Source organism: Apibacter sp. HY039 (assembly GCF_004023655.1).
GTDB classification, from domain to species: domain Bacteria; phylum Bacteroidota; class Bacteroidia; order Flavobacteriales; family Weeksellaceae; genus Apibacter; species Apibacter raozihei.
Genome location: NZ_SAYM01000005.1, coordinates 1 through 57,671, shown reverse-complemented (window position 1 = coordinate 57,671; position 57,671 = coordinate 1). Strand labels below are relative to the sequence as shown.

The following is a 57,671-nucleotide window of genomic DNA, read 5'->3' as shown; positions in this document are numbered from 1 at the left end:
CAATAATTTCATCAGTTTGGGCATCGTATTCTCTTATTGGATTCCTAAAGAACCAAATGACAAGACCTAAAATTACCGCTAAAGGAATTATTATTAATAACGCCCAGCAATGAATAAAATAGTAAGAAAATCCGCTTATTAATAAAAATAATAAAACACTTACAGTAATTATAGTTTTTCCTTCTCTGTGAAATCTCATAAAATGGTAATTATTAAATAATAAGCAAATATGGCGGGAATACAAAATATAAAGCTATCTAACCGATCTAAAACACCTCCATGCCCAGGCATAAGGTTTCCGGAATCTTTAACTCCAAACATTCGTTTTAACTTTGATTCTGCTAAATCTCCTATTGGGGCAAATATAGCAATTAATAAACTAATTATTATCCAATTTCCTCTTAAATCAGGATATATTGAATTTATAATAAATCCGGAGATACAGGTAAAAACAATTCCTCCCAATAAACCTTCAATTGATTTATTAGGTGATATTTTCGGTGCCAGCTTGGTTTTACCAAACTTACTTCCTACTAAATATGCAAATGTATCGCTGATCCAAATAAGAAGAAAAACATAAAATATTTCGGGAGTTAACGGACTGGTACTATTGGGAATAACTAAACTAAAACTAAAAGGGAGACCTATATAAATGGCTGAAAAAATGAGTTTAGCACTATCTGTAGAAAGTTCATTTGAAAATCGAAAAAGCGTGGTAACTGACATAAGAAACAGCAATAACATTAAAACATGCTTTAGATAAAGGTTACCAAAACTAAAACTATTCCAAAAAAAATCTTTTGAAAACATATAATAAATGATGCCTGCCAGGCCAAAAGACAGTATCTGATACAAAATGGAAGAAAATTTAAGCATTCTTGTAGTTTCCCATAAACATCCTAACAAGAAAAAACTCATCAATCCATATAAAAAATAGTAGGATGGAATTTTAATATCTAAAAATAAATAAAGTAAATCTGACAAATAATTAGTAGTGCAAAGAAAAATTATTAACACATACACTAAACCGGATAAAGACCGTACAATTAAAGTTTTCACAAAATTTTATTTATAATTTTTCTTCAACTAATAGTAAAAATATTTTTTTCGCCGTAGAAGAACTACTAAACCCCTGTACCTGATTTCCATGGATTGAGGTTATATTGGAAGGTATATTTTCTTTTTTATTAAATCTGATTTTAGCGAGTCCTGCGCTCGACGAACTAATGATTTGATTGGGGTGAGCCCAAACAATAATTTTCTGAGGCATATCGGATTTTTTCAGATACTGGGTTTGATCTGACGAGACCATAATTGAGCCATCAAGTGCAACTAAAAATTCACAGTTTATAAAGGCTATATCTTGTTTCCCGGAACATTGTGAAGTATAATTACAGTCTAATACGTTTACCAAAGAAATTAATTGTTTATCTACGCACAATATTTCACTGATATCTTCATTAATTAAAACTTCCTGCAGATGCTGAAGGGCTTCTTGTTTTGTTTCACAGTAAAAAAACATTCCTCCTCCTTCTTTAAACCTTTTAGTAAAAACAACATCTTCTTCTTCATTAAAATCTAGTTCCTCAGGATATTCTTTTTTTTTCTTTCCAAATATTTTATCAAGAAATCCCATTCTTTAATTTTAAGTTAAAAACTAAAATATTTTATATTCAAATATATAAAAAAAACAGCACAATTACATACAGAATCTCAATCAGTATCAATTGTGCTGTTTAATTATCTTTATTCAGTTTTTTCCTCTTTTTCTTCTTCCTCAATTATTTGTTCGGAAAACGTTTCTTCACCAAACAATCTTTTACCAAAAACTTCTTCCAGGTCTTCTTTAAATATAACTTCTTTTTCAAGGAGCTTATTGGCTAAACTGGTAAGTTTATCTTTATTTTCTGTTAATATCTGAATCGCTCTTTTATATTGAATTTCAATAATTTTTGATATTTCTTTATCTATAGTTTCTGCTGTTACTTCTGAATAAGGTTTGGTAAACCCATATTCATTACCTGAACTATCATAATAAGATATATTCCCTATCTGATCACTTAATCCATAAATAGTAACCATAGCATTTGCTTGCTTAGTCACTCTTTCTAAATCAGATAAGGCTCCGGTAGAAATATTACCAAAAATAACTTCTTCAGCTGCTCTTCCACCTAAAGTAGCACATATCTCATCCTGCATTTGCTCTGTAGTTGTCAGTTGTCTCTCTTCCGGAAGATACCAGGCAGCTCCTAATGATCTTCCTCTCGGAACTATAGTAACTTTCAAAAGCGGAGCTGCATGCTCAACCATCCAGCTAATTGTAGCATGTCCGGCTTCATGAAAAGCTACTCTTTTCTTTTCATGAGGTTTTATCACCTTATTTTTCTTCTCAAGACCTCCAATAATTCGGTCTACAGCATCAAGGAAATCTTGTTTACCTACATTCTCCTTATCTTTTCTGGCTGCAATAAGTGCTGCCTCGTTACATACGTTTGCTATATCAGCACCACTAAAACCTGGTGTTTGCTTAGCTAAAAACTCTATGTCTAAATCTTCTTCAAGTTTTAACGGTTTTAAATGAACCTGAAAAATTTCTTTTCTTTCATTTAAATCAGGCAAATCTACATAAATTGAACGATCAAAACGTCCCGGGCGCATCAGTGCCTTATCTAATATATCTGCACGGTTAGTAGCTGCTAAAACGATAACACTTACATCGGTCGAAAAACCATCCATTTCAGTCAATAACTGATTTAAAGTATTTTCTCGTTCATCATTTGAACCTGTAAAATTGTTTTTACCTCGAGCTCTACCAATGGCATCAATTTCATCAATAAAAATAATTGATGGTGATTTTTCTTTAGCCTGACGGAACAAATCTCGTACTCTGGAGGCTCCTACTCCCACAAACATTTCAACGAAATCTGAACCTGAAAGTGAAAAGAATGGAACTTTAGCTTCTCCTGCCACTGCTTTGGCTAAAAGGGTTTTACCTGTTCCCGGAGGACCTACAAGTAAAGCACCTTTCGGAATTTTGCCCCCTAATTTGGTGTATTTTTTTGGATTTTTAAGAAAGTCTACAATTTCTTCAACTTCCTCTTTTGCTCCTTCAAGACCTGCCACATCTTTAAATGTAACTCTCATATTGTCATTTTCATCAAAAAGCTTTGCTTTGGAACGGCCAATGCTAAAAATTTGTCCGCCACCACCTGCACCTCCTCCTGCCATTCTTCTGAAAAGAAAAAACCAGATTAGTGCAAAGAATAATATGGGAAGTAAAAGCTGTATAAATATTCCTCCCCAAGGACTTGGATTCTGAAATTCCAAGTTAGTCTTTAAGTTGAAATTGACTTTATCTTCATTGAATCTTTTTTCAAATAGTTGTTTATCCCCTGCTATGAATGAATATTGCGGACTGTCAGACATTTGACTAAACATACCAATTCCCTGATTATTATTTTTATATACTTCAGGATTTTTCATAGCCTCAGGAGTAAGGTAAACTTTGACCTCTGAGGACTCATTTACAAATACAACTTTATTTACATATCCCTTTTCAAGATATGTAAAAAATTTTGCTGAATCTATTTTGGCGTCGTTACTTGAAAATAAAAATTCATTTGAAAGTAACAAAACAGCAAAAATGATTAATATACCGTAAAACCAGTTAAATGAAAATGGTTTATTTTCCTTTTTCTTTTTATTGTTGTTTGTTTCCAAGATTTAATAAATTGATTTTTATTGGATTAATTTTTTATTAGTTAGTCTGCATTGGGAATCCTGGTCACTTCTACATCCCCCCATAAGTTTTCCAAATCATAATAATCTCTAAACTCAGGCTGAAAAATATGAACCACAATTGATACATAATCCATAAGCACCCACTGCTGATTATCTAATCCTTCAACATGCCATGGTTTTTCCCTTAATTGTGTTCGGACAAATCTTTCTACAGAATTAGCAATAGCAGAAACCTGAGTATTTGTTCCTCCTGTACAGACAACAAAATAATCTGTAATTGTATTCTCTAATTTCGTAAAATCTAAAACAGTTATGTCATATCCTTTAACCTCTTCTATACCTTTTATTATATTTTCTAATAAAACTTTTTTGTCAATCTGTGTCTCTGCCATCTATATTTTTTACTATATATAATTTTTATGTTAAGTTATGCAAAAATAATCATTTTACATATTAGTTTAATTTTATTTCAATAATTTTAACACCTGTTAAAAAGATTTCAAAACTTATGCCACTACAGTATTTTGACGAAATTAACTCAACAAATGAATATATACGCAATAATATATACGAATTTAAGGAAAATTTTTCTGGTATATTTACCTTTAATCAGCTTAGGGGAAAGGGACAACGAGATTCTGAATGGATATGTGAACCAGAAAAAAACATAGCTCTGACATTTTGTCTTTCAGATCCATTTATCTCAATAATAAACCTTAGTTTCTGGGTTGGATTAATTAGCTGTGATTTTTTAGAAAAAGAATCCGGATTATCTGCCAGTATAAAATGGCCCAATGACATTATTATCAGGAAGAAAAAAATATCGGGCATACTTATAGAAAAAACTCAGGATACTTTTATTATAGGAATAGGCATCAACATTATGCAATCTACTTTTGATTCGCTTAGCAGTGCAACTTCACTAAATTTACTGACAAATAAGAATTACAACCTTGTCAATTTGACTGAAAAGTTATATTTACATTTTCAAGAACACTACTCTCTTTTATTTGAAAATAAATGTCTTTTAGAAAAATATAATTTAAAATTATTTGGCAGAAATAAAGTGATGACTTTTTCCCTAAACCAGAAACAGCATAATGGTATTATTGAAAAAGTCACCGAAGATGGTCTGTTATGTGTAAATATTGAAAATATGGGAACAAAATTATTCAGAAATAAAGAAATAAAATTTTTGTATTAATACGAAATTAATAAATGTTAGATTATTGTGAATAAGTAAAATATCAGAAAATATATATTTATTTTTTTTTTTCTAACTTTACATAGTTTTAATTAAAATTACAATACCTTTTTTTTCGTGGAAGATTTTTTTGACAATGAATTAGTTAACAGGTTTGAAGACATGCTTGATAAAAATGAATCGGTTTATTTTGAATCTGATGAGTTTTGTGAAATTATATCTTTCTATCTGGATATTTATGATTATGAATATGCTCTAAAAGCACTGGATATAGCATTTGCGTTATACCCAGCTAATATAGATTTAAAAATTAAACAGCTGGAATATTATGTAGGTATTGAAGATTTACATAATTCCTTTACGCTTATCGAGGAGCTAAGAGATCTTTGCTATACAGATACTGATTACCTCATCGCTACAGCTCGTTACTGGTCATTAAGAAAACTTCCGTATAAAGCTATCGATTTTTATAATCTTGCTTTGGAAAATGAAGAAGATGAAGATTATATTTTTAACTGTTTGGGAAATGAATATCTGGAAATTAATGAACCCGGACTAGCTTTATCTTCCTATAAAAAAGCTCTGGAATATAACAGCAAAGATGAGTATTCTTTATTCTCTTGTATCCATTGTTTCGAGGTTCTTCATCAAAACAGAGAATGTATTGCTTTTCTTAAACAATATATAGATATTAATCCATATTCAGAAGAAGCCTGGTTTCAGTTAGGATTGCAGTATCTTAATCTGAACCGTTATGAAAAAGCTCTCTATGCTTTTGACTATGTTATCATAATCAATCAAAAAAGCATTGCCGGTTATACTCAAAAAGCATTTTGTTTTGAAAAACTAAATCAGTGGAATAAAGCAATTGAAACTTATGAGGATTCATTAGACTTTGACGATACTGCTGCCTTTACTCATTTTAAAATAGGTCAGGCATTTAACAAAATGCGAAAAAGTATTCAGGCTTTAAATTCGTTTCAGAAAGCGGTTAAAGAAGACCCTCAGTTTGATAAGGCTTGGTTTGAAATATCGAATATTCACGATTCTTTGGGCAACAATGAGGATGCTCTTTTTTATATAAAAAAAGCATTGGATATAGAATCCAAAGATGTTAATTACTGGAAAAAGTACGCCTATCTTAATATTCAGTCCGGAAGATATGAAGAAGCTTCAGATTCATTCGAAATCATTGTTGAGCTTGAACCCAATCATTTTCATAACTGGCTGGCTTATTCAGAATTATTAATTAGTTTAGGAGAATATTCCAAAGCTGCAGAAATATTGCATAAAAGCTTTAAAAACTTTAACCGAGCTGAACTTTATTACCAATTAGGGAACTGTTATTTCCTTATGAAAAATCTGGATAAAGGTGAACATTTTTTAAAAATGGCATTAAAATTGAACCCGACAATTAAAGAAGAAATGCAGGAAAAATATTCGATTTTCCTTAAAGATAACAGAAAGTCAAAAAACCCTGATAAAAACTTAAATATCTAACGCAAATATTTAGTCGAATTAATAGAAAAAATGAACATAGTTGCCCATCAATTGCTTTCGTATAACATACCGGATATACAAGTCGGTAATATTTTGGGTGAAATTGTTCGTGGTAAAGATTATCAGAATTATCCTCCCACTATATCCGCCGGAATTCTACTTCATAGAAATATTGATTCTTTTACTGATTTTCACCCTATAGTTAAAGAAACTACCAGTATTTTTCATGAGTCTTACGGTAAGTTCGCACCTATTATTACTGACGTTGTCTATGACTATTTTTTAATTAAAAACTGGCATTTATTCTGTGATATTGAGTTTGAAAAGTTTAAAAAATCCTGCTACGATTTAGTACAGTCTAAAGAACTTCTTTTTCCTACCCGTCTTAATGACATTTTAAAATTACTTATTCAAGACGACTGGTTTGAAAAATACAGAACTTTTGAAGGTATTGAATGGACTCTTTATAATCTGAGTAAAAAATCAAAATTTCATTCTAATATGAGTAATTCTCTTAAGGAAATATACTTACAGGAAAAAAATATAGAAAGACAATTTATGCGATTTTATCCTCAACTTCAGACATTTTGCAGGGAATTTATTCTTAAACAGGTACCCGAATATAAAAAATTAATTAAAAGAAACAGTCCGAAACGTTTATGAGTTTTTCAATAATTTTTTTTGACGGAGTGTGTAATTTGTGCAATTCAACTATTCAGTTTCTTATAAAACAAGATGTCAATAAGCAATTTAAATTTGCATCACTTCAATCTGAAACCGGACAGAAGTTTTTACAAGAGAGAGGGCTTTCAGATAAACAATTTAATTCCATAATATTTTACGAACCTAACCAAGCCTATTATACTAAAAGCACAGCCGCTTTAAAGATAGCCCAAAAACTTGGCTTTCCTTTCAATCTTGCTCAAGTATTATACATCTTACCTTCATTTATCAGAGATTGGGGATATAGTCTTATAGCCAATAACAGATATCGTTGGTTTGGAAAGAAAGAAAGTTGTATGATTCCTACTCCGGAATCAAAAGACAGATTTTTGCCATAGTAATGTACTTTTTTAATACTTTTTTCGTATTAATCGGTTGTTTATATCTCTCTATATTTTAAATACTATACATATTCTCACTATAGCTTTTCACTTTTTTATTTCTAAATATTTAAGAACGTTTCATTTTTTTTAGCAGCACAGCTAACAAGAAATAAACTCTTTCTCCAAAATAATTTATTTAAAATATTCTATATAAATAATTATCAATAAAATTTAAAATAATATTTTTTATAAAGAAAACTATTTATACAAACCGAAAAACAATTAACTAAAACAATATATGCTTAAAATCAGTTTTATCTTATCTAAAAAGATTAAGTTATAGAAAGAAGAATTACGGAGGTTAAATTTGAAATTTTTAAAAATTAATAATCCTATATATATTATGTGCATTTTTTCTAAAGAACTAAGAAATATTATAAGTTTTTATTAGATTTGTTTTAAAATATCAAAATGAAAAATCTTTTAAAAGCAGAAGAACTTGCTCAGTTCGGTTTAGGTATCTATTTGTTTTCATTGACCGGATATTCCGGTTGGATATTTCCCTTAGTACTTTTACTTCCTGATTTATCTATGATTGGCTATCTAAAAAATGCTAAAACCGGAGCTGTACTTTATAATATTTTTCATCATAAAGGTATTGCTATATTAATTTATCTGGGAGGAGTTTATAGTAATATTTCTGAGATGGAACTTGTAGGAATAGTACTATATTCACATTCCTGTATGGATCGTTTTTTCGGTTACGGATTAAAATATTTTAAAGGCTTTTCGTATACAAATTTAGGCAAAATAGGAAAGATAAAAAATCATTAGATTTTTTCAATTTCATAAACAGAGATTTTAGTAGTAAACAGACCATAATTTAAAAAAGCAGTTTCACCCTCAATCTTGTCAATGGTTGCTGCACTCGAGCTTCCTTTAATTTTAACCCTTTTACCTTCCTTCATCCATTGGCTGGCCCTGTCTACTGTAGTACGAATTTCTTCAGCCTTAGTTTCTTCCAGCTGTTCTTTAATTTCTTCTTTTTTCAGCTCAGACTTTACTTTATTCCGTTGTTTTTTAGTCTGAATTTTTTCAACCTCCGTTACCTGTGTTTTTTTGTATTTTTCCTGCTCCAGAAATTTAGTAAAATCTTTAATAATATCCTTTTTACTTTTTCCTTTGGAATATCCTTCTATATACTTTTCAAATCGTTGTCCCAGCTGATTATACCGTGTTTCCTCGTCATATAATTTCTGAAAATTCACTAACTTTTGTTTATAGCTGTTTATAGTATTGGAAAGTTCCTTTGTTTTTTCTTCGGAATGGTCAATCTGTTTATTTAAATCTCCTTTCAGCTTTTCTACCTGATATTTTTCCTGTTGCAGACGCACAATAGTTTTATCCAGATTTACTTTATCTTTTTCAATTTTTTCACGAGCGTTCTGAATTATTTCTTTAGGAATTTTATTTTTTTCAGCCACTTCAAAAGTAAAAGAACTTCCTACCTGTCCTATCTCCAATTTGTAAATAGGCTGAAGGCTTTTCTCATTAAATAACATGGATGCATTACGGGTATGTGTAAGTTCTTCAATCCTTAATTTTATATTGGTGTAATGTGTAGTTATAATACCGTAGGATTGTGTTTCATAAAAATATTCAAGGAAAGATTCAGCTAAAGCTCCACCCAATTCGGGATCAGAACCTGTTCCAAATTCATCAATCAATAATAAGGTTTGATGATCAGACTGCTTAATTATCTGTTGCATCTTTCTTAATCGGGAACTATACGTACTTAACTGATTCTCTATAGATTGATTATCCCCTATATCAGTAAGAATTTTATTAAAAAAACCTATCCTGGATTTAGGATGTACAGGGACTAATATTCCGCTTTGAATCATAAGTTGCACCAAACCCACAGTCTTCAATGTAATACTTTTTCCTCCGGCATTAGGCCCTGAAATACATATAATACGGGTTTCTTCATCCAAAGCAAGAGTCTGAGGAATCGTAGACTTTTTCTCTCTCTTATTCGTCAAGTATAAAATAGGATGATAGGCATCAATAATATGAATTTCCTGCTTAGTAGTAATTTCCGGTAATATAGCATTCAGTTCATCTGCATATCTGGCTTTTGCCTGAATAACATCAAGCTCATAAATATATGCCTGATACTTTTCCAATAAAGGGTAGAATTCAAGAATTTTTTGAGTAAGATCAAATAGTATTTTTTCAATTTCCTTTTTTTCCTGACTAAGCAATTCTAATAATCTTACATTTGGCTGAATTACAGATTCCGGCAAGATAAAACAGATGGATCCGGTTTTAGAAAAACCTAACACTCTACCTTTAACTGATTTTTTTAAAGAGGATTTTACTGCCAATACCCGTTGATCGTCTACAACACTTTCCCTTATTTCATCTAATACACCGGTTTGAGAAAAATGAGTAACGGTTTTATCAAAATTTTCCTGAATAGCCTTTCTAACCAGTTGCATTTGCTCTCTTAGGTTTTGAAGAGTGAGGGTTGCATCATTTTTCACTTCCCCAAAACGATTAAATACCTTATTCACCAAAAGGATAATCTCTTTGGTAAATTCAATATGAGAAAGTTGTTTGTGTAAGGTAGGAAAATAATCTTTAAATTTTTCGAAGTGAACAATCAGTGAATTTATCAATTGAGATAAATTTCTGATTTTATGAAAAGAACGTGCCTCAAGTGTGAAATTTTCAATTAAAAGCATTTTAAGCTCTGTTTCAATATCATCATATTCCCTGAATGGAATTCTGTTTTCATTACTAAAACTTCCCAAATACTCATTAACGCAATAAAGATTTTCTTTTATACTATCTTTTTTGAGTGGACGAAGATTTCTAATTACCTCTTTAGCTTTTTCCGAATGACAAAAAGGTACTATTTCTTCTAGTATTTTCTGGTATTCTAATTCTTTTAATGTGTCACCTGATATCTGCATGTCTCCCTATCTCCGTGTTATACTGTTTTTTCAAATGCAAAAATAACTAATTTCTGCTTATAAATATTATAATGTCATTCCTATATCAATCCCCTTGATTTTGCGATATAAATCGGTAGCGTAATTATCAGTCATTCCAGAAACAAAGTCCAACACTCCCAGGACTCTTTCATATTCCGATTTTTCTTCATATAAATACTGACGGGGAATCAGTTTAATAGCTTTTTTTTCAAATTCCTTACGGCTTTCTTTCTCTTTAATAACCGGAGGAATAAAGTGGTTTAATAATTCATACATAACATTATAACCGGCATTTTCAATTTGTACAACAGAACGGTGATTATAAATATGCTCAACAGAAAAATCTTCTATAATTTTAATTGCCTGACATTCATTCTTGATTTGATCAAAAATGGATACTTCTAATGTTCCTGCTATAATTTTCTCAAAATTATGTTTATAAAGTTCAATAGATCTGCCAATAAGTGTTCCAATACAAACCGCCCGTAAAAAAGAAATACGGTCATTTTTATCTTCAATACCCAATAATTTCCTGCTCACTCTTTCCCATTTTTCAGCTCCCTGCATTTCGGTAATGATTTGCTGGAGCAACTCTTCACAGGTTTGTGAATTTATGAAACCAAGCCTTTGAGCGTCTTCTAAATCTATAATATTATAACAAATATCATCTGCCGTTTCTACCAGCCATACAAAAGGGTGTCTGCGGTAGATAATTGGATTTTCCTGCTCTTTCAGCATGGAGGTTTCTCTGGCTATATCTAAAAAAGTATTTTTTTCCGTCTGAAAAAATCCAAATTTTTTCCGGTGCAGTATTTTTTTATTTTTAGCGGTTGATTCGCACGGATATTTGGCTATGGATGCAAGTGTTGAATAAGTCAGCATAATTCCTCCTTCTGATTTTCCGTTTTGTTGCTGAGTCAGGACACGTATAGCATTCGCATTTCCTTCAAAATTAATAAAGTCCTGCCATTCATGATCAGAAAAATGAGTTTTCAGTTCATCCTCATTTCTGTAAAAATAGCTGGCTATTGCATCTTCACCGGAATGTCCGAATGCCGGATTACCGATATCATGGCATAAGCAGCCGGTAGAGATAACATTGTATAAACTGTGTTTAAAAAGCTCCTGAGTTTCTTTAGACATATCTGACGCATAGGCTTCAGACAAATAGGTTCCTATTTCACTTCCTAAAGAACGACCCACAGAGGCTACTTCCAGTGAATGCGTTAATCGGTTATGTACGAAAACACTCCCGGGTAAAGGAAAAACCTGAGTTTTATTTTGTAATCTGCGAAAAGAGGTTGAAAATATAACTCGGTCAAAATCTCTTTGATATTCACTTCGCGGATCAGATTTTTTATTTGTTGATTTATATTGAGTTCCGGTACGTTTATCCGAAAATAATTTATTCAAATCCATTATATCCTAGTATGGCTCAAAGGTAAGAATTTATAAAATATTTATATTATAGCTTATTATAATTATTAATCACTCATTTTATTAATAAAAAAAGCTAATGAATTAAAGATAAATTACCTTTAATAATATTCAATATATAGTTGACTTTATCAACTATATATACATATATTTACCAAGTGAAAAATAATAGTAGCATAGATAAAATTAGAAGTTTCAATAGATTTTATACCGGATTCATAGGACTTCTAAATAAAAAACTAATTTATAGTAATTATACATTACAAGAGGTTCGTGTATTGTTTGAAATAAATTGTACCACTTATATTACTGCAAAACAAATCAGAGAAATGTTGCGTATGGACAAAGGATACTTAAGCCGAATACTCTTGAAGTTTGACAAATTAGGAATTTTAAAAAAAGAAATTGATATTACAGATGGCAGAACCTACAAGTTATCATTAACTCAAAAAGGAAAATTAGAATTTTCTAAATTAAATCAAGCAAGTGAACTCCAAATTATGTCATTCTTATCTAATTTAGATGAGCAGGATATTTGCATGCTCACCAAAAATATGGAAAATATTCAAAATATACTTTTAAAAATAAAGTAATGAAAGAATCAAACAATATCTTAATAAGAACTGATATAAAACCTGGCGATTTGGGTTATATCATGTATAGGCATGGTATATTGTACAATAAAGAATATAATTATGGTTTATCATTTGAGACTTATGTTGGATCAGGACTTTATGAATTTTCTCAAAATTATGATCCGGCATTAGATCGAATTTGGTTCTGCGAGTCTGATAATAATATTATAGGTTCCATATTACTAATGCACAGAGCTAATAAAACAGCGCAACTTCGTTATTTTTATCTTGAACCTGAGTGGAGAGGAATAGGCTTAGGTAATAAACTGATGAATTTGCTGATTGACTTTGCTCATAAATGTGGTTATAATTCAATTTACCTTTGGACAACCCATGAATTAAATTCAGCTCATAAATTATATAAAAAATTTGGTTTTAAATTAACTGAAGAAAAATTTTCAAATGATTTTGGTAAATCTCTTATTGAACAACGACATGATTTAATCCTAGAAAATGAAATAAAAAATAATTAATTAGCTCAAAACAATTTAATGATATCAGTATTAATCCGTTTTCTTTCTACTAGCATTTTAATTATAAAAAAACTACATTTAATAATTTGATTGAAATATTCATAAAGATGGCTAAACATGAAATTAAAATATGTCCAAAATGTAACAAACCTTTTGAATGTAAAGTCGGTTCACCAGAGCTTTGTCAATGTTCTCGCATACAACTCAATCATGATGAAAGAGATTACATACAAAAATTATATGAAGATTGTTTGTGCATTTCCTGTTTGCATGACTTAAAAGCACACTATCATTACAATGTATTTAAGGAGAAACTAAAAAAAATTAGCAGCCTGTTTAGTTAACAACAAAAGTTATAAAAACTCGATTTGTCAACGTCCACATGATACTCTTAACTTAATCCCTCAATTTGACCGTTTATTAAATCAATTTTTAATGCTTGAGGAGTTTTCGGAAGACCCGGCATTCTCATAATATCTCCTGCTATAGCCACAATAAATTCAGCTCCGCGATTAATTACTATATCATTGATTTGAAAATTAAATCCTTTACTAACACCAAAGGCTTGCGGATCTGAAGAAAAAGAATATTGAGTCTTTGCAATACATACGGGAAAAGTCTGCATATCTGATTCCTGAATTTTTTTAATTTTTTTAATCGCCTCTTTATGAAATGAAACCGTTGAAGCTTCATAGATATTTTTTGCTACCTTGGTTATTTTTTCCTGAATGGAATCTTCATCAGGATACATAAAGTTGATAGCTCCCGAAGGATACTTATCGATAGTTTTTACAACTAGTTCGGCTAACTCTTTAGCTCCTTTTCCTCCTTCTGAATAAGAATTATTAATTGCAAAGCCAATATTTCTTTTTGTACAAAATTCTTTAATAATAGCTATTTCCTGTTCAGTATCGGTTTGATATCGGTTAAAAGCCACAATAACAGACTGTCCGAACAATTGTAAATTTTCAATATGTTTTTTTAAATTTTCCAGTCCCTGGATCATGCCAACAATATTTTCCTCTTTTATATTTTGCAAAGGGACTCCACCATGCATTTTCAGCCCCTGACCTGTAGCAACCAAGACTGTGAGTTTGGGACTTAGTCCGGATTTTCTGCATTTGATATCAAAAAATTTTTCTGCTCCCAAATCCGCCCCGAAACCAGCTTCCGTGATCACATAATCTCCATAGCTCATAGCCATCTGAGTAGCAATTACAGAATTGCATCCATGAGCAATATTTGCGAATGGCCCTCCATGAACAAAAGAAGCTGTATTTTCAGTAGTTTGTACTAAATTAGGATTTAATGCATCTTTTAAAAGTACCGTGATAGCTCCTGCAACTCCTAAATCTTTAACTGTAAACATCCTTCCATCTGCTCTATATCCTAACAAAATGTTTTCAATACGCCTTCTTAGGTCTTCGATATCGTTGGCTAAACATAAAATAGCCATAATTTCAGATGCAGGTGTAATATCAAATCCGGATTCCTGAGGAACTCCATTTGATGCCCCTCCTAAACCAGTAACAATATTTCTAAGAGCTCTGTCGTTAACGTCCAGAACTCTTTTCCATAGCACCTCTTTTAATACCTCTCCAGTTCCTCGGTGTTGATAATTATAATTATCCAGCAAAGCAGTTATCATATTATGAGCAGAGGTGACCGCATGAAAATCTCCGGTAAAATGAAGATTGATATTTTCCATGGGAAGTACTTGCGCATATCCTCCTCCTGCAGCTCCTCCTTTCATTCCGAAGCATGGTCCCAAAGAAGGTTCTCTTAGTGCTACCACAGCCTTTTCCCCTATTTGGGAAAGACCTAATGCTAATCCTATTGATACTGTTGTTTTTCCAATGCCTGCCTTCGTTGGAGTAATGGAGGTTACCAATATTAATTTTGACTGTTTTATTTTTTCATCTGACTTAAGTTCCCAAGGAACTTTCGCCATATATTTACCATACGAAATCAGTTGCTCTACCGGTAAATTTATGGATTCTGCAATTTCAGTTACCGGTTTTAAAATTGTATCCCGTGCTATTTCAATATCTGAGGGAATCTTGTTCTTATTATCTTTTGTATTCATTATTTTTTCAAATGATGCTATTCAAATATACTGATTTTATCTGTTTTGGTTTTTCTGAGATTTATCATCTTATTTAATGCCCACAGCTTAACGAGCGGATTAAAATCGGGCATTTAATTTCAGATTAAAAAATCTCCCCGTTAATTTATTGGGTACGGCATAATAGAGAGTTCTTTCAGTATTTAAATCCCGAATCCATTGATTGCTGATAGTGTTGCGTACATCAAAAACATTAAAGATTTCCACCCCTAAAGACAGTTCATCCCACTTATTCCATTTGCTTCCTTTACTGGGTTTATTCAGCTTTTGATCTACAAACACATAAGTAAGACCAACGTCTGCACGTTTATAAGCAGATAATGTGCTTTGATAAGTGTATGGATCTGTAAATAAAGGGGCACCATTAGGCAGTCCCGAAGCATAAACCAGATTGACGCTTGCTTTTAACTGAGGGTATTTTTTCATATAATCCTGAAAAAACAGCCCTACTTTAAATCTGGGATCAGTAGGTCTGGGAATATATCCCCGTCCATCTATATTTTCCTCTGTTTTTCCATATGAAACGGAAAGCCATGATTCTGCTCCCGGAACAAATTCTCCGTTTAATCGAGCATCAATACCGTAGGCATATCCTTTAGAGTTATTTTCTCCTGTATAGATAATCCTTACATTATCTACAAAGTAGGGAATAAGATCATCCAGCTTTTTATAATATAGTTCCGTGGTCAATTTGAAAGGGCGTTTATTAAACATTTTAAATTCAAAGTCATTCCCTAAAACAAAATGAAGGGAACGTTGTGATTTTATATTTTTATTTAAAGAACCATCCAGTCTGAGAGCTTCTTTATAAAAAGGAGGCTGATAATACAAACCGGTAGCAAATCGGAAAAGCATATCTAATTCCCAGTCAGGTTTTACTGCTATTTGAGCTCTTGGACTCCAATTGGTTTCCTGATTATAATCCCAATGAGTGGCTCTTACACCTGCATTAACTAGTACACGTGTAGTATTCCACATAAATTTGGTAGTATATTGTAAATAACCATTAAACCTGTTTGACTTTAACTCGTTGTTTGCTCCTATTCTATAATTAAGAACTAAATCAGATTCATTAAGGTTTCCCGGATCAGGAATCTGCTTTGGAATAGAGTAGCCTAGAGAGTCTATCAGCTGCCATTCGTTTTTTAAGTTTCTGATATCTTCTGCCTGATATTGCAAGCCTGCTTCAAAGGTTGAATTTATATTAAGTTTATATTTTGCCTTTAATTGTGTACCGGCAACGAGCATATCTAAATTATTTCTTCCATGATCCAACTGCCCTCCGGAACCAAATGTACTAATAGCACCTCCGGTTTCCTGATCAACTGTATGCAATATGTAAGCAGAGGCTATATCAAAAGCTTCTTCTTCTTTTGAATGAAATGCATATCCGTCCAGACTTAATGTCCATGTATCAGAAGGCCTGAACTGGAACGCCAGAGTCCCATTCATAGTCCGATATTTATCCTTTTCTTTTCCTTTATAGGCTACGTTTAATTTGATGGGCTGATTGAGTGTTCCGAATTCAACCTCCCGTGATTTAGGTATCATCTCGTAATCATTAGATGAATAATTTCCTAAAAAAGAGATATTCCATTGCTTCGATACTTTATATTGCAAAAAAGTCTGAATATCAAAATACTGAGGGTTAAAATTAGTATCTCCACTCAAAGTATTCAGTATTAAGTTTGTATTTCGATAACGTGCACCTACCAATCCGTTAAATTTTTGCTCTTTTATATCTTTTTTATCTGCAAATCCAAACGTTAAACTTCCTCCCAAAAGGCTTGCTTCCAAAGAAGTTTCCATCTTTTTGGGCCGTCTGTAATTAATATCCAGTACACTTGACATTTTATCGCCATATCTGGCTTCAAAACCTCCAGCAGAAAAATTTATGGTGGATACCATATCCGGATTGATAATGCTCATCCCTTCCTGTTGTCCGTTTCTTATGGTTAATGGCCTGTAAATTTCCACACCGTTTATGTATACGAGATTCTCATCATAATTTCCTCCCCTTACTCTATATAAAGAGCTCAGCTCGCTGGCTGTACTTACGGCAAAAGTGTTTAAGATGCCTTCCACACCAGATCCCAGAGTGGGCATATTTTGAATATTTTTTCTATCAATTTGTACCGAGGTCAAATCTCCTGATTTTCGTGTACCTGTAAAGGTTATTTCTGGAAGTTCTTTTTCTGAAAAAGTTTTCAGGATGATATCTTTATGCATATTCTCAGGAGATGCAGGCACTTTAATAATATCCGGAGAAAAGTCTGAGTGCTTGACAATTAAATTAACCTGCGTATTTTTGGGCACAGAAATAGAATAATTCCCTAACTCATCCGACAAGGTATATTTATTTGACGTTACAGATATCTTCGCCTTGTTAATGGCCTTTCCTTCCGAATCTTTTACGATTCCGGAAATAGTTATACTTTGCGCTCCAAGCATTGTTGAAAGCATTACAAGAATAAAAACCTGAATGAATTTATAATTTTTCAAAATGGGTTGTATAAGTTTGTTCATTATTAGCATTATCTGTCACACGTACTTTTACCTTATGAGTTCCCGGTTGAATACCTTCTTTGGAAAGATCGGGTATAAATAGAGAATTTTGTTTATATTCATATTCTGCCAAAATCCACTGATCATCTATAAAAACATCGTAAGTATTGATTCCCGACTGGCTATCTTTTATAAAAAAGGCCAGCCGTTTTCCTATTTTGTCAGATTTTGCCAAGGAAGGACAAGATATCTGCGGGGCAGTATTATCCAAAATTAGTGTAAATATTCCTAAGTCTTTAGGATTGGCATAGTAAATACCATTTTTATAGGTGGTATCAAGATATTCAGATTTGCCAGAGCCAAAATTAGGTTGTCTGAATATTACGTAATGTTCTGCTTGATTTTGATCCAAAACTGTCCAGTCCGGAATTATGCTCATTTCGTATTTTTTGTGCACGGGAACTGAGTTATTATGTAATTGATATTTGTTACCCGCAAGTTTTTTAAAGTCAAATATAAAATTTTCATAAAACGAATGAGTTTCAAATGTCGCGGTCAAACCATCCTTTTTTATTGAAAAAGATTTCGCAAAGTCAACCCGATTATTTTTCGAGCTTTCATTGGCTATATCCGGTAAACCGTCATATTTAAGTCCTTTTACTGTAAATTTACGTGTACTTATATTTCCTGCATAATCTCCCACTTCAATTTTAATAGTATAGTCGATTCCGGGTTTTAATTCTAAAATTCCTCTGTTTGTACTTTGTTCATACATTTGAAGAGAATTTCCCGGAAGAAGATAGGTCCGGTATATCCAGCTATTTTTTGAAACTTGTTCCGGATAGTCTATAGTAGCATTTATTGCCCTTGTTTCATCAAAGGAATGTTTATCTGCTTTAAATGTTGACAGCAATACCTCATTTGCATAGGTTTTTATAGAATAAATTCCGTTTAGGTTCGCTGAACCGCTCTGCTGATCATAAGCTTTTACTCCAAACCCTACGGCTCCGCTTGCCGAATAAGTGCCTCCTTCGGTAACCGCTCGTTTACTATAATTCCCGTCAACTTCTCCTGTGATAGGATATATCCATACTCCGTTAATTTTAGGTTTAACAGTATCAGGAATGTCAAAACCAAATAAAAAAGGGTTAAGCACCTCTTCAGTTTTAGTATCTCTTACTTCAAAATGAAGGTGAGGGCCTCCGGAACCTCCCGTATTGCCGCTTAAAGCTATAAGTTCCCCCTGGGCAACAGATAATTCTCCCGGTTTTAAATATAAATCTATGGAGTAACTTTTTTGTTTGTATTGTTCTTCTCTGGCTTTTTCTTCAATTTTATCTGCTAATGAGCTCAAATGCCCGTATACCGTAGTATAGCCATTAGGATGATCAATATAAACTGCTTTTCCGTAACCATAGGCAGAAATTTTGATTCTAGATATATATCCTTTTTGTGGAGCGACTACTTTTAAACCTGTTCGCTGCTGGGTTCTCATGTCAAGTCCTGCATGAAAATGATTTTTTCTCAATTCCGCATAATTAGCTGAAAGAGTGATTGGAATTTGTAAAGGGGAAATAAAATCTTTTGGATAATCCTGTGCAGGCAGCAGACACGTAAACCAAAGAGATATAATAACTATTTTTTTCATTTGCAAACTTTAAGCATTTTCTTAAGTTCTTCAAAAATAAGAAATTCATTTTACTTGATTTTAATTAGATGTTAATTAAGTTAAATTTATATCTTTGGTGGTAAGTAATTTGGCTTGCAATTTGTTTTCTATGGTTAAATTGAAACAAATTACCCAGGCTGATTAAGTATGTAATTCTGAAAAATTCATTTGTTTTTATTGATACTAATAAATGATTTAAAAAAATAATTATCAGGTTGATTAAAATATAATATATTGAACCCCAAATAAAATCTAAACGTATGCTCAGATCTTCTTCTCTCAAAACAGTATTTTTTATTGCTTTTCTTATGTTTATGTCCTCATACTCACTTGGGCAAAAGTCAACTCATACTACAGATGATAAAATTTTTAAACAAAATGAAGTTAGTACCAAGGCTGATTTTGAAGGAGGTTACCAGCACCTGTTATTATTTCTGTCTACTAATCTTAAATATCCGACTGCTGCTGTCAATTCAAATATTCAGGGAAAAGTTATCGTTAGATTTGTAGTGGAAAATAATGGTACAATCAGCAATATTAAAATAATACAAGACATTGGTGGAGGTTGTGGCGAAGAAGTGGTAAGAGTTTTACAAAAAACCCAGTCAAGATGGAATTCAGCAAAGCGTAATAAAAAGCGTGTACGGTCTTATTATCAGCTTAGTATTTTATTTAAAATCCCATCGGATCATTCTCAGCCTTATATAAAAAGTGAAAATTTAAATTAATTTTTCATGTGCTGTATCCATCAACTTAATAAAATTTATATATGAAAAAAATAATTTCCAGTTTCTTTTGTTTTATTTCATTTATTTTATTTTCTCAAAGCCCTAAAAACTATGCGGAACAAGTAATCAAAAAGCTTACATCCACAGAATTGTCCGGTAGAGGATATGTGGATGATGGAATGAAGAAAGCCTCAGAAGAAATAGCTTCTCAATTTGGTAAAATAGGATTGTCTCAACTAAACAGCAGTTATTTCCAGCCTTTTTCCTATCCGGTTAACATTATTGAAAAAAGTGAAGTTAGTATTAATAATAAAAAACTGACGTTAGGAACTGATTATTTAATAGGTGCAGGATCTCCTTCTATAAAAGGAACTTTTACACCTTTGCAATTCAATGCTTCTGTAATTGACAGCATTTTTGATTGGAATGACCGTTCGTATTTTGATAAAGAGATGGAAAGACTTAATCATCATCCGGTAGTTTTTCCTGATGTTCGATTTCCGGAAAATCTGATTATACGGGATGGTACAGCCAATCAGTTTTACCATGAAATTCCACAATTAATTAGCAAAAGCGTCTTGGAAGGAATTTCAATTCCCTTGGTAATTGAGCAGACTTCTTCTAAATTTATACACACATTGAGTCCTGTACAAACTCAAACGGTAGATATATTTTTAAGCAGTCAGTCGATACCTGAGCCTGTTACGAAAGTTGATATTGATTTACAATCCAGATTCGAACCTGCTTTTGAAGCCAATAATGTCGTTGGATACCTAAAGGGAAAACGTTCCGATAGCCTTATTGTTCTTACAGCCCATTACGATCATTTAGGAAAAATCAATGATGTTATCTTTCCGGGAGCCAACGATAATGCCAGCGGAGTTGCTTTGTTACTTTCTATGGCAAAAGCTTATGTAAAAGAAAAACCTAAATTCGACCTGGTATTTATAGCGTTTGCTGGAGAAGAGGCGGGTCTGAAGGGTTCCCAGTTTTTTGTCAATCATCCACTATTTGACTTAAAAAAAATTAAGTTTTTACTCAATTTTGATATGGTGGGTACAGGAGAAGAGGGAATACAGGTAGTGAACGGAAAAGAATTTCCTAAATCTTTCTCTAAATTAGAAGCCATCAGTTATAATTTCAACTATCTTAAACAGGTAAAAGTACGTGGAAGTGCTTGCAATAGTGATCATTGCCCTTTTTACCAAAAAGGGGTTCCTTCTTTTTTCGTTTATACTTTGGGGGGGAAAAGCGGATATCATGATATTTATGACACGGAAGTTTCTCTTTTTGCTTTTGACAAGCTGGTTGCCTTGTTTACCCGTTTTATTAACGAATTATAATTGTTATACTACATATTACTAAAAAAGCGGTTGAATGACTTATTCAACCGCTTTTTTAGTAGTATCGTTTTTATAAACTTAATGAGGACTCAAGAGCCAGATGCATCATTTGATCAAAAGATGTCTGACGTGCTTCTGAGGAAATTTCTTCCTTTGTGATAAATGAATCCGATATGGTTAACAGGCAGGCAGCATGCTTACCTAATACGTTTGCATTATGAAAAAGCGCAAAACTTTCCATTTCAACACATCCGCAATTATGTTCTGCAACTAATTTTTTATAATCAGAACCTCCTTCTACATAAAAAACATCACTGGAATGTACACAGGTTTGTACCACTGGTATTTGTAATTCTGCAGATTTTTCAAGCACTATTTTATTGATAATTTCGGAAGGATACGTTTTGTCATTTTCGTACCCTGATTGAATTTTAGCGTAGGTAGATTCGCTATAGGAACTATCCGCTAAAACAACATCATAAACTTTTATATTCTCCTGGTAGGAGCCTGCTGAACCTATACGTATAATATTTTCAACTCCGTATCGGGAAAATAACTCATACGAGTAGATGCCTATGCTAGGCATTCCCATGCCCGAACCCATAATGGATATTTTTTTACCTTTATAAATTCCGGTATAGCCCAACATGTTCCTAACAGCATTGAATTGTACCGGATTTTCCAGATAGGTTTCCACCAAATATTTTGCTCTTAGAGGATCTCCCGGCATAAGTACCGTTTGCGCTATATCGCCCAGCTCTGCCTGTATATGTGCGGTTGCCATAGTATATAATTTTGATTTTTTAATACGTGTAAAAATACTATTTTTAAAGGAATTTGAGAAGTATATCTTTCGATATGATCCATTGCTCCTTATTAATGTGTAAGTTCTTCAATAGATTCAAGTATAATTTTACAACCTTTTTTTATATCTTCTTCTGTAATGGTTAAAGGTGGTGAAATTCTCATATATTCATTCCTGTAAAGCTGCCAAAAAACTATTAATCCTTTTTCCATACATCGTTTAGCAACAGCCAGGGTAAATTCCGGTGATTTTAGTTGTACGGCAAGCATTAATCCCCGTCCGTTTATGGAAATAATTTCCGGATGTTGTAAATTTTCCCTGAAAATTTTTTCTTTTTCATGCACCTGATCCATTAAGTCGGTATTAAGAAGTTCTTCCAATACAGCACAGGCTGCAGCGGCAGGAATTGGGTTTCCACCAAAGGTAGTTACGTGTCCTAATTTGGGATGATCTGCCAAAGAATCCATCATTTCTGCGGATGCTGTAAATGCACCAATAGGTACGCCTCCGGCCATTCCTTTTCCCATTACCAATATATCAGGGACTATTCCGTACCATTGAAAGGCAAATAATTTGCCTGTTCTTCCAAATCCGGGTTGTATTTCATCTAAAATTAACAGAGCTCCTACGTCTTCACAGCGTTTCTTAAGATTTTTAAAATAGTTTTCTTCAGGAGTTATAAAGCCTGCCGCTCCCTGAATGGTTTCTACAATAACACAAGCCGTTTTTTTCGTTATTTTGGAAAAGTCATTTTCGTTATTAAATTCAATAAAATTTATTTGTGGTAATAAGGGTTCAAAAGGCTTTTTGTTGGTGTCTCTTCCGGCAAGACTTAATGAGCCCTGTGAATTTCCGTGGTAAGCATCTATAAAAGAAATAATTTCCTGTCTGCCAGTGTATCTTTTCGCCAGTTTCATGGAAGCTTCTATAGCCTCCGTTCCTGAATTAACCAAATAAGTGGTATGTAAAGGTTCCGGTAAATTTTCTGCCAGCATTTTGCATATCTCAACCGGTTTTTCCAAGGCATATTCTCCATAAACCATCACGTGGAGATATCTGTCTGCCTGGTCTTTAATTGCCTGAATCACTTTGGGGTGTGAATGCCCAAGTGTATTGGCAGAAACTCCGGCAACAAAATCTAAATAAGCTCTTCCATCTTTTCCATAGATATAATTACCTACCGCTTTTTCTACTTCAAAACCTGAGGCGTATAAGGTGGTTTTTGCCTGATAATCAAAAAAATCATTTTGTAACTGTCCCATGTAATTACTACTGTTTAATTTTGTAGAAACAAAGATACAGATTTAATCCAGTAAATGATTTTATTGATAATAGTTATAAATATATTCATCTTAACAAGTGAATAAAATTTCCATTGACTTTTTTTTAAACGATATTCTTGAAAATTTAAAAATCACTTTCTTTTTCATCTAAAAAGAATCTTCCTCCTTTTTTCGGTTTTTCTTCTTCTAGTGGTAACTTATTTTTTTGTGCATAAAGTTTAAATTGTTCTTGTTCAAATTTCTCCCATTCTTCTTTTGTATAATTCATACCTACTTGAATTTATTCAACTTTAGCTTCTTTATACCCATTATGCACCAATAGCCTTTCTTCGGTAACATAATAATTTTTAAAATTTTAAAGAACTTAAATAAAAAGCCTTTAAAGAGACTTTTATCATTTATTCTTATTCTTTAATTCAATTTTTTTTAAAATATCTACTAATTTAATATTATACTTTTATTTTATTCTTCAGTATTCTCTAATTTTATTTCTTTCTAAATATCAGGTAATAAATCAAATTTTATATGCCCTTCATTTATTAAAACAGCTTTTTTTTAATTATTATCATTAAAAATTTCTTGGGTATTCATTTTTGTATGCTATTTCAATATTAATAACAGTGTTTTTTTTTTATAAAATTAACGGTATCTGTGTAGTATACACATAAATTTATTTATGAAGATGAGTCTTTTTAAATATTTTGATTACCTTCTATTTGAAACTTAAATTCAATAAAATATCAATAAATAAAATCCTTTCTTCTTTTGAAAAATCTTTACTGAAGTATATATCTAAATTAATTTCTTCATTTTCTTCATATAAATATATCCATTTATTCAATAAGGATAATGTTATTTCATCATATCTCGTGTCTTCATGATAGATATATTGGGTCAACTTATTTTTAATCGTTTCTTTATTGTCTATGAATTTGGCAGCAACATCAATACTCATTTTATTTATTTTATTATACCTATTAAATCTTCAATGGAATGAACAACAGTTGCTCCAGTATCTTCTATTGCTTTAACAGCTGTGGAGTTTTTATAATTGGGACCTATAAGTATAGCTGGCTTTCCATTTGGATTTAAAACTTCATTGGTCATATGCCTAACTATTTGTTTTAATTTACCACCGTTTTGTACAGTAGCTTCTATATGAAAATTATCTAATTGAAAATCAATTTCACCAATTGAACCATTAGGACCAAATTTCTCACCTTGTAAATTAAGGTATATCTGCATCATCAAATGCCTTTGCTATATCACTTTGTAATAAATCAACATTTTTAGGACCATACCCATTATGCACCAAAATTCCTTCTTCCGTTACATAATAGTTTTCGTTTTTTAAAAGGACTAAAATAAACAAAACCCTAAAGAGACTTTTTTATAAATTATTCTTCTACAGGAATGTTCATATCTTTCATGCAGTTCTTTGATATGGTACTAAATAATTCCCTTTTTTTCATAATACAAGCTGGGGCAAACGTTAATGGTGCTATATATTTTTCACCTTTATAATTAGGACTTGTCAATACAGGCATATGATAATATGCATTTTCTTTATTTTCTAAATCCATATACCATATACCACCTATGTGTTTCCTAAAAGTATCTCCGATATATATTATTAATAAATCCTATAATTTAGAGTCCTCTTTTAATTCAAACCTATCTTTAAATTTACTAAATATCCTCTTTTCTAATTCATCTAAAGAAATAACGCTATAATCTAATTTCAAATTATTTTCTTTAGAAAAGTCATTAGTAAAAGAATCCATTTCATCATCAATTAAAAATATCCATTCCTGAAAATTATCTTGTGAATATGCCATAATTATTTTAATTCCGATTCTGATTTGAAAAAAGAATTCGAATCAATATAATCGATAATTTGAATGATTTTTTTATTTGATTTTATAAACTCATATTTTAATAATTTTTTTAGAGAAAAAATTTTACTTCTTATTATTTGATATTTATATAACGTATCTTTATCTCTATTTTCCATGAAAGATTTATGCAAATATTCAATTTCTTCAAATTTTATTTTATCTAAATTTATCCAATCTTTAATTTTATCTAAATTTAAAATATCTTTTTTTGGATTATCTCCGTATTTTTTAATCATTTCTATTCGCAAATCCATACTTTGAGAAATATAAGCATGAGTTGGGCTTTTATATATATCATCTAATATTGATAGTATATAGATATATAATTCAGCCCATTCTAGTTGTTCTTGTTGTGTTTTAGATTTAAAAATCTTGGAATTAACACATTCGGACAATAATAAAATATTAAAATCGTTAAATTTATTCTCGAAATCATTGTCATTTTCTATTACATTAGTCAACCATGATTTAATATCTTTTACACCTTTTTCTTTTAAAGAAAATACTGTTTCAATATTTAAATTCATATTAAAAATATTTAAAATTTAATCAAATTACCAAACATATTTTTAACATTTTCAACACTCCCAGCAGAAGGTTTATAATGGCCTGAATTATTATTTAAATACCCAAAGAAACCTATAGTTTTATCTCCAGCAAAAAAAACTTCTCCTGCGGATACACCTCTTTTCCACCTGTTAGTACAGTATGTTTTAATTCAATCCCGTTTACATATTTTGGCATTGCTACAAATGTGCCATCATCAAGCATAGCCCATTTAATCTGCTCAGCATTATTAACCATTTTCTCAAATTCATCCAAATTATTTATACTTGTAGGTTTTACCCCAAGCCTTTTAGCTTCTTCAAGTTCTCTTGCTAACTCATCTGGCAATTCATTAGTAAATCTATCTGTTTTAGAATTATACCCATTATGCACCAAAATACCCTCTTCTGTTACATAATAGTTTTTATTATTGAAAAGGACTCAAATAAAAATTATCTTTAGATTTTTTTATAAATTATTCATCTATGGAGATACACATACCTTCCATACTATTTCCTATTCTTTTACCGTATAAGGTAAAGAAAATAAATTAATTTTATTATTTTACATACTAATTATGAGCTATTCAAATTAAAAAATGTCTAATCCGATGTATTTGAAAACTTCTTACTACTTCTTTATTTTATAATCTGAAAATAAATCGTCAAAATCATCAGAAGTATAGATAGTTTTCCCTTCTTTTTCAACTTTATCTAATTCTTCTTTAGTTGGTTTTTCATTAAGTATTAATAGTTCTAATAACTCTTGTAAAGAATTTCCTACCTGAGCAGGATATTTTTCATTTCCTTCTAACCCCCAATCATCTTCTTCATGAAACCAGTAATAAATTCCCCCTGTTTTATTATCCATACATAATAGATCTGCTCCATCAATAATACCTATAGGAATCATATTTTCTGGCATCCTTCTTAGATAAATATTATATACAGATTTAAAATCTTCGAATTCTTTACTTGAAAAACCTAATAAATAATCCAGATTAAAAATTATTTTATCTTTCTTATAATATGAATATAAAGGTTTAGCAACATTATAATTAATTAATACTTCTTTAAAATCTGAATAAATAATAAAACCTAAATCTAATTCCAATTGTTTTAAAATTTTCTCATTAGTAGATTTATCTACCTTATTTAAACTATTTAATTTATTCATAATATATAATTTTTATGGTAATGCTCCATCTTTTAATCCTGAAGCTCCTCCTGTATGAGGAAATTTATTATTTATATTCTTAGGCACAAGCTGCATTGTTTTACCATCTTCAACATGATGCCAAACATAACCATTTGGAGTACTGGATAAACCTGCTTGTGCATTTGCCAATCCTGCATCATGAGTATAATTTCCAGTCATTCCTGGAACTTGGACATCTTTCTTTGAATATGGTGAAAAATCTGGATATCCTGACGCATTATATTTTACCGTATTACCATTAATATCTGTATAACTAACACTTCCATCACTATGTTTAATGGTTTTTGAGTGATCTATATTAGGATTTGTATCACTTGGTTGTCTTGGTTTATTATACTCATTATGCACCAATAGCCCTCCTTCTTTGGTAACATAATAGTTTTCGTTATCTTGTACGTCAAAGTTATAAATTCCACCAATCTGGTACTTATCATTGACCCAGATTAAATATAAAATGAAATAATAATTTATTAACCTTTCTTAAATTATATATTTATTAGCTTTTCATCTCTCATCTATTTATTATATATTATTAATCTGATTAACAACATCTTCAAATTGTTTTTGGAATTCACCTTTAGAGTTTTTCAATCTTTCTTTATAGCTAACAATTATTTCACTTAAGTAAGGTGAGTTATTTAATTTAGCAGCAATTACTCCTATACAAGATCTATATGGGTAGAGAAAACGAAAAGGAGATATCTCTTTAACATGACTATTCAATAAATAATCAACTTTTTGAATAGATGTATTATCTTTAAAAAAAGGAAGAATATATTCTTCTATTCTTTTAGGAATAACTTTAGATAATAATTCTGTATCATTATTATTTTCAATCAAATAAACAACTTTATTTCTATTAGGCCCTCCTACCATTAGGTTATTTTCTTGATATGCAATTATTGCACCTATATTTACTGATAATGTTTTCAGGTCTTCATATTTAATATTTGTACACTTTATAGAATCATAATAAATATCTTCAATCTTTTTAATTTTTAACTCCACTTTAATTTCTATTTGAATATTAGTATCATGATTATAAAAGAAAAAAGAAATGATTTGCTTATTACCCAAAGAATCCTCTCTAATAAAAGCCTCTTTTACCTGATCATAAACAAAACCTTCTTTTTTTAAAAGATTTTTTGTGCTATCTATCAATATATTTTTAGTATGGTCTAATTTTAAATTCATGGTTTTGTTGTTGTTTTTGTTACATTACCTGTTTCCAAATTTACTTGACTAAGTCTATCCGGTGTATCATTTATTGAAATAGTTGTCCCTTTTAAATCACCGGAATTTTTACCTGTCAAAGTAACCGGTTCTCCATTTCTATATCGTTGTTGATTTGTCGTATAACTTCCTCTCCCTGTTTTAGTTTCATTAGACAACTTAACATTTCCATCCGTATTTACAACAAGATCATCAAAAACAGTTCTTTTTCCATCTTGAAACTTTCCTGAAACTTGCTGCATTACATCATCATCAGGAAATTCATTAGCTAATCCTCCAGAAACAATTTTTTCTCCATCTTTTCCATTAGTATAATTCTTACCTACTTGAGTTTCTTCAACTTCAACTTTAGCATCTTTATACCCATTATGTACCAGAATTCCCTCTTCGGTTACATAATAATTTTCGTTGTTATAAAATATCTAAAAAAGCCTCTAAAGAGGCTTTTTATTTAGATATAGAATCGTAATAATCTAAAAATTTCTCAAAATTGTCATAACCTAAATACCTTTCTAGAGAATCTAAAGAAGTTTCTCTCTCTTTATCTTCTAAAGTTGGTTTTGATCAGAAGTACCTTCTATAGCTAATTCTAAAGGAAGAATATCTGTCTCATTAAAATTATTATCTACTTTATTTTCAATTTAAAAACTAATCATTTCTAGGACCCATTTACCAATAGCTATAAGTAGAGGAATAGAAACATTTTTATTATATAAATCTTTCGCCTCAGAAGTTTTTCTTCAAAATATTAATTCTACAAATTCTTGATTTTCTTCCATATTAATTAAAATTTAAAGATTAGGGATTCTGTAAACTATTTCAACATCTACATTAAGTCTTAATTCTCTAAATTTAGCTAAAACATTCGAATAAGAACTACACATCTTTCAGATGGTAAGTCTTTTTAAATATTTTGATTATCTTCTATTTGGAAGCCTGAATTTAATAGAATATCGATAAATAATATTCTTTCTTCTTTTGAAAAGTCTTTGCTAAAGTTTATATCCAAATTAGTTTCATTGGTTTCTTCATATAAATATATCCAAATCCATTTGTTCAAGAATGACAAAGTTATTTCATCATACCTCGTGTCTTCATGAAATATATATTCAGTCAGCATATTTTTTATCGTTTCTTTATTACCTATAAATTTGGCTGCAACATCAATACTCATTTTATTTATTTTATTATACTTATTAAATCTTCAATGGAATGAACAACAGTTGCTCCAGCATCTTCTATTGCTTTAACAGCTGCTAAATTTTTATAATTAGGACCAATAAGTATTACCGGTTTTCCATTTGGATTTAAAACTTCATTGGACATATGTTTAACTATTTGTTTTAACTTACCACCGTTTTGTACAGTAGCTTCAATATGAAAATTATCTAATTGAAAATCAATTTCACCAATTGAACCATTAGGACCAAATTTCTCACCTTGAATATAAGGTATATCCGCATCATCTAATGCCTTTGCTATATCTCCTTCTAATAAATCACCATCTTTAGGACCATACCCATTATGCACCAGAATTCCCTCTTCGGTTACATAATAGTTTTCGTTGTCCTGTACATCAAAGTTATATACTTTTTCGTAATGGGGGAAATTATCTATTCCTAAAATAGTTACATAATCCCCATCTTTATTATGGAGTAGGTCTCCGGGTTGCAGTTCACGGGCTTCCACCCATTCTCCGTTAGAATAAAAGCGGTGTTCGGGGGTTACCTGTAACATTTCTCCTCCGACAAGCTCCAATCCGCACATCTGCATCGTATAGCGCTGATGGATAATTAAAATAGGTTTATATTCCTTCTTTTTAGTACTTTCATTAAAGGTAAGTACCTTATCTCCCACTTTTAACTCTTCAATATTAGCCAGTCCGTTTTCGGTATGAACTAGGGTTCCGGCCGGGAAACATACGGTAGTGGCTCCCTTAGCGGCAAAAATGCTCATTACTAGTCCTAAAATACTATCTTTGGCTTTATCGCCCAAGCTTTTGTCACTACTCCAAATGCTATACTGGTCGTAATAAGCACCTCCTACTCCCAATCCACGCATGATTTTACAAAAATTTCCAGCATTTTTAAATCCTTTAAAAGTAAACTGTTCCGCCAGTTCTTTTCTGGCTGTATTCAAAAACTGTTTACCGAACTCTTTAGCAAAGGTAGTAGCTCCCTGCTTAGTAGCTAATGAACTTACTCCTCCTGCGGCGGAGGTTGCCCCCATAGCCATACTTGCCATACCTCTTCCGGCTAAAAATCCGAAAGCAAACTGACTTATATGGCCTAAATTGGTAAGAGCTGCAGATCCCCATGCACTCCAAAAAGTTTCTTTAGGCGTGATGGTTCCTCCTTCTTTAGGACATACCATAATAGAATTAAGTGTCAGGGCTTTACCTTTTACCATATCTACCTCAAGCGTTTCCGTCCATTTTCTTTGAGAAGCAGCCGATTTACAAATAAAATACCCGCTGGCTAAAACCGCAGCTATGGCCACAGCTATAATAGCCGCAACTACCCATCCCGGTCCGGGAATACATGCACAGGCTGCTGCAATAGCAGGTGCTGCCATAGAAGCCACTCCCGCAGCAGCTCCTGCTAAAAAAGCATATTTTCCTACACACATAAATGTATTACTTTTTTGTGTGTCTTTGGAAGTAGCTGCTAAATGTCCGCCTATTTTTACCGTACTATGACTGGTTACTTTCACCTTCTTAGGCTTCATTCCCTTATCACAGACCAAATAATGTTTTTCTGTGAGATATTGTTCATTTTCAGCCATGGTTCTAAATTATTTCTATTAATTTCATTTCCAGATAAGAACGGGTAGAATAATTCTTCCCCAACTCTTCTTTTATACTGAAACCTGAATAATCCAGTTCTTTCTTTTTGTTAAAGTAGTATTTTCCTTCCATAGAAAAATAAGGAGACATATGATAATCTTTTACTGACTCCCTAAGTCTTTTTACCATATCCGAAGAAAATTCTACCTCAGAATTAAAGGATTTTTCATATTTCCCCTCTTCTGCATCTTTTCCCTGTGAAGATATTTTTATGGGAATTACTACACCTGAACCAAATTGGTCCATTTGGTTCTTTTTAAACATATTATGTTTACCAGATTCCAGGGAACGCCCTAAAAGAAAAAAATACTGATATATAAAATGCATATATTGTATATTTTTATGCATATACTTTTCTTCTGTTAGTTCAAACTCTACTCCTCTTATTATCTTAAAAGATTCTAAAGGATGAGTGTTTGTCAGCCAGTCCTTAACTTTCTCCCATTCTTTTTTTATATGGGATAAATTATGAATTTTCTGAATATCCCCAAAACGATTCACTGTGATATCTAATTCTTTATAGATACTACATATTTTATTAGTCATTTCCGTAATCGCCGTAAGAACAGCATCTTCATATTGAACTAACTCATATTCAACCTCTTTAATGAAATACCTTCTATCTCCATTACTTTTTTCTTCTAAATAGGTTATTTCGGTTTTAATAGCAATTTTAAAATCACTTTCAACTTCTACAGCTTTGGTCCTCCCTTCAATGTTCTGTTGGTATACGTATCTTCTATTTAGTTCCATATATCTTTCTATGTATTTATTTTAACTTCTTTACCATCTATATTCGTAGAAGATTTCCCTGTAATATTTACTTTTTTGCTATTAATTGCTAACTTATTCTTTGCTCCTAAATTGGTTTCCTCTTTTGCATCTATTGTTATTTTTTTACCATTTATGGTTATAGTACCATCTTCCTTTATTATAATTAAGCTGGAACCTACGGTAATTTTAAACTCTTTATTTGCATTTAAAGATACTTCCCCGGAATTATTCATCTGTATTACAGAATTACCATCTCCTACATTGATTTCATGTTTAGATTTAGATTCCTGCTTAGTATTACCCCCATCATCCATGGATATAGCAGCTTGTCCCTTACCTACATCTATAACATTAGTACTCCCTGCATTAATCATATTATTAGCCCCCACATTGGTTGTTTTATCAGTATTTACTACTGTGGTAGCATTTCCAGCTCCGTCAAAGTTCATGCTCGCACCTCCCTGATCTGCTAGAGTCATATCTCCCTTCTGATCATTAAAGGTAAGATTGGAACCTGCTGCGGTCTGTAAGCCCTTCATATAGTTCCCGGCTCCTCCATGTCCGCTCTTGCCTTTTCCATTGAACATAGCCCCAAGGGATACCGGTTTTTCTGCATTCCCATTCTCAAAGCTTACAATAACTTCTTCGCCTATCTCGGGCACTACATGCATTCCTTTCCCTGATCCTGCATAGGGGGTAATGGAACGTATCCACGGAGTCATTCCGTTAAATGGCTTCTGCCAGGCAAACTGTACCCGGATTCGGCTCATTCCCTCCGGATCGTTGTTATCGGTTACTATGGCCGATTGTTCTTCGCACTCCGGTATGGCATCTTCATCCATGTAGGCCGGCACCTCATTGTCCATCGGCACGCCTATCAGCTGGTTGTAATATCCTTCGGTGATATCCTGATGGTGGCTGATTTCTATAACTTTATACGATTCCAACGGAACTTCCCCGTTTTTAAATATCTCATGCCCCGGCATCCAGGCTTTCATCTTCACAATATCCCCCAGTCTCAGGTTCGGATTATTGGTCTTGGCTTCCAGAAAGAATACGTTCTGGCGGCTCAGCTTCTGTCTTTTTACCGCCTCTTTGAGTTCCGGCTCTCCTTTTTCTAATAAAGACTGGTTATACAGGGACAAAGGCACCTTGGAATAGACCTCTTCAGAGGCTTTGATGGCATGCTGCTGGAAAGGATTCACCAGCTGGTGGGTAATAGGCACACTGTCCGAGTTTACCGTATGGTTCTTTGCCTGTTTGGCATCGTATCCTACATAGGTAAATTTCTGGGGTACCAGACGCATACTCAGCTCATAGCTGTATACATCCTGTTCTTCCACCAGTTCTTCGGTCTTTCCTCCGCTGCCTCCAAAAACGATTTTTTGTCCGTTGTAATACAGCCATTCCCCATAGCGTACCGCTAATCTTTTGACAAAGTTCCAGTCGCTTTCACGGTATTGTACGGTATATTTTAACGGGTCTTTCAGGTTTGGACGTAAGTCCCAGGCTACCAAATCCTGCGGGTATTCTCCGGTGGCTTTGTTTATAATGGCATCCAGTGTTTTATCTTCAAAGCTCTCACAGTCCTGTCCGTTTTCCAGCAGGATGGTTGGGGCATGACCTTTAATAAAAAGCTTGTTATGCCCGTCTACTTTTTTATTGGATATTTCGGTGATGATTCCGGTAAAGACATAGGCTGACTGTCCGAACTGCTTGAATTGAAGGGTACATTTTTTCCCCAGCAGGTTTCGTGAATTAGTCATCGGGTAGGCATTCTTATCTCCGAAGGCTTCGGCATAACAGCTGATCATAAATTCATCATGATCGGCCATGCGCTGGTGGATATCCAGGGTAAAATGGCTGTCTTTCAGTACATCCTGTCCGCCTATCTGGATCGTTGCATACACGATATGGGAGTTCTGCAGCTGGGAGGCTATGTCTCCTCCGTATTTGGCATAGTATTTACTGGCCTCTTCCCTGAGTTCTTTTTCCAGTACCTCGGGAGGGGTGACCGTAAAGTTATTTAAGGGTTTGAATAGTTCACTATCGGGTATATCGGAATATTTCTGGCTAAGGGTGGAAAGTCCCTGCTGTATTTCCGAAGCAGCGGATTGAGCTTGTTGGGCGGCTTCGGATAAAGGAGCGGTAGCTTCGGTAAGTTTCTGGTTTACCTGGTCGGTGACTCCGCCGGCATCGGCTGCTTTTTTAGCCAATTCGGATGCCTGGGGAGCCTGGAAGGAGTTTTTGTCCATCTGACTCATAATGTATTAATTTATAGATTACTACTAATAATATAAAACAGTATGAAGTAAAGTTACTAATTATTTCAATATGATTGACAAAAAAATACTAATTAGATTAATTTAGTATAAAAATAAATATAAAACAGTTCGAATAAGCAAGATACACCTTATTATTGATTGTATTTAGAACGAAAAAATTGTTTAATTTCTTCTTTTGAAGGAATTGAGGGCTGAGCTCCCATACGTGTAACAGAAATAGCAGAAGCAGCACAACAATATTTAAGAATGTCTGTAGTTATTGTCTCTTTTTCTGCTATACATGCAGCCAGAACCCCGCAAAAAATATCTCCCGCACCCGTGGTATCGACAGCTTCCACAGGAAATGCCTTAACAGATAGTTCAGTATAGTCGGAATGATAAAATACTCCTTCTTTTCCGAGAGTAACTATCACATGTTTGCATCCTTTCTTTAATAATTCGCCGGTTATAGTTTTCAAATTTAAACTATCCACTTTTTTACCTGAAATTTCTTCTAATTCTCCTTTATTTACAACCAGATAATCAATACAGGTTAACAGGTGTTTATTTATTCTACATACCGGAGCCGGATTAAAGAGAACTTTAATATTTTTTTCCTTTGCCTTGAGAATCAAATTCTCTATAGTTAGTAAAGGGATTTCAGCTTGTAAAACCAGTAATTCTACATTTTTAAATAGTTGCTCCCAATCACCCAAATTCTCCATAGTAAGCTCCTCATTGGCTCCGGGTGCAAGAGCTATACAATTTTCTCCATCTTCTGATACATAAATAAGTGCAATACCTGTCGGAAATTTATCTGAATACATAATTCTATTAGTAATCAGCAAATTATTACGAAAATATTCCTCAAGCTTTTTTGCATGAGAATCATTACCCAGGCAGGTTATAAATTCTGTAGTCACGTTTTGTTTAGCAGCTGCCAGGGCCTGATTTGCACCTTTACCACCGTAAGATTGTTCAAATTTTCCATTTCCAACGGTTTCTCCAGGCAACGGTAGCTTCTTCATTTTAATAACCATATCTACATTGGTGCTACCAATTACCAGTATTTTATTCGTCCCCATAAGCTTAATTTCAGATTAGGCTAAAGTTACGTGTTTTATCGGATAATTTTTAGATTAAAATATAAACTTACTTGTAAATTCTACTCTTAAATTAGCTTAAGCGATTTAGGATTCGCTACAATTATGATTATTTAAACAAATATATATCTATGTGTTGAACCAAACGTTTGATTGTATGAGGAATCTGCGTTAATCAATTTTCTGTATAAAAGCCGTTAATTCATCTTTTATTTCATTGAAAAGGTTTTTCATACTTAGGACGTATTTTTTTCCAAATTAACTGACTATAATCTTTATGATCCAGCATAGCAAATAAAATAGATGCATAGTGTGAAGTTAAAAAATAATCAGCAGTTTCTTTTCGGGTATCTAGTATTTTGAACTCACTTTTACATTGTTCTTCCATTTTCTGATATTGAGAAATCAGATCTTCACGTATATTTTTAACCCATTGAAAAAATTCATCTGGGACATTGCATAACAATTCTTCCAAAGGTCGATTATTTTTTAAATGCTCCCATATTGAAATTGTAGACAACTGAGTTACTAATTTATGTAAACGTATATATTCGGAAAATTTTACTTTCATCCTGAAGTTGTTTGAAAATTTTATGACAAATCCCTCTCGGTTCTTGTCCTGCTCTTTGTAAATCTGAGTTAAATTTGTAAACTCATCATATTTTTTTACTTTCGGAAAACCCAATTCCTTTAGAGGGTACTCTTTTCCGGTCGCAGTATCAATAATTCCTAATAAAACTAAGTCTTCATTTAGACCATAATCAACAACAATTCTATTTTCAGGATAAATGATTTCGAATAAATAAGTATAGGATGAATTTAAATGGTTTATTGAATTTTTATATTTGGTATGTAAGAGTTGTGTTGCTTTGATCGCTTGTTTACTTGTAAATGATTTACGGGTAGCAATACGTGGTATACCTTCAGACCAATATAATATACCCAGAGAACCATCCATTTTTTCGTATACTTCATAGTTTAACTTAGGAATTTCCTCTGAAGCTAACTCTTCTTTGTTAAAAAATTTAGCAAATGGACGTGCCATTATCTGATAATTTTTATTTAAAATCAAACCTCTACATGCCAATGTCAGTGGATCCCATAATTTTTCAAATTGAGTTTTCTGTGTGTAATTATAAATAAACAAATCGTGTTCCGGATGCTTATGTACTTCAACACGTCCTTCTTTTATCGCTAATTCAATATGCTTTTTAGAAATCATAATCTAAATATATAGTAAACAAAGGTACTTCCTTACTACGCAACTCATTTACGTAAATAAAATTTACAGACAACCCGTTAATATATGCTTATCGTTTGTTTAATGTTTAAATATCATAATTTAATTAAAGGTAAATTAATTATACTCTTGAATTGTTTTATTATTTTTGTAACCTAAGAATAATATGAATATATGAATCAAAATATAAAAGTCGGAATTGATGCTATCTCCTATGATATTCCTAAGATTTACTTACCTATCAAAGAACTTGCTATCGCCAGAAACATAGAACCTGCAAAATTGGAAAAAGGTCTGGGACTCTTGAAAATGTCTCTGCCTGACGTGCATCAGGATGTTATAGTTTTTGCTGCCAATGCCTTGAAAAAGCTTATAGAACAGGAAAAATTAAATATTTCGGATATAAGCCGTATATATGTGGGCACTGAAAGCGGAATTGATTCATCTAAACCAATTGCTTCATTTTTACTTCCGTTAATGGAAGATTTATATGGTGAAAATTCTTTTGAACATTGCGATGCTGTTGATTTGACGTTTGCCTGCATTGGCGGAGTAGATGCTTTGCATAATTCTTTGGATTTTGTACGTGTAAATCCTGATAAAAAAGCAATTGTAATTTGTACAGACTATGCTAAGTATGATTTGGAATCGACCGGTGAATATACTCAGGGTGCTGGTGCTGTAGCATTATTGGTAAGTACAAACCCGAGAATTCTATCTATTGACAATAATTTCGGAGTCAGTACAAAGGGGGTATTCGACTTTTTTAAACCCAAAAGATCGATTGAAAAAAGTAAAATTACTGGAAATTTATCTAATGATGAATGGTTCGGAGTTTTAGAAACTGATATAGAATTATTTAAGGAACAACCTGTATTTGATGGGCAGTACTCTAATATTTGCTATCAAGATCGTCTTAAAGGAGCGTATTTTCAGTTGAAAAAATTACTTTCTGCAGACAATTCTACTACATTGTATAATCGCTGGAGAAATATAATTGTACATCTTCCCTACTCCTTTCAGGGGAGAAGAATGTTTTCGGAAATATATGCATTGGACAGCGACCTGAAAAACTCATTACCGGAAGACGGAGAAAAATATGCAGAACGTATTAAAGAAATTGGAAAATCAGAAGAATACAAATCGTTTGCCAAAGAGAAATTCAGTCCGGCTGAAATAGCATCCTCTGATATTGGTAATATGTATACCGGTTCTATTTTTATGGGCTTATTTTCAACTTTGTATTTTCATTATAAGAATAATACGGATATCACAAATGAAAAATTAGGTTTTCTTGCTTATGGTAGCGGTTCTAAATCCAAAGCTTTTGAAGGTAATATTGAAAACGGATGGAAAGATCAGGTAGCTAAATTAGAATTATTTGAAACTCTAGACAAAACCTCAGCTATAGATATTAATACTTATCATTCATTACATAAAAAAGAATGTAAAGATTCTATATTAACTCCCGAAAACGAATTTGTTTTGGATCATATTGAAAAAGAAAATCCGGTTTTACTCGGAGCCAGATATTATAAATACGTAAAGTAAAATAGTAATATATAAAAAAGGATTGTTTAATAACAATCCTTTTTTATTACCAATTTTTATTTAAAAAAAGTTAAAACAGTTTTAACTATATAGTTTAGCTGTTCTTCGTCTAATTCTGTATGCATGGGCAGGGAAATAACCTGATCTATCAGCTGATTGGTAACAGGAAAATCCTGATCGCTGTACTTACCGTTATCATAGGCTTTTTGCTTTCTTAAAGGAACCGGATAATAAATCATAGCCGGAATTTCATTTTGAGAAAGATATTCCTGTAATGCATTTCTATCTGCATTGACTACTTTAAGCGTATATTGATGGAAAACGTGAGTTGAATTAACGGCTCTGGCCGGAACAATTAAATTTGGATGATTTTCAAAATGGTTGTCATAAAAATCTGCCGTATTTCTTCTTTTTTCATTGTAAGAATCCAATAATGGTAATTTAGTGTTTAACACTACTGCCTGAAGACTATCCAAACGAGAATTTACACCTACTTCATCGTGATAATATCTTTTATACATACCATGATTTACAATTCCTCTCAACCGATGTGCTAAATGATCATCGTTAGTAAATATAGCTCCACCGTCTCCATAACATCCTAAATTTTTTGAGGGAAAAAATGAGGTGGTTCCCACAGTTCCCAATGTACCTGATTTTTTGGAACTTCCATCTTTCAAAATATAATCTGCACCAATTGCCTGAGCATTATCTTCAACCACATATAAATTAAATTCTTTTGCTATAGACAGTATTTCTTCCATGTTAGCACATTGTCCAAAGAGATGAACCGGAATAATTGCTTTAGTTCTTGGTGTAATGGCTTTTCTTATAGCTTCTGGGTTAATCATAAAGGTATCATAATCCACATCTACCAGAACAGACTCTAATTTTAATAAGCTTATAACTTCAACGGTAGCTGCAAATGTAAAGTCAGCGGTTATCACTTCATCTCCCGGCTGTAGATCCAAAGCCATTAATGCAATTTGTAGAGCTTCAGTTCCATTGGCACAAGGTATTACATGTTTTACATCCAGATATTTTTCCAGATTTTCAGAAAATTGTCTCACCTGAGGTCCATTGATAAAAGCTGCTGAATTTAATACTTCATCAAAACCATTTTCTATTTGTGGCTTTATATATTGATATTGGGTGATCAGGTCAACCATTTGAATTTTTTTCATGAACTATACAATTTAGTATTACAAATTTAATAAATGAATATGTAACGGATGCTTATATAAAAGAAAAAAACTCTTATATAAATAAGAGTTTTATCATGTTTGGAAATTTAAACTTTATCCAGTATTATTTCACTTGCTGCTGCTGTGCCTGTTGTTGGATTTGTTGTAACTGTTCAGGTGTAATCTGAGGTTGCGCATCCTGTTTAGGCATAGGTTTGAAGTCTACTAATTCTACCTCGAAAATCAACGCCTGGTTAGGTCCTGCCGGGCCATTTTCTCCATAAGCTAATTCAGATGGTATATATAAAATATATTTAGATCCTTTGTTCATAAGCTTAACCCCTTCTTTCCATCCCGGAACAACTCTGGCTAATGGAATATCCGCAGGTTTACCTCCCGTAGATTTTTTAGAATCTTCGATAACCGTACCATCGATTGTTTTTAAAACATAATTAACAGAAACCAAATCTTCTTCCGTAGGTTTTGCTCCAGTTCCTTCTTTTTCTACTTTATATTGTAATCCTGAAGCCGTAGTTTGAATTCCTGATTTCTTTTTATTTGCTTCTAAGAACTTTTTACTTTCTTCAGAGTTTCTTTTACCTACTTTTTCTAAATGTTTAGGCATGTAAGTTGCCATAAAAGACTGTATAGAATCCTCTGAAAATAATAATTTTTTATTTTCAAATTTATCTCTCATAGCCTGCATCACTAAATCAAGATTAATATCTTTATCAAGACCCTGAGGTTTAAAATTTTGTGCTAAACTTAATCCTATTGCATAAGAAGCTTTATCATCATCCGTTTTTAATGCGGATGATCCTCCTCCCTGAGCCTCTTTTAATTTATTACATGAAACAAGAGTTAGACCTGCTAATGAAGCCATTAAAATCGTCTTTTTGATCATTATATAATTTTTTTAGTATTTATATTATAATAGTTTATTTTACTTTTTTATTTCTGAACGTCTACTGTTTGTGGCGCTGATTTGAAATCAACTAATTCTACATCAAATATCAATACAGAATTGGGAGTAATGTCTCTTCCTGCTCCACTTTCCCCATAAGCCAATTCCGAAGGAATAAACAATCTGTATTTAGAACCTTTGGTCATTAAGCTAACTCCTTCTGTCCATCCTTTTATCACTCTGTTTAGTTCGAACTCAATAGGTTCTCCGTTATTATTTTTATCTGTGGAGTCAAAAACAGTTCCGTTAAGTAGCTTTCCTTCGTATTTAACTTTAACTACATCTGTTTCTTTAGGTTTTTCCGTTGACTTACTTTTAGTAAGTATTTCATATTGCAATCCAGAAGCTGTCGTTGTTATTCCTTTCTTTTTTTTGTTTTGTTCTAAAAATTTAGCTCCTTCTTCTTTATTCTTTTGAGCCATTTCTTTCATTTTAGTTTGCATCTCAGCCATTTTCTTTTCTCCAAACGTTTTCATAAAAGATGCTATGGAATCTTCCGGATAAAGAAGTTTCTGACCTTTGAACACATCATTCATCGCCTGATTTAATATATTTAAATCTACATCATTAACCATGTCCTGCTGTTTTAAACTTTGTGCTATATTGGTTCCTATTGAATAGGATAATTTTTCTTTATCTGTTTTAAGTTCAGTTACTTTCTGAGCAAATACAGGTAATGAGCACATAACGAAAGCAGCTATAACAACATTTTTTTTCATTTATCTTATATATTTATTATATTAATATAGGTAGATGCAAATATCTAATAAATAATTGAATTTGTAACATAAATTTTAGTTAATGTTATACAAAAAAATATACTCTTAAGCGATGTTTATTTTTAATAGTCTTTACATTTTCGTTCCTATTTCTACTCTATAATATATACGTTCTCTGTTTTTATAGAAAGTAGATTTTTTTTATTAATTAAATTTCCGATTTAATTTCTACTAACTCTACTTCAAAAACTAAAACCTGATAAGGCCCTAAAGGACCATTTTCTCCGTAGGCTAATTCCGGAGGTATATATAAAATATATTTACTTCCTTTATTCATTAGCTTAATTCCTTCTTGCCATCCCAGTATGGTTTGAGAAAATGGATAATCAACAGGTTTATCAGAAGCTGATTTTTTTGAATTGTCTATAATAATTCCTTCTTTTGTTTTTAAAACATAATGGACGGATACAATATCTTTTTCTGTAGGTTGAGGCCCGGTACCCTCTTTCAGAATCTTATACTGTAAACCTGAATCGGTGGAATATATTCCGGATCTATTTTTGTTCAACTCTAAGAATTTCTTACTATTTTCTGCATTTATTTCCCCAATTTTTTTTAAGTGTTCTGGCAGATAATTAGCCATAAAAGATTGTATTGAATCTTCAGAAAACAATAATTTTTTATTATTAAATTTATCTCTCATTGCCCTAATCAATATATTTAAATTGATATCTTTATCCAGGCCCTTAGGAATAAATTCAGCAGCTAATTTTACGCCTAACGCATAGGAAGCTTTTTCGTCATCAGTTTTCAATTTTGAAATCTTTTGCCCATAGTTGAGCACAGATATTAAAAATGATAACATTACTATGTATTTTTTCATAATGAGAATTTTTACCCTGAATTTTAAATTTCCAAACGAAAATCATTTCTAAGTTTTTCTAAAAGAGGATTAATTTTAACCATTTTTTCAAATTTATCTTTGGATGTAAGCAAAATGGTTTTACTTGTCTCCTTAATTTTATAATCAAATTCTATTGAATAATTATTAAGATGCTTTTTTAAATTTTGAAATATATTTTCCCTTAATGTTTCAAATTCATCATATGCAGAATTGGAAGGAAATTCAAAAAAAATAACTTGATTATTAACTACCTTACACGCTGTTGTGTTTAAAACGTTATATAAAACGGGCTGTTTTCCCTTAAGATTTTCCAAATAATTTATCCAGAATGATTTCACGTCTTGTTCTTTAAAATCATCTTTATCTTTTTCTGAAGAGTCTAACCCTGCATTTTCATCAGCAGATTCTTCTTTTGAATTTAATGAACTTTTAATTGATAAAAAAGAGGAACTTTTTTTGACCCCGCCTAGAGGTTTTTGAACTGATTTTACAGTTTTTTTTTCCAAATTTACTATGGATTCTGATACCTGTTCTTTTATTTCATTATTGCTAACTTCAGTACTGACTTTTGATTGAGATATTTTTACATTTTCACTTTTGGTCTGATTAATGTCTGCCGTAAAAAAGCCAGGAAGTATTATCCTAAATTTTTTTTTTTATCTCCCAGATTATTCTCTGCTGTTAAAGAAGCTAGTTGCATAAGCGCTATTTCCACAGATAATTTAGGATTCTTACTATTTCTAAAATTTATATCTGCCTGATGGCATATTTCAATAGCGTCTATGAGGAATTTTGGGCGACAGATTTGAGCTTGTTGCAAATATTTTTGTTTAGTTGACTCCCCTACTTCTAAAAGAGGTAGTGTCTGAGGATTCTGAGCAACCATTAAATCCCTGAAATGACTTCCTAAACCGGAAATAAATATCTGGGAATCAAATCCTTTTCTTACAATGTCGTTATAGGCTATTAATAAGCCGGGAATATCATTTTTAAGCGCTAAATCTGTAATTTTAAAAAAATATTCGTAATCCAAAATACTCAAATTTTCAGTAACTGCTGCAATAGTTAAGTTTTTTTGAGTAAAAGTAACCAGCCTGTCAAACATGGATAAAGCATCTCTTAATCCACCGTCTGCTTTCTGTGCTATAATGTGTAAGGCATCATCTTCGTAATGAACTGCTTCCTTATCTGCTATTTTTTTTAGATGATTTTTTATATCATTAATTTCGATTCTTTTAAAATCATATATTTGACAGCGAGATAAAATAGTTGGTATGATTTTTTGCTTTTCAGTAGTTGCTAAAATGAAAATAGCATGTGCAGGTGGTTCTTCCAAAGTTTTTAAAAATGCATTAAACGCAGCATTTGAAAGCATATGAACTTCATCTATTATATAAACTTTATATTTTCCTACCTGAGGAGCATACCTTACCTGTTCAATAAGATTACGTATATCATCTACTGAATTATTTGAAGCGGCATCTAATTCGAATATATTAAATGCAAAATCATTTTCGTCAGTTTCACCAAATTTTTCGTTGATTTTTCTTGCAAGTATTCGCGCACAAGTTGTTTTTCCAACTCCTCTGGGACCGCAGAAAAGAAGCGCCTGTGCTAACTGATTGTTTTCAATGGCATGTTCCAAGGTATCGGTAATATGACTTTGACCTACAACACTATCGAATTCAAGTGGCCGGTATTTTCTTGCAGAAACAACAAAATTTTCCATATTTACAAAGTTAGTATTTTCTTGGTGATAAATGAAAATTATTATTTACATTCATTACATACTCCATGAGCTATAATATCCAATTTTTCCATCTTGAATCCCAGAGGCATTTCCAAAACCGGGGCTTTGACTTTAGGCAGGCAGAATACCTTTTTACATCTGTTACAACAAAAATGTATATGACTATCTGCATGAAATTCTTCTGAGCAATTATCCAAACACAAAGCATAAACAGTAACGTTCCCATCATTGATACTGTGCAGAAGTCCTTTTTTCTCAAATGTTTTCAGAGTTCTGAATAAGGTTGTGCGGTCAGAATAATCAAAATCTGACTCCAAGTCAGAAAGGGAGATAGCAGAACTTTGTTTTAAAAAATAATCTAATACCAAAAGCCTCATAGCTGTTGGATTAATTTCTTTTTCTTTTAATATAAGTTCCAGTTGCTCAGCCATTCTACATTCTTTCCGGTGCACCAATACCTAAAAGGTTTAAAGCACTTTTAATAACATTCCCAGTCCATTGGGCCAAAGCTAATCTTAACTGTTTTTCAGATTCATATTCAGCATTAAGAATAGAATAATTCTGATAAAAATAATTAAATTCTTTTACTACATCGTAAATATAATTGGCTACAATAGCCGGATTTAAAGTATTAGCAGACTTTTCAATACTATCGGAAAAGGAAGCAAGCAAAATAATCAACGATCTTTCAGTTGCATTTAATTGCTGATCCGTAATAGTAATTATCTGTTGATTTGCTTTTCTTAATACAGATTGAATACGAGCATAGGTATATTGTACGAACGGTCCCGTATTACCATTAAAATCTATACTTTCGTTAGGATCAAAAAGAATACGTTTTTTTGGATCCACTTTTAAAACATAATATTTTAATGCTCCTAGACCTATCATTTCATTTGTATGTTCTTTTTCAGCTTCTGTGTAACCATCTAATTTACCTAACTCCTCTGTTTTCTTAACCGCCTCTTTATGCATTTCTTCCATTAACTCATCAGCATCGACGACGGTACCCTCTCTGGATTTCATTTTACCGCTTGGTAAATCAACCATTCCATACGAAAGGTGAAATAATTTATCTGCCCATGCATAGCCCAATTTTTTTAAAATTAAAAATAAAACCTGAAAATGATAGTCTTGCTCATTTCCGACAGTATAAATTAATTCCCCCAATTGAAATCGGGTAAACCGTTCTACAGCAGTTCCTAAATCCTGAGTTATATAAACAGAAGTACCATCTCCTCTTAAAAGTAATTTTTGATCCAGCCCATCGTCTGTTAAATCTGCCCAAACCGATCCATCTTCTTTTTTAAATAATACCCCTTTGCTTAATCCTTCTTCAATTACATCTTTACCTAATAAGTAGGTATTACTTTCATATTGTATTAAATCAAAATTTACACCCAGTCTTTTATATGTTTGTTCAAAACCTTCATACACCCAACTATTCATTTCTGCCCATAGTTGTCTTATTTCTTTATCTCCATCTTCCCATTTTCTTAGCATGACCTGTGCTTCTAATAAAATGGGAGCATTTTTTTTTGCTTCTTCTTTATCTAATCCATTAGTAACTAATTCATTTACTTGTTTTTGATATTCCTTATCAAAAATAACATAATACTTCCCTACCAGATGATCTCCTTTTATTTTTGCAGAAAATGGTGTTTCTCCCTTACCAAATTTTTGCCATGCAAGCATAGATTTACAAATATGAATACCTCGATCATTAATAATCTGCGATTTCAAAACTTCATTACCTGCTGCTTTAAGAATGTTGCTTATGGAATAACCTAATAAATTATTTCTTATATGCCCTAAATGAATTGGCTTATTAGTATTCGGTGATGAATATTCCACCATTATTCTGGCTTTATTTCCCTCTGACAATCCGTAATTTACATTTAAATAAGATTCCCTAAGCAACTGAGTAAAAACGCAAGGATTTAATTCCAGATTAAGAAATCCTTTGACAACATTAAAAGAAATAAATACCTCTTGTTGTACTAATACATTTCCTAATTCTTGAGCTATTTCTTCTGGTTTTTTCCTAACTTCTTTTACTAAAGGAAAAACTACCAAGGTGTAATCTCCTTCAAATTCTTCTTTTGTTGACTGTATTTCTATATTATGTATATGTAAACCGTAAAGGTCTTTTATAGCCTTTAGGCTATGCTCTTTTACTAACGACTTAGGGTTCATTTTAAAATCTCGTTTAATATTGCAAATTTACTAATTTTATTGCGTATGACCGCTTACATCAATAGTTTTATAATTTTTAAAATTTGAATTTAGCTGCGATTTTAAGATTCATGATTTATATCTTAAACTTTAATGACATATTTAATTTCTGAATTATTATTTTTTAATTCGGCTAAATGCCTGGGTAGCTGTTCAAAATCACTAATATTTAAATCTCTAAGATTAAATTTTGAATTTCCTATATCATTTAATAACTTTTCACCCTGTATCATTAGATCTGCAATTTGAGCATCTGAAGCATAGGTATGAAATGCGCCTAAGGCAATTTCATGTAAAGAAATACATGTGGTAAAAGCTGGTAAAGTATTTTCTTTCACCCTATCCTGAATAGCTACCATATGTCCATAATAACTAATCATATTCATTAATCCTGTTGCATGAATGCCACTGACTGTGTCGAAAATTATATCAAAAGAATTATGATTTATTGATTGAAGTAAAACATTTTTCCAATCAGTTAAGTTATAATCAACTGCATTGAGAACTCCCATTTTTAAAAATTTCTGATGATGTTTTTTACTTGAAGTTACGTAAACTTGTGCTCCGGCATCAATCAGCAACTGGGTTAAAAAATATCCTACTGATCCTCCTGCTCCACTTACCAAAACCTTTTTATTTACAACATCCGGAACTTTTTTAAATGACTGCCATGCAGTTAAACATGGGCAAGGAAAAGCTGCTGCCGTGGAATCACTAACTTTTTCAGGTATATAAATTATATTTTTCCCATTAGTAATAGTATGGGTTGAGAAACTTCCGTTTTTATTTAAATCTGCATGATAGCAAACTCGAGTACCGAGTTGAATATGCTTCATTTTATTTCCTGTCTTTATTACGATCCCTGCTCCATCTACTCCAGGAATATGATTCTTTTTCCAGTTGGCTCCCCCAGAACTGATAAGTTTCCAGTCCACAGGATTAAGACCAATATAACTATTTTCAATTAAGACTTCTTGTTCTTCAAGTTGCCGTACTGTCTGATCCTTTAAAATTAATTTCTCAGGTTCTCCTTTTTCAATCCAGCACCATGATTGTGATTTAATATTTGTCATTAGTATTATTTAAATTTATTTTAATAAAATAAGGACATTAATTATTCGTATCCTTATAATTTTCATATTACATATTATAAGTTTATTAATCAGGAATCCAAGGCAGGCAATGAGTCTTTGAAAATTGTTCATATAATTCCTTCGGTGTCTTCCAATTTATTTGCTCCTTTTGTATTCCTTGTGTTTGTAAATAAGCCCAAAACTCTTGTTCTGTGATAAAACCCTTATTTATTTTTTGTTCTGGTATAAATATAAACCAAGCTTTAGGGAATTCTTCTCCACCTATAATTGGATATTTCTCACAATAACAAATAATTATTTTCCTTAATAGAATATTTATTTTCTGTATTCCATATGCTTTTACAATTTCAGCTGGAGTTTTCGGTTTAAAATCTGACTTTATAGCCCATTCTTCCCCTTTATTTAATGATATGGTTTCATAAGGCTTAAGTAAAGGAAAACGGATGTAATCGTATCCTGAATTTTCTGTATAAAAGGGATCTTTATTCATTTGGGTTTTATTTAGTTTTTTACTTTCATGCTGGGTACATGAAATGAAATTAACTGTAATTATTATTGTTATTATTATCTTTTTTATATTCATCTTATTCAGGGTTTAGTTATATCTGGCTCTTTCAGTATTAAAATGCCCCCATTAATTCTACAATAAGTAATAGTAGTACAACTTACTATAATACAAATCTTACCCAATATCATTTTACCTAAAGTAAACTTTGTTTACAATTCAAATATATTTTCTGGTTTGTAGCAATTTTTTTATACAATCAACAAAAACCTTATTATCAATTACAATTGGGAATCCAAGGCAGGCAATGAATCTTTGAAAATTGTTCATATAATTCTTTTGGTGTCTTCCATTCTATTTGCTCCTTGTGTATTCCTTGTGTTTGTAAATAAGCCCTAAATTCTTGTTCTGTGGTAAAACCTTTATCTGTTTTTAATTCAGGAATCAAAATAAACCAGGCTTCTGAATATTCTTTACCCTTTATTATAGCCACAGGGCGTTCTTTTCTTCCTATTTTTTTCATTCCTTCACAGTAACAAATAATTACATTGTTAATAATGTTAATTTTCTTTATTCCATAAACTTCATTAGTATCTTGTACTCTTTTTTCAGGAATTCCTAAAATAAACCATTCTTTTCCCTTATCATTAGATCTAACTTCGTAAGGCTTAAGTAAAGGAAAACGAATATAATCGTATCCTGAATTTTCTGTATAAAAGGAATCTTTATTCATTGGTATTTTATTTGGGATTACTTTTTCATGCTGAGTGCATGAAATAAAACTTATTACTAATATTAAAGTTATTATTTTTATTTTTATATTCATCTTATTCAGGGTTTAATTATTGATGTCCATTCGGCATTAAGGTGCAACAGATCATTTCCTCCTAGCACATCATGATATGCAGTTCCGGTAATTCCGGTTATGGTATCATAAGCATCGCTCCTTCCTCCCGGACGTAAATCGAATATATCGGAAAAGCTATGGTTCATAGTAATCGTACCATCAGCCGCTACCTGAGCCGCTGAAGTTACATTAGTATTACGAACCATCCAGGTTAATTCATTTCCGGCAACTTTCCAGGTATCCCGGTATTCTTCTTTCCAAAATCCTTTGGCCTGATCCCACATATCCCCCGGAGCCCGTTGTCCTCCGAAACATACCAAGTCAACATCTTTTATAGAAAAAGCCTCATTACCATATCGTGGATCATTTTTTATCAGATTTACTAATTCCTGTTCCCTGGCTACCATAGCCGGATCATTTTTCACTTTTTCCAAAGCCTGCCCGGATATCTGTCCTTCTCCGAACTGTAGCATTGAAAGCATTCCGGCATCAAAGAGATTATTCACTTTGTTGTCTACTCCTAGCCATTCTGCTAATAACTGACGAGGACCATGCCCCCAGCCGGAACCTTCATAATCGTATCCGTTCCACCAGTCTTTCAGAATTTCGGAACGGCTCAAGGTAGAAGGAGTAATTTCCATGTTTGCTTTTACAGGATTCCCTGCTCCCATACGCTTCTGCATTTGTTCCATTGCCGTAATCAGATCTCCTATCATATGCCCGTCCAGCCAGGAACAGTCCTGCGGAACTACTATGCGCTGCATTCCTTGTTGCCGGGGCAAGCCTCCGGTAAAATTCCCCCATATCCCCGACAAGGCTAATACTCCGCCCAATACCCCTCCTCCGGCCGTTCCTAACATACCTCCTGCCTGGTTGCCTATAAGTGCTCCCCTAACAGTAGTACTTCCCATAGTAACCGGATTTAGAGTAGTAGATCCAACAATAGCTCCTGCCGAGCCACCGACCACAGTACCCGCCGCAGAACCGGCAATTCCTCCCAGTACCGGAAGAGCAGGTGCTGCCAATACTCCGCCGGATAATACCGCTTCCCGGTTATCCTGTAATCCGTTTAAGGGATCTTTGGTTCCTACATAGGCTTGTATATGCTTGGTATTATTGGCATCTATCCCGTTTCTTTCATAGGTTTTTTCATGCACGGCAGCGGCATTGTAGGTATAGGTAGGGTAACCGGTAGTAGCACCGGCAATAGTTGCCAGCCCTCCTCCTAAGGAATGCCCGGTAATACTCACATCGCCTTTTATATCTCCTGCATTTTTAGCTTCCTGTACTTTTTCAGCTAATTTTACCGAAGCATCATACTGTTCAGAACTTAGCCCCATTGCTTGTACATAGTCTTCTTTAATATCATTAATTCCCGCCCCAGGGTCGGTTCCCCGGTAAGCCACTACCACATTCCCATTTTTATCTTCGTAGAGCGTAGCATAAAATCCATTATCCTGATCCTGATTTAATAATTTTCTCCAATCGTCTTTAAGAATTTCTTCTGCTCGTTCTGCACTTACCGGTTTAAAACCGTCAATTTCCGGGTTATTCTCCGGGTTATCAAAATCTACATTGGTATACGCTCCCTGTGCCAGCCGGGCATGGGTAAGGGCTACATTCATATCAGGAAGTACTATATAAATAATTCCCCCCATCAGGCAACGAAGGTTGGCTTTTTCCAATAAGGCTTTCTGCCTGGAAATTTTAACCTTAGGGTGTACGACCGTCCAACGGGAAGGCTTGCACAACGAAGAACAAAGGCTGGGCAGGGTTTGGGTAGCCAGACGGTTTCCCAATAATCCGCCGACAAACTTACCGGCAAAATAGCCTACAAAAGCTCCTACCGGTCCACCCAACGATCCTATAGCAGCACCTATCATTCCCCCTGCGGAAGCAGAGCCGCTTACCATTTTCTGGCAATGAAAATTATCTTTAAACCGATCGTTTTCCGTTGCTTTCAGCTTATTGTTGATATAAACGGAAGACTGGGAGGTTACTTTTATCTCCGAATTTGCTTTCCCTTCTAAGCAGGTAGTTAACGCCCCATCGGGTACATACAACTGGCTCATAAAATTAGTTTGTTAAAGGTTGTCCGGTAAGCGTTTTTCCCGCTGATAAAGAATCTCTCACCCTCTGAAAATATTTTTCACTATTTTTCATTCCCGAAAGCTCTTTTATTTCCTGAGGAAGTTGTTCATACCGTTTAATCTCATTTTCCATTCCTTTTCTTCTCTGTGCTTCTACCGGAAATTGGATATGGTATTCATTCCGCAAACGTTCTTTAACCGATTCCAATTCTTTTTTAGCCTTATCCGTTCCTCTAAAATCCTCCAACTTCTTTTGAACTGAAAATGCTAAACTATTTCCATTTGCATTTACAGAAAGAGGATCTGATCCTTTATCCAAAAAATAATGAATCAGAGCAAATTGTCTTCCGGATAAAGCTATCTGGGCGGCATTATCGCAGCTTCCGTACTCCAAATAATTAGCATCGGCCCCGTATTTAAAAAGCAGATTGAGATAGTCCTGCATATTATTATGTCCCATAGCTACATTTAAAGGTAATAAGCCTACCGGAGTATTTGGATTGGCTCCGTTTTCCAACAATAGCTTAGTTAATTTTACGTTTCCTCGAGCTACAGCAAAAGAAATATTGGTTTCTTTTATAGGCGGATTACCTTTGGTTATATCTAAAGATATTTTATTCGGATCGGCTCCTAATTGGAGTAGTTTTTTTACCATAGGTAAATCTTCCATCAGGCAGGCATAGTACAAAAAACGGAAACCGCTTTTACTGCTTAGGGCATTTATATCGATCTTTTTTTCCTGTATCAGGCGTTCTGCCTCACGGGTATCTCCTTTATATATAGCCCTACCCAGAGGTAAGCAGGCTTCTTCAAAACAAAATTCTGGAGTATATTTTTTACGATTTTTATCCCGAATGGGGTCTAAACATGATAATAATACATTCATTCCGGTTATAATTAAGATTATTTTTATAAATATAGATATAGTTCTCATAAGTAAGAAATTAGTATTTGTATATTTAATTTTTAACAATGAGCCAATTAATATTTCCCTTCTAAACAGGTAGTTAATGCTCCATCGGGTACATACAACTGGCTCATACTATCATTTAACTTTTGTCATTTGATCTACTTCCTCTATGTCTATTCCCCAGTAAGTTTTACCTAATGCCAATGAATCCTTTATTTTTTGAATAAACTTAGCATCACTTTCCATTCCCGATAAATCTTTTATTTCTCTTGGCAATTGTTCATATCTTTTGATATCTAACATGGCACCTTTCCTATAATCTGCTTTTATTGGAAATTGAATCTTATATTCATTCTGTAAACGTTCTCTAACCGATTCCAATTCTTTTTTAGCCTTTTCCGTCCCTCTAAACTCCGCTAATTCCTCTTGTATTGAAAATGCTAAACTATTTCCATCCATATCTAATAAAAGAGGATCTGCTCCTTTATCCAAAAAATAATGAATTAACTGAAAATGCCTGCCTAAAAGGGCTATCTGAGCACTGTTCTTTCCATCTCCATATTCCGGATAATTAGCATCCGCCCCATATTTAAAAAGCAGATTGAGATAGTCCTGCATATTGTCATGCGTCATAGCTACATTTAAAGGTAAAGAACCTACCGGAGTATTAGGATTGGCTCCGTTTTCTAACAAGAGTTTAGTTAATTTTAGATTCCCTCGGGCTACAGTAAAAGAAATATTGGTTTCTCTTATCCCTTTTCTTTTACCTGTTTTATCTATAGAAATTTTATTTGGATCAGCCCCTAATTGGAGTAGTTTTTTTACCATAGGTAAATCTTCCATCAGGCAGGCATAGTACAAAAAACGAAAACCGCTTTTGCTGCTCAAGGCATTTATATCGATCTTTTTTTCCCGTATCAGGCGTTCTGCCTCACGGGTATCTCCTTTATATATAGCCCTGCCCAGAGGTAAGCAGGCTTCTTCAAAACAAAATTCTGGAGTATATTTTTTACGATTTTTATCCCGAATGGGGTCTAAACATGATAATAATACATTCATTCCGGTTATAATTAAGATTATTTTTATAAATATAGATATAGTTCTCATAAGTAAGAATTTAGTATTTGTATATTTAATTTTTAACAATGAGTCAATTAATGTTTCCCTTTTAAACAGGTAGTTAACGCTCCGTCGGGTACATACAACTGGCTCATAAAATTAGTTTGTTAAAGGTTGTCCGGTAAGCGTTTTTCCTGCTGATAAAGAATCTCTTACCCTCTGAAAATATTTTTCACTATTTTTCATTCCCGAAAGCTCTTTTATTTCCTGAGGAAGTTGTTCATACCGTTTAATCTCATTTTCCATTCCTTTTCTTCTCTGCACTCCTACCGGAAATTGAATCTCATACTCGTTCTGCAATCGATTTTTCACTTTTTCCAGTATTATTCTACCTTGCTCTATTCCCCGATAATTTTCCAATTCATGTTGCACAGAATAAGCCAAACTCCACCCTGCCCTATCTACAGAATTAGGATCAGATCCTTTATCCAAAAAATAATCTATCAAATTAAATTTCCTTCCAATTAAGGCTATTTGAGCCACATTTTCACAGCTTCCATACTCCAAATAATTAGCATCGGCCCCGTATTTAAAAAGCAGATTGAGATAGTCCTGCATATTGTCATGTGTCATAGCTACATTTAAAGGTAATAAGCCTACCGGAGTATTGGGATTGGCTCCGTTTTCCAACAAGAGTTTGGTTAATTTTAAATTTCCACGCCCTACTGCAAAAGAAATATTGGTTTCTTTTATAGGCGGATTACCTTTGGTTATATCTAAAGATATTTTATTCGGATCGGCTCCTAGTTGGAGTAGTTTTTTTACCATAGGCAGATCTTCCATCAGGCAGGCATAGTACAAAAAACGAAAACCGCTTTTGCTGCTCAAGGCATTTATATCGATCTTTTTTTCCCGTATCAGGCGTTCTGCCTCACGGGTATCTCCTTTATATATAGCCCTGCCCATAGGTAAATAGGCTTCTTCAAAACAAAATTCTGGAGTATATTTTTTACGATTTTTATCCCGAATGGGGTCTAAACAGGAAATAAACAGCATAATGATACTAATCAAACAAAAAACGACTGGTAAAAGCTTTCGGTTTTTCTTCATTGAGTGGAATAGTTTCATCTTTTGTGTTTGTTTCGGTATTTTCGGGTTCATCTGAAGATATACGGGTTATTTTATACTGTACAATATAAAGCAACTCTTTACTCATTTGTTCTTTCGCATATACATAGGCCTGCTTTAATTTTCCCGTTTGCTTATGGAACATATATTGTCCTTCTATCTTAAATTCGGGATTAAAAGGTGACTGCAACATAGCAGCATAACCTTTTTCGTATAATTCTTTAAAATGTTGCAAACGAGTAGACGGAACATCTGCCTGTAAGCTAAACTGTATGTATTCTTTTTCCTCTTTGCTGGTATAAAACCAGTCATAGCATATATTTTTTTGAGGGAATATAAGTGAATTAACTTCGATATTCTTTTTCAAAGGTTGTGTATAAAGAACAGGATACCTCAGATTATTTTTAGGACAAAAAACTACCTGATATAACATATTTTCTTTTATAAGCTTTGATACATTCTCAAAAGCTTTATTGTATTGTTCTACTATAATTTTCACAAAATCATCCTGCAATTCAGAAAATTTCACATCCTGAAATTTAATCTCTTCCCATCTCTCCAGTATTTCATTTTTATTGAGTACACTCTGAATAGTTCCCTCTTCATTCAAAACTATCTGTAAATGGTCAGATGATTCGTTAATTTTATTTATAACCTCTATTAACGTTTTTAACTGAGTATCGTACTTATGTATTTTTTTATCTTTAACTTGTATGTCAACCTGAGCATTTTTATTTTCTGTAATTCCCCATATACTTTCGGTTTGGTTCTCACTCATCGGATCATTCTTAACTAAAAACAGGTTTTTAATTTCAATCTTATATTCTTCCTTAAGCCCAAAAGTAAGGTTATTGTTTATATTAGATTTCTCATCCTTGGTTAATTGTCCCAAAGGTAATAATACTATTTTTATATGTCTTGGCAGTTTTTCTTCCCCGGACAGTAAGTCTGATAATTCGCAATGTGAATTATGATAGGTACGAAGAGCTTCGGCAGAAAGCTGAAATTTTTCAGCGATACTATGTAAAGTATCTCCTTTTTGTATTTTATAGACTTTATGATTCATAAAAAACAAACATTATAAAAAAACACTACATTATTAAACAATAAAAATACAAAAATATATTATATAAAAATAAAATAAGAGTGATAATAATTATTATCACTCTTATTTTATTTTTATATTATGTTGCGTTATTTAGAAAATGGACCACTGATTAAATTGTCTAAAACACCTTTCGGATTTGTCACCAAAGATTTATAACTAAAAAAAATATTACCTTTAACTTCCGGATAATTTTTGTTTAGTTTTACTTGTTCAATAAGCTCATCTGGATTTTTCCATTCGTTTACCCTATAAGCAGCCAGTCCAATATATAATTTTGTATGTGTCAATTTAGCTACATTATTCCACCATTCTATTAATGTAGAATAATCAGCTGAAGTATTTCCTCTGTGCCAATATAACTGAGGAGCTATATAATCAATCCATCCGTTTTGCATCCAATATAAAACATCTGCATATAAATCATCATAATTTTGAAGTGCTTTAGTATCAGAACCTCTGGGATCATTAGTCTGGTTTCTCCATACTCCAAAAGGACTTATTCCAAATTCAATATTTTTATTTTCTGATTTTATACTTTTATATAGTTTTTTGACAAATGTATTAATATTATTCCTTCTCCAGTCTGCTTTACTTGCGAAAGTGATTCCATATTTAGCATATTCTTTATAATCTGGGTATTCTAAGTTACCTACTTTGTAAGGATAAAAATAGTCATCTAAATGTACACCGTCTATATTGTAATTTTTAACAACTTCCATGATGCATTCTATTACATGGGTGGACACTTCAGGAATTCCAGGATTTAAATATAATTGATTAGCATATCTAACCACCCAATTCGGATGTTTAAACGCTATGTTATCTATGGATAGTACATTTAAGTCTGCATTTTTAGCCGAAAGTCTGAAAGGGTTAAACCATGCATGAATCTCTATATTTCGTTTATGAGCTTCAGTAATAATAAATTCCAATGGATCATATCCCGGATCTACTCCCTGCTTACCTGACAAATATCTTGACCATGGGCTTAATTTGGATTTATAAAAAGCATCTGAAGTTGGTTTTACCTGCAGTACTATAGCATTCATATTCCATTTTTGTACGTTATCTAAAATGGTTAAAAATTCTTTTTTTTGCTGTTCTGCTGATAATCCTGTTTTTGTAGGCCAATCTATATTTAAAAAAGATGCTACCCATACCCCTCTGAACTCTTTTACTTCTTTATTTAAGTTAACATCCGTTGAATTTACAGTTTGTTTTGGTTGTCCTGAAACAAAATTTGCTATAATTAGCAAGGTTAGTATCAGTTTGAATTTTACATCTCTCATACAAAATTTACCTTTTTCTTTAATCACTTTTACAAAATTAAGTATAAATCTAATATAATTGACTTAACGATTTGTTAATTATACTGTTATACACTATTCTATTTAACAAATAAAGTCAAACTAATAAATATTATATTTTACTCATAAAATTTATTTTTTATTTTCTACATAATATTTATAGAAATAAGGTATAGTTTCAATACCTTTATAAAAATTGAATAAACCATAATGTTCATTAGGTGAATGTATTGCATCTGAATCTAATCCGAATCCCATGAGAACAGATTTGGCTCCTAAAACTTCTTCAAATAATGACACAATGGGTATACTCCCTCCAGTTCTGTAAGGTAATACTTCTTTACCAAAAGTTTTTTCCATTGCTTTTTTAGCAGCAATATATCCGGGATCTGTCGAAGGAAGTACGTAACCATTTCCTCCATGATGAGGTATAACAGAAACTTTAACACTTTCAGGAGCTATAGATTTAAAATATTTTGTAAATAAATTAGTGATTTCTTCGGGGTCTTGATGAGGAACTAATCTCATAGATATCTTAGCATGGGCTTTGGAAGGAATCACAGTTTTAGCACCTTCACCAGTATAGCCTCCCCAAATACCGTTAACATCTAGACACGGTCTTATAGACGTTCTTTCTAAAGAATTATATCCTTTTTCACCTTCAATTCCCTTTAATCCTATAGAATTCATAAATGTTAAATCATCAAATGGAACTTTGTTAATTTCTGCTCGATCACTTTGAGATAAATTTTCAACTTTATCATAAAATCCTGGTATTTGAATTTTACCATCATCATCAATTAATAAACTTATCATTTTTGATAAAACTATAATGGGATTTGGGACAGCTCCTCCATACAAACCTGAATGTAAATCTCTATTAGGTCCTTCTACCATTACTTCTACATAACTCAGTCCTCTTAAACCTGTTGTTACGGTTGGTACTTCATTAGAAAAAATATGTGTATCAGATATAAGTATAACATCACAGGATAATTGCTCTTTATGGGTATTCAAGAAATTTTCCAAATGAACAGAACCTACTTCTTCCTCACCTTCAATGATAACTTTGACATTACAGGGTAAAGAATCTGATTTTATTAAAGATTCTAATGCTTTAACGTGCATAAAAAATTGTCCTTTATCATCTGCAGAGCCTCTGGCAAAGATTGCTCCATCAGGATGTAAAACTGTTTTTTTTACAACCGGATCGAAAGGAGAACTTTCCCATAAATCTAACGGATCTGCTGGTTGTACATCATAATGTCCATAAACTAAAACGGTAGGCAAGTCGTTATTAATTAATTTATCTCCATATACCACAGGATTTCCTTTAGTTTCATAGACGCAAACATTCTCCAAACCTGAACTTTTGAAATTATTTGAAATTTCAGAAGCACAATGAATTATATCATTTGAATAAGCAGAATCCGCACTTATAGAAGGAATTCGTAATAAATCCAATAATTCACTCAAAAATCTATTTTTATTATTTAATTGATAATTAATAACCTGCTCCATTATATTATAATTTTTTTATAAACAAATATAATAAATCCTATTTTGATGTGAATATAAAAACAGTAATATTGAGTCTTAAAGAGAGAATATAAAAAAAATTGAATCATTCAAAAACCATCAGAGCGATAGAGCTAGGTATAGAATTGGTTATAGATATAACTATAATGGTTTTTATTGAGTA

Annotated in this window: 59 protein-coding genes (1 of these 59 running past the window's edge); 11 read left to right on the top strand and 48 right to left on the bottom strand. The window is 32.4% G+C overall.

From position 1 onward, the window contains the following. The 5 genes from EQ921_RS10895 to rsfS all read right to left on the bottom strand — a co-directional run. A protein-coding gene (locus EQ921_RS10895; protein WP_128151676.1) for a phosphatidylserine decarboxylase family protein crosses the window boundary here: on the bottom strand, positions 1-199 show its 5' portion. The gene continues 455 nt to the left of window position 1, outside the view; only the first 199 of its 654 coding nucleotides appear in the window; the start codon lies at positions 197-199; its stop codon lies beyond the left edge, outside the window. Further along, on the bottom strand, positions 196-1,059 hold the full coding sequence (locus EQ921_RS10890; protein WP_128151674.1) for a phosphatidate cytidylyltransferase: 864 nt from the start codon (positions 1,057-1,059) through the stop codon (positions 196-198). The genes EQ921_RS10895 and EQ921_RS10890 overlap by 4 nt, the downstream gene beginning before the upstream one ends. 10 nt (positions 1,060-1,069) lie before the next feature. Then, entirely contained in the window at positions 1,070-1,636 is a 567-nt protein-coding gene (locus EQ921_RS10885; protein ID WP_128151672.1) for a hypothetical protein, read from the bottom strand. Between the two features lie 110 nt (positions 1,637-1,746). Then, complete coding sequence (gene ftsH, locus EQ921_RS10880) at positions 1,747-3,720, bottom strand: ATP-dependent zinc metalloprotease FtsH (protein WP_185144515.1); 1,974 nt, start codon at positions 3,718-3,720, stop codon at positions 1,747-1,749. 41 nt (positions 3,721-3,761) lie between these two features. Continuing rightward, positions 3,762-4,133: a ribosome silencing factor gene (rsfS, locus tag EQ921_RS10875; protein WP_128151670.1), complete on the bottom strand. Its 372-nt coding sequence runs from the start codon at positions 4,131-4,133 to the stop codon at positions 3,762-3,764. Between the two features lie 116 nt (positions 4,134-4,249). On the opposite strand from rsfS, the gene EQ921_RS10870 reads away from it, so the two are divergent. The 5 genes from EQ921_RS10870 to EQ921_RS10850 all read left to right on the top strand — a co-directional run bounded on the left by EQ921_RS10870 (position 4,250) and on the right by EQ921_RS10850 (position 8,325). Further along, the gene (locus EQ921_RS10870; protein ID WP_128331678.1) at positions 4,250-4,945 is read left to right on the top strand and encodes a biotin--[acetyl-CoA-carboxylase] ligase; all 696 of its coding nucleotides are present in this window, start codon (positions 4,250-4,252) and stop codon (positions 4,943-4,945) included. A gap of 117 nt (positions 4,946-5,062) precedes the next feature. After that, positions 5,063-6,445, top strand: a complete 1,383-nt coding sequence (locus EQ921_RS10865; protein WP_128331677.1) for a tetratricopeptide repeat protein — start codon at positions 5,063-5,065, stop codon at positions 6,443-6,445. A gap of 30 nt (positions 6,446-6,475) precedes the next feature. Continuing rightward, on the top strand, positions 6,476-7,108 hold the full coding sequence (locus EQ921_RS10860) for an ACP phosphodiesterase (protein WP_128151664.1): 633 nt from the start codon (positions 6,476-6,478) through the stop codon (positions 7,106-7,108). Then, positions 7,105-7,506 (top strand): thiol-disulfide oxidoreductase DCC family protein, encoded by a 402-nt coding sequence (locus EQ921_RS10855; RefSeq protein ID WP_128331676.1) that lies wholly within the window; start codon positions 7,105-7,107, stop codon positions 7,504-7,506. The genes EQ921_RS10860 and EQ921_RS10855 overlap by 4 nt, the downstream gene beginning before the upstream one ends. A 456-nt stretch (positions 7,507-7,962) precedes the next feature. After that, entirely contained in the window at positions 7,963-8,325 is a 363-nt protein-coding gene (locus tag EQ921_RS10850; protein WP_128331675.1) for a DUF4260 domain-containing protein, read from the top strand. Here EQ921_RS10850 and EQ921_RS10845 read toward each other — a convergent pair. Both EQ921_RS10845 and dgt read right to left on the bottom strand, forming a co-directional pair. Next, positions 8,322-10,469, bottom strand: a complete 2,148-nt coding sequence (locus EQ921_RS10845; RefSeq protein WP_128331674.1) for a DNA mismatch repair protein MutS — start codon at positions 10,467-10,469, stop codon at positions 8,322-8,324. The genes EQ921_RS10850 and EQ921_RS10845 overlap by 4 nt on opposite strands. A 66-nt stretch (positions 10,470-10,535) precedes the next feature. Then, positions 10,536-11,909: a dGTP triphosphohydrolase gene (dgt, locus tag EQ921_RS10840; protein ID WP_128151656.1), complete on the bottom strand. Its 1,374-nt coding sequence runs from the start codon at positions 11,907-11,909 to the stop codon at positions 10,536-10,538. A gap of 176 nt (positions 11,910-12,085) precedes the next feature. Between dgt and EQ921_RS10835 the strand changes: the two genes are divergently transcribed. The 3 genes from EQ921_RS10835 to EQ921_RS15020 all read left to right on the top strand — a co-directional run bounded on the left by EQ921_RS10835 (position 12,086) and on the right by EQ921_RS15020 (position 13,379). Beyond that, positions 12,086-12,520: a MarR family winged helix-turn-helix transcriptional regulator gene (locus tag EQ921_RS10835; RefSeq protein ID WP_164875629.1), complete on the top strand. Its 435-nt coding sequence runs from the start codon at positions 12,086-12,088 to the stop codon at positions 12,518-12,520. Further along, positions 12,520-13,035: a GNAT family N-acetyltransferase gene (locus EQ921_RS10830; protein WP_128331672.1), complete on the top strand. Its 516-nt coding sequence runs from the start codon at positions 12,520-12,522 to the stop codon at positions 13,033-13,035. Before EQ921_RS10835 ends, EQ921_RS10830 begins: the two co-directional genes overlap by 1 nt. 107 nt (positions 13,036-13,142) lie before the next feature. Continuing rightward, a complete protein-coding gene (locus EQ921_RS15020) occupies positions 13,143-13,379 on the top strand; it encodes a cysteine-rich CWC family protein (RefSeq protein ID WP_128153324.1) in 237 nt (78 codons plus the stop codon). 47 nt (positions 13,380-13,426) lie between these two features. Here EQ921_RS15020 and EQ921_RS10820 read toward each other — a convergent pair whose 3' ends face one another. The 3 genes from EQ921_RS10820 to EQ921_RS10810 all read right to left on the bottom strand — a co-directional run bounded on the left by EQ921_RS10820 (position 13,427) and on the right by EQ921_RS10810 (position 19,313). Then, positions 13,427-15,094 carry a formate--tetrahydrofolate ligase gene (locus tag EQ921_RS10820; RefSeq protein WP_128331745.1) on the bottom strand — a complete coding sequence of 556 codons (1,668 nt, stop codon included), beginning with the start codon at positions 15,092-15,094 and terminating at the stop codon, positions 13,427-13,429. 126 nt (positions 15,095-15,220) lie between these two features. Further along, positions 15,221-17,686 carry a TonB-dependent receptor gene (locus EQ921_RS10815; RefSeq protein WP_255424483.1) on the bottom strand — a complete coding sequence of 822 codons (2,466 nt, stop codon included), beginning with the start codon at positions 17,684-17,686 and terminating at the stop codon, positions 15,221-15,223. After that, positions 17,649-19,313, bottom strand: a complete 1,665-nt coding sequence (locus EQ921_RS10810; protein ID WP_128331671.1) for a M23 family metallopeptidase — start codon at positions 19,311-19,313, stop codon at positions 17,649-17,651. Before EQ921_RS10810 ends, EQ921_RS10815 begins: the two co-directional genes overlap by 38 nt. A gap of 281 nt (positions 19,314-19,594) precedes the next feature. Between EQ921_RS10810 and EQ921_RS10805 the strand changes: the two genes are divergently transcribed. Next, on the top strand, positions 19,595-20,062 hold the full coding sequence (locus EQ921_RS10805) for an energy transducer TonB (RefSeq protein ID WP_128331670.1): 468 nt from the start codon (positions 19,595-19,597) through the stop codon (positions 20,060-20,062). A gap of 41 nt (positions 20,063-20,103) precedes the next feature. Continuing rightward, a complete protein-coding gene (locus tag EQ921_RS10800; protein WP_128331669.1) occupies positions 20,104-21,405 on the top strand; it encodes a M28 family metallopeptidase in 1,302 nt (433 codons plus the stop codon). Between the two features lie 70 nt (positions 21,406-21,475). Here the strand turns inward: EQ921_RS10800 and deoD are convergent, their stop codons facing one another. From deoD to EQ921_RS10710, 20 genes are all read right to left on the bottom strand, one after another. After that, on the bottom strand, positions 21,476-22,189 hold the full coding sequence (gene deoD, locus EQ921_RS10795) for a purine-nucleoside phosphorylase (RefSeq protein WP_128331668.1): 714 nt from the start codon (positions 22,187-22,189) through the stop codon (positions 21,476-21,478). A gap of 92 nt (positions 22,190-22,281) precedes the next feature. Next, positions 22,282-23,472 (bottom strand): aspartate aminotransferase family protein, encoded by a 1,191-nt coding sequence (locus EQ921_RS10790; protein ID WP_128331667.1) that lies wholly within the window; start codon positions 23,470-23,472, stop codon positions 22,282-22,284. Between the two features lie 145 nt (positions 23,473-23,617). Further along, positions 23,618-23,761, bottom strand: coding sequence for a hypothetical protein (locus EQ921_RS14775; RefSeq protein ID WP_164875628.1), 144 nt, complete (start codon positions 23,759-23,761; stop codon positions 23,618-23,620). Positions 23,762-24,205: 444 nt separating this feature from the next. Then, on the bottom strand, positions 24,206-24,448 hold the full coding sequence (locus tag EQ921_RS10785; protein ID WP_128331666.1) for a hypothetical protein: 243 nt from the start codon (positions 24,446-24,448) through the stop codon (positions 24,206-24,208). 5 nt (positions 24,449-24,453) lie between these two features. After that, positions 24,454-24,741, bottom strand: a complete 288-nt coding sequence (locus tag EQ921_RS10780; protein ID WP_128331665.1) for a hypothetical protein — start codon at positions 24,739-24,741, stop codon at positions 24,454-24,456. Next, complete coding sequence (locus tag EQ921_RS10775) at positions 24,722-24,865, bottom strand: hypothetical protein (protein WP_128331664.1); 144 nt, start codon at positions 24,863-24,865, stop codon at positions 24,722-24,724. The genes EQ921_RS10780 and EQ921_RS10775 overlap by 20 nt, the downstream gene beginning before the upstream one ends. A gap of 25 nt (positions 24,866-24,890) precedes the next feature. Further along, a complete protein-coding gene (locus EQ921_RS14845; protein WP_221410492.1) occupies positions 24,891-25,076 on the bottom strand; it encodes a hypothetical protein in 186 nt (61 codons plus the stop codon). Between the two features lie 60 nt (positions 25,077-25,136). Continuing rightward, positions 25,137-25,331, bottom strand: a complete 195-nt coding sequence (locus EQ921_RS14840; RefSeq protein WP_221410491.1) for a hypothetical protein — start codon at positions 25,329-25,331, stop codon at positions 25,137-25,139. A 2-nt stretch (positions 25,332-25,333) separates the two neighbouring features. After that, the gene (locus EQ921_RS10765) at positions 25,334-25,918 is read right to left on the bottom strand and encodes a hypothetical protein (protein WP_128331663.1); all 585 of its coding nucleotides are present in this window, start codon (positions 25,916-25,918) and stop codon (positions 25,334-25,336) included. 112 nt (positions 25,919-26,030) lie between these two features. Then, a complete protein-coding gene (locus EQ921_RS10760; RefSeq protein ID WP_128331662.1) occupies positions 26,031-26,333 on the bottom strand; it encodes a hypothetical protein in 303 nt (100 codons plus the stop codon). Between the two features lie 234 nt (positions 26,334-26,567). Beyond that, entirely contained in the window at positions 26,568-27,113 is a 546-nt protein-coding gene (locus EQ921_RS10755; RefSeq protein ID WP_128331661.1) for an SMI1/KNR4 family protein, read from the bottom strand. A gap of 12 nt (positions 27,114-27,125) precedes the next feature. Further along, on the bottom strand, positions 27,126-27,503 hold the full coding sequence (locus EQ921_RS10750; RefSeq protein WP_255424486.1) for an HNH endonuclease: 378 nt from the start codon (positions 27,501-27,503) through the stop codon (positions 27,126-27,128). Between the two features lie 174 nt (positions 27,504-27,677). After that, positions 27,678-28,349 (bottom strand): hypothetical protein, encoded by a 672-nt coding sequence (locus EQ921_RS10745; protein ID WP_128331659.1) that lies wholly within the window; start codon positions 28,347-28,349, stop codon positions 27,678-27,680. Continuing rightward, entirely contained in the window at positions 28,346-28,630 is a 285-nt protein-coding gene (locus EQ921_RS10740) for a hypothetical protein (protein ID WP_128331658.1), read from the bottom strand. Before EQ921_RS10740 ends, EQ921_RS10745 begins: the two co-directional genes overlap by 4 nt. Before the next feature lie 662 nt (positions 28,631-29,292). Continuing rightward, positions 29,293-29,562 carry a hypothetical protein gene (locus EQ921_RS10735; protein WP_128331657.1) on the bottom strand — a complete coding sequence of 90 codons (270 nt, stop codon included), beginning with the start codon at positions 29,560-29,562 and terminating at the stop codon, positions 29,293-29,295. Positions 29,563-29,567: 5 nt separating this feature from the next. Beyond that, a complete protein-coding gene (locus tag EQ921_RS10730) occupies positions 29,568-31,172 on the bottom strand; it encodes a Hint domain-containing protein (protein ID WP_128331656.1) in 1,605 nt (534 codons plus the stop codon). 4 nt (positions 31,173-31,176) lie between these two features. Then, positions 31,177-31,986: a hypothetical protein gene (locus tag EQ921_RS10725; RefSeq protein ID WP_128331655.1), complete on the bottom strand. Its 810-nt coding sequence runs from the start codon at positions 31,984-31,986 to the stop codon at positions 31,177-31,179. 8 nt (positions 31,987-31,994) lie between these two features. Continuing rightward, positions 31,995-34,271: a type VI secretion system Vgr family protein gene (locus EQ921_RS10720; RefSeq protein ID WP_128331654.1), complete on the bottom strand. Its 2,277-nt coding sequence runs from the start codon at positions 34,269-34,271 to the stop codon at positions 31,995-31,997. A 152-nt stretch (positions 34,272-34,423) separates the two neighbouring features. Beyond that, on the bottom strand, positions 34,424-35,356 hold the full coding sequence (rbsK, locus tag EQ921_RS10715) for a ribokinase (protein WP_128331653.1): 933 nt from the start codon (positions 35,354-35,356) through the stop codon (positions 34,424-34,426). 232 nt (positions 35,357-35,588) lie between these two features. Continuing rightward, positions 35,589-36,596, bottom strand: a complete 1,008-nt coding sequence (locus tag EQ921_RS10710) for a T4 RnlA family RNA ligase (RefSeq protein WP_128331652.1) — start codon at positions 36,594-36,596, stop codon at positions 35,589-35,591. 204 nt (positions 36,597-36,800) lie between these two features. On the opposite strand from EQ921_RS10710, the gene EQ921_RS10705 reads away from it, so the two are divergent. Continuing rightward, positions 36,801-38,165: a hydroxymethylglutaryl-CoA synthase family protein gene (locus EQ921_RS10705; protein ID WP_128331743.1), complete on the top strand. Its 1,365-nt coding sequence runs from the start codon at positions 36,801-36,803 to the stop codon at positions 38,163-38,165. A gap of 56 nt (positions 38,166-38,221) precedes the next feature. Here the strand turns inward: EQ921_RS10705 and EQ921_RS10700 are convergent, their stop codons facing one another. The 18 genes from EQ921_RS10700 to EQ921_RS10615 form a co-directional block, all read right to left on the bottom strand. Next, on the bottom strand, positions 38,222-39,349 hold the full coding sequence (locus tag EQ921_RS10700) for a DegT/DnrJ/EryC1/StrS aminotransferase family protein (protein WP_128151621.1): 1,128 nt from the start codon (positions 39,347-39,349) through the stop codon (positions 38,222-38,224). A gap of 124 nt (positions 39,350-39,473) precedes the next feature. Next, entirely contained in the window at positions 39,474-40,253 is a 780-nt protein-coding gene (locus EQ921_RS10695; protein ID WP_128331651.1) for an FKBP-type peptidyl-prolyl cis-trans isomerase, read from the bottom strand. A gap of 47 nt (positions 40,254-40,300) precedes the next feature. Then, positions 40,301-41,032, bottom strand: coding sequence for an FKBP-type peptidyl-prolyl cis-trans isomerase (locus EQ921_RS14835; protein ID WP_128331650.1), 732 nt, complete (start codon positions 41,030-41,032; stop codon positions 40,301-40,303). 208 nt (positions 41,033-41,240) lie between these two features. Then, complete coding sequence (locus EQ921_RS10685; protein ID WP_128331649.1) at positions 41,241-41,915, bottom strand: FKBP-type peptidyl-prolyl cis-trans isomerase; 675 nt, start codon at positions 41,913-41,915, stop codon at positions 41,241-41,243. A 23-nt stretch (positions 41,916-41,938) separates the two neighbouring features. After that, positions 41,939-42,442: a hypothetical protein gene (locus tag EQ921_RS10680; protein ID WP_128331648.1), complete on the bottom strand. Its 504-nt coding sequence runs from the start codon at positions 42,440-42,442 to the stop codon at positions 41,939-41,941. 131 nt (positions 42,443-42,573) lie between these two features. Beyond that, entirely contained in the window at positions 42,574-43,665 is a 1,092-nt protein-coding gene (gene dnaX / locus EQ921_RS10675) for a DNA polymerase III subunit gamma/tau (RefSeq protein WP_128331647.1), read from the bottom strand. Positions 43,666-43,706: 41 nt separating this feature from the next. Beyond that, positions 43,707-44,117 (bottom strand): Fur family transcriptional regulator, encoded by a 411-nt coding sequence (locus EQ921_RS10670; RefSeq protein WP_128331646.1) that lies wholly within the window; start codon positions 44,115-44,117, stop codon positions 43,707-43,709. A 1-nt stretch (position 44,118) separates the two neighbouring features. After that, a complete protein-coding gene (gene argS / locus EQ921_RS10665) occupies positions 44,119-45,882 on the bottom strand; it encodes an arginine--tRNA ligase (protein ID WP_128331645.1) in 1,764 nt (587 codons plus the stop codon). Positions 45,883-46,004: 122 nt separating this feature from the next. Continuing rightward, on the bottom strand, positions 46,005-46,994 hold the full coding sequence (locus EQ921_RS10660; protein ID WP_128331644.1) for a zinc-binding dehydrogenase: 990 nt from the start codon (positions 46,992-46,994) through the stop codon (positions 46,005-46,007). Between the two features lie 85 nt (positions 46,995-47,079). Then, positions 47,080-47,505: a hypothetical protein gene (locus EQ921_RS10655; protein ID WP_128331643.1), complete on the bottom strand. Its 426-nt coding sequence runs from the start codon at positions 47,503-47,505 to the stop codon at positions 47,080-47,082. A 292-nt stretch (positions 47,506-47,797) separates the two neighbouring features. After that, positions 47,798-48,253, bottom strand: coding sequence for a hypothetical protein (locus tag EQ921_RS10650; protein ID WP_128331642.1), 456 nt, complete (start codon positions 48,251-48,253; stop codon positions 47,798-47,800). A 98-nt stretch (positions 48,254-48,351) separates the two neighbouring features. After that, a complete protein-coding gene (locus EQ921_RS10645) occupies positions 48,352-50,439 on the bottom strand; it encodes a PAAR-like protein (RefSeq protein WP_128331641.1) in 2,088 nt (695 codons plus the stop codon). A gap of 4 nt (positions 50,440-50,443) precedes the next feature. After that, on the bottom strand, positions 50,444-51,343 hold the full coding sequence (locus EQ921_RS10640; RefSeq protein ID WP_164875627.1) for an ankyrin repeat domain-containing protein: 900 nt from the start codon (positions 51,341-51,343) through the stop codon (positions 50,444-50,446). A 159-nt stretch (positions 51,344-51,502) separates the two neighbouring features. Beyond that, complete coding sequence (locus EQ921_RS10635; protein WP_128331639.1) at positions 51,503-52,474, bottom strand: ankyrin repeat domain-containing protein; 972 nt, start codon at positions 52,472-52,474, stop codon at positions 51,503-51,505. A gap of 111 nt (positions 52,475-52,585) precedes the next feature. Beyond that, complete coding sequence (locus tag EQ921_RS10630) at positions 52,586-53,536, bottom strand: ankyrin repeat domain-containing protein (RefSeq protein WP_164875626.1); 951 nt, start codon at positions 53,534-53,536, stop codon at positions 52,586-52,588. Continuing rightward, positions 53,490-54,620, bottom strand: a complete 1,131-nt coding sequence (locus EQ921_RS10625; RefSeq protein ID WP_128331637.1) for a LysM domain-containing protein — start codon at positions 54,618-54,620, stop codon at positions 53,490-53,492. The genes EQ921_RS10630 and EQ921_RS10625 overlap by 47 nt, the downstream gene beginning before the upstream one ends. Positions 54,621-54,748: 128 nt before the next feature. Next, on the bottom strand, positions 54,749-55,951 hold the full coding sequence (locus tag EQ921_RS10620; protein ID WP_128331636.1) for a glycoside hydrolase family 10 protein: 1,203 nt from the start codon (positions 55,949-55,951) through the stop codon (positions 54,749-54,751). Between the two features lie 150 nt (positions 55,952-56,101). Then, positions 56,102-57,490, bottom strand: coding sequence for a dipeptidase (locus tag EQ921_RS10615; protein ID WP_128331635.1), 1,389 nt, complete (start codon positions 57,488-57,490; stop codon positions 56,102-56,104). Positions 57,491-57,671 lie beyond the last annotated feature (181 nt).

Excerpts from the sequence above, each read along its gene's own strand:
- EQ921_RS10615 (WP_128331635.1), bottom strand. The coding sequence starts at position 57,490 with ATGGAGCAGGTTATTAATTATCAATTAAATAATAAAAATAGATTTTTG.
- EQ921_RS10790 (WP_128331667.1), bottom strand. The coding sequence starts at position 23,472 with ATGGGACAGTTACAAAATGATTTTTTTGATTATCAGGCAAAAACCACC.
- EQ921_RS10800 (WP_128331669.1), top strand. The coding sequence starts at position 20,104 with ATGAAAAAAATAATTTCCAGTTTCTTTTGTTTTATTTCATTTATTTTA.
- EQ921_RS15020 (WP_128153324.1), top strand. The coding sequence starts at position 13,143 with ATGGCTAAACATGAAATTAAAATATGTCCAAAATGTAACAAACCTTTT.
- EQ921_RS10885 (WP_128151672.1), bottom strand. The coding sequence starts at position 1,636 with ATGGGATTTCTTGATAAAATATTTGGAAAGAAAAAAAAAGAATATCCT.
- deoD (WP_128331668.1), bottom strand. The coding sequence starts at position 22,189 with ATGGCAACCGCACATATACAGGCAGAGCTGGGCGATATAGCGCAAACG.
- EQ921_RS10685 (WP_128331649.1), bottom strand. The coding sequence starts at position 41,915 with ATGAAAAAATACATAGTAATGTTATCATTTTTAATATCTGTGCTCAAC.
- EQ921_RS10710 (WP_128331652.1), bottom strand. The coding sequence starts at position 36,596 with ATGATTTCTAAAAAGCATATTGAATTAGCGATAAAAGAAGGACGTGTT.
- EQ921_RS10625 (WP_128331637.1), bottom strand. The coding sequence starts at position 54,620 with ATGAATCATAAAGTCTATAAAATACAAAAAGGAGATACTTTACATAGT.
- EQ921_RS10755 (WP_128331661.1), bottom strand. The coding sequence starts at position 27,113 with ATGAATAAATTAAATAGTTTAAATAAGGTAGATAAATCTACTAATGAG.
- EQ921_RS10735 (WP_128331657.1), bottom strand. The coding sequence starts at position 29,562 with ATGAGTATTGATGTTGCAGCCAAATTTATAGGTAATAAAGAAACGATA.
- EQ921_RS10730 (WP_128331656.1), bottom strand. The coding sequence starts at position 31,172 with ATGGCTGAAAATGAACAATATCTCACAGAAAAACATTATTTGGTCTGT.
- EQ921_RS14775 (WP_164875628.1), bottom strand. The coding sequence starts at position 23,761 with ATGAATTATACAAAAGAAGAATGGGAGAAATTTGAACAAGAACAATTT.
- EQ921_RS10695 (WP_128331651.1), bottom strand. The coding sequence starts at position 40,253 with ATGATCAAAAAGACGATTTTAATGGCTTCATTAGCAGGTCTAACTCTT.
- dgt (WP_128151656.1), bottom strand. The coding sequence starts at position 11,909 with ATGGATTTGAATAAATTATTTTCGGATAAACGTACCGGAACTCAATAT.
- EQ921_RS10780 (WP_128331665.1), bottom strand. The coding sequence starts at position 24,741 with ATGATGCAGATATACCTTAATTTACAAGGTGAGAAATTTGGTCCTAAT.
- EQ921_RS14845 (WP_221410492.1), bottom strand. The coding sequence starts at position 25,076 with ATGGATTTAGAAAATAAAGAAAATGCATATTATCATATGCCTGTATTG.
- EQ921_RS10830 (WP_128331672.1), top strand. The coding sequence starts at position 12,520 with ATGAAAGAATCAAACAATATCTTAATAAGAACTGATATAAAACCTGGC.
- EQ921_RS10650 (WP_128331642.1), bottom strand. The coding sequence starts at position 48,253 with ATGAATAAAGATTCCTTTTATACAGAAAATTCAGGATACGATTATATT.
- EQ921_RS10725 (WP_128331655.1), bottom strand. The coding sequence starts at position 31,986 with ATGGAACTAAATAGAAGATACGTATACCAACAGAACATTGAAGGGAGG.
- EQ921_RS10720 (WP_128331654.1), bottom strand. The coding sequence starts at position 34,271 with ATGAGTCAGATGGACAAAAACTCCTTCCAGGCTCCCCAGGCATCCGAA.
- EQ921_RS10645 (WP_128331641.1), bottom strand. The coding sequence starts at position 50,439 with ATGAGCCAGTTGTATGTACCCGATGGGGCGTTAACTACCTGCTTAGAA.
- EQ921_RS14840 (WP_221410491.1), bottom strand. The coding sequence starts at position 25,331 with ATGGCATATTCACAAGATAATTTTCAGGAATGGATATTTTTAATTGAT.
- rsfS (WP_128151670.1), bottom strand. The coding sequence starts at position 4,133 with ATGGCAGAGACACAGATTGACAAAAAAGTTTTATTAGAAAATATAATA.
- EQ921_RS10740 (WP_128331658.1), bottom strand. The coding sequence starts at position 28,630 with ATGCAGCAAGTTTCAGGAAAGTTTCAAGATGGAAAAAGAACTGTTTTT.
- EQ921_RS10785 (WP_128331666.1), bottom strand. The coding sequence starts at position 24,448 with ATGAGTATTGATGTTGCTGCCAAATTCATAGACAATAAAGAAACGATT.
- EQ921_RS10765 (WP_128331663.1), bottom strand. The coding sequence starts at position 25,918 with ATGAATTTAAATATTGAAACAGTATTTTCTTTAAAAGAAAAAGGTGTA.
- EQ921_RS10745 (WP_128331659.1), bottom strand. The coding sequence starts at position 28,349 with ATGAATTTAAAATTAGACCATACTAAAAATATATTGATAGATAGCACA.
- dnaX (WP_128331647.1), bottom strand. The coding sequence starts at position 43,665 with ATGGAAAATTTTGTTGTTTCTGCAAGAAAATACCGGCCACTTGAATTC.
- EQ921_RS10855 (WP_128331676.1), top strand. The coding sequence starts at position 7,105 with ATGAGTTTTTCAATAATTTTTTTTGACGGAGTGTGTAATTTGTGCAAT.
- EQ921_RS10810 (WP_128331671.1), bottom strand. The coding sequence starts at position 19,313 with ATGAAAAAAATAGTTATTATATCTCTTTGGTTTACGTGTCTGCTGCCT.
- EQ921_RS10850 (WP_128331675.1), top strand. The coding sequence starts at position 7,963 with ATGAAAAATCTTTTAAAAGCAGAAGAACTTGCTCAGTTCGGTTTAGGT.
- EQ921_RS10845 (WP_128331674.1), bottom strand. The coding sequence starts at position 10,469 with ATGCAGATATCAGGTGACACATTAAAAGAATTAGAATACCAGAAAATA.
- EQ921_RS14835 (WP_128331650.1), bottom strand. The coding sequence starts at position 41,032 with ATGAAAAAAAATGTTGTTATAGCTGCTTTCGTTATGTGCTCATTACCT.
- EQ921_RS10640 (WP_164875627.1), bottom strand. The coding sequence starts at position 51,343 with ATGAATGTATTATTATCATGTTTAGACCCCATTCGGGATAAAAATCGT.
- argS (WP_128331645.1), bottom strand. The coding sequence starts at position 45,882 with ATGAACCCTAAGTCGTTAGTAAAAGAGCATAGCCTAAAGGCTATAAAA.
- EQ921_RS10655 (WP_128331643.1), bottom strand. The coding sequence starts at position 47,505 with ATGAATAAAGATCCCTTTTATACAGAAAATTCAGGATACGATTACATC.
- EQ921_RS10805 (WP_128331670.1), top strand. The coding sequence starts at position 19,595 with ATGCTCAGATCTTCTTCTCTCAAAACAGTATTTTTTATTGCTTTTCTT.
- EQ921_RS10630 (WP_164875626.1), bottom strand. The coding sequence starts at position 53,536 with ATGAAGAAAAACCGAAAGCTTTTACCAGTCGTTTTTTGTTTGATTAGT.
- EQ921_RS10870 (WP_128331678.1), top strand. The coding sequence starts at position 4,250 with ATGCCACTACAGTATTTTGACGAAATTAACTCAACAAATGAATATATA.
- EQ921_RS10860 (WP_128151664.1), top strand. The coding sequence starts at position 6,476 with ATGAACATAGTTGCCCATCAATTGCTTTCGTATAACATACCGGATATA.
- EQ921_RS10635 (WP_128331639.1), bottom strand. The coding sequence starts at position 52,474 with ATGAGAACTATATCTATATTTATAAAAATAATCTTAATTATAACCGGA.
- EQ921_RS10660 (WP_128331644.1), bottom strand. The coding sequence starts at position 46,994 with ATGACAAATATTAAATCACAATCATGGTGCTGGATTGAAAAAGGAGAA.
- EQ921_RS10815 (WP_255424483.1), bottom strand. The coding sequence starts at position 17,686 with ATGAACAAACTTATACAACCCATTTTGAAAAATTATAAATTCATTCAG.
- rbsK (WP_128331653.1), bottom strand. The coding sequence starts at position 35,356 with ATGGGGACGAATAAAATACTGGTAATTGGTAGCACCAATGTAGATATG.
- EQ921_RS10700 (WP_128151621.1), bottom strand. The coding sequence starts at position 39,349 with ATGAAAAAAATTCAAATGGTTGACCTGATCACCCAATATCAATATATA.
- EQ921_RS10620 (WP_128331636.1), bottom strand. The coding sequence starts at position 55,951 with ATGAGAGATGTAAAATTCAAACTGATACTAACCTTGCTAATTATAGCA.
- EQ921_RS10670 (WP_128331646.1), bottom strand. The coding sequence starts at position 44,117 with ATGGCTGAGCAACTGGAACTTATATTAAAAGAAAAAGAAATTAATCCA.